The following is a 55783-nucleotide window of genomic DNA, read 5'->3' as shown; positions in this document are numbered from 1 at the left end:
AATCGACGTTTACCCGCCCGTCATGCGTGACATTGAGGTCACCGGCAGCATTGGCGTGGTCGGCCGCGAACACACCATAGACACTCTGGACGTTTATCATGATTGATGCGAATTCGCAGTTTTTCGCGATCCTCACGAACGTGGGGATGGCCAAACAGGCGAACGCCGACGCGCTCGGCGTTGCCTGGAGAATCACCGAAATGGGGGTCGGCGATGCCAACCCGGGAGGGTTGGCCGACCCGCCCAACCCAGTGCCGGCGGCCACTCAGACCAAGCTGCTCAGCGAGTGGCGCCGCAAGCCGTTAAATCAACTTCGCGTTGACCCGGTCAACCCGGCGGTGATCATCGCCGAGCAAATCATTCCGGCCGATGAGGGCGGTAAATGGATTCGCGAAATCGGCCTTTACGACGCGGACGGGGATCTGGTGGCGGTGGCCAACTGTGCGCCGAGCTTCAAGCCGCTGCTGTCGCAAGGCTCCGGCCGCACGCAAGTGGTGCGGATGAATTTTGTGGTATCCAGTACCGGGAACATCACCCTCAAGATCGACCCGGCGGTGGTGCTGGCGACGCGTGAATACGTCGATTCGCGCATTCTGGACGAGCTTAGCAAGCTCGACATCAAGCAGTCGGTGCGCGCTGCTACCACCGCCAACATCAGTCTGGTCGGTCTACAGACGATTGACGGTGTAGCGCTCGCGGTCGGTGATCGGGTGCTGGTAAAAAATCAGGCGGCCGCCAAGGATAACGGGCCATATGTCGTGGCCGTGGGTTCTTGGGTGCGGGCCAAGGATGCCGATAGCAATGCCAAGATAACGCCCAACCTGACAGTGGCGGTCGAAGCCGGCTCGACGCAGGCTGATACGATTTGGCAACTGGTGACAGATGCCCCGATTGTTGTAGGAACTACTGCGCTGACGTTCAAGGACATTACAGACGGGTTTGCCCGGTTGTTTTCGCCGAGTTTCGCTGGCAACCCGACAGCCCCGACGCCGGCGCTGTTCGATAACAGTAAGTCGCTTGCGACGACCGAGTTTGCCCAGCGAGCGCAGGGGAGTTATGCGGATCTGGTGACCTATCCCGGGAGCGTTGATTTGTCGCCGGCTGATGTTGGGCGCTTGGTCGCGCCCGGCGGGTCGGGTTCGACTGTCACCCTGCCGGATGCGAGCGCTGTTCCTCAGGGGGCGGTCGTAACGGTTCTCGCGGGCTTGAATGGTGCGACCTTCAAGGCGAAGGCCGGGCAGTCTCTGATTGCGATCAACGGCGCGTTGGGGCCGTTTACTCAGCCTCAATCGACAATCTCGGCCTTCCGGCGCTTGAATAACGGTCAAGGCTGGGCGCTGGAAGGGGGCGATGGCGCGCTGAAGTATTCGCCGATTTTGCGGGGGGCGCATTGGGAGACGCAGCCGCAATTCGATAACGGCAAGTCATTGGCGACTACTGAGTTTGTGCAGCGGGCAATGGGTAATTTCTCTGGGCGTTTCGATATTGCAGCGCTGCCGGCGACATTGAGTGTCGCGGCTGCTGGCCAGCGTATTGTGCTTTCTGCATCGGGGACATTGACCCTGCCGCCTGTTAGTTCTGTACCCACCGGCACCAATTTTTTCCTGTTCAACACGACGCCGGGCGTGGTCAACATTGTCCGGCAGGGTACAGACGTTATTTCCGCGCTGTCTGTTAGTTCCATGACCTCTGTGCCCCTTCAGTCCCTGTCCACCATCGTGATCACCGCAGGCAATGGGCAGTGGGTTGTTGAGAACGGTATGTCCGCTTTGAAATATGCGCCTGAGTTCGGCAGCTCTTTTGGGAATAGTGGTTACCAACGATTGCCATCCGGTGCGATTGAGCAATGGGGTACAGGCGTAACGGACGCGAACGGTTACGTCTACGTTACTTTCCCTATTCCGTTCCCTAACGCGCCGCGCAACATCACGCTCACGCACGTCGGGTCAATGTGTTTGATGCACGCGCTCATGGGGGCGGGACTGGGTGCGTCCGGCTGTACGTTGCGCGTGCAAAATGCGGCGGGTACTGCCCAGGCGCTCTGGTCGGTTCAATGGCGAGCAGTAGGAAATTGATGATGAGCAAAACCGTGTTTTTCAGTCCGTCCGTGTGCGGGGCTTATCGCGCAGAGATTCATGGCGCGAACATGCCGCCGGACGTTGTCGAGGTGTCGGAAAGTGTTTGGCAGTCGCTGCTGGACGAGTTGGCGGTTAGCCCTAAAAAAATGTCGTCTCGGCCCAACGGTCAACCAGTGCTGATTGATCCGCCGCCGCTCGATGCTGAGGAACTGGCGGCGGGTGAGCGCGCCTGGCGCGATGCGCAGTTGGCTTTGACCGATCCGTTGGTCTCCCGGCACCGCGACGAGATCGAGGAGGGCGGTGTGACCTCGATCACCGCTGAGCAGTACGCAGAGCTGCAGGCTTACCGCCGCCAGTTGCGCGACTGGCCGCAAGGTTCGCAATTCCCATTCGCCGAGCATCGACCGATTGCGCCGCAGTGGTTGACCGAGCCGCCTCAATAAACGCCCCGCACTGACGGGGCGTTTTCTTTTCCGTTACGCGTAACACGAACCCCCTTCACAGCCTCGCTTATGCGGGGCTTTTTCGTTTTTGGAGAACGAGCCTTATGAGTTTCTTTCACGGCGTCACGACCACCTCGGTCGATACCGGCGCACGCACTATCTCGCTGCCGTCCTCGTCGATCATCGGCCTGTGCGACACCTTCAGCCCTGGCTTGGTGGGTGGCGGTACGGCCAAGGCCGGCGAACTCAAGCTGATCACCACCGAACGTGAAGCCATTGCAGCGTTCGGCGCCGATTCAGCGATCACCAAGGCCTGCAGGGCGATTTACGCCAAGGCCAAGGCGGTGATCGTCGCCATCGGTGTGCCGAAGATGGACGACCCGGCGCTGCAGACCTCGGCCATCATTGGCGGTGTTTTGGAGTCCGGTCAACGTACTGGCCTGCAGGCGTTGCTCGATGGCAAAAGTCTGTTCAACGCACAGCCGCGATTGCTGATCGCCCCCGGCCATTCGGCTACGCAAGCAGTGGCCACGGCCATGGATAGTCTGGCGCAAAAGCTACGGGCTATCGGGATCATCGACGGGCCATGCACCACCGATGAGGCCGCCATGGCCTACGCGAAAAACTTTGGCAGTCGCAACCTGTTCATGGTCGACCCCGGTGTGCAGTTCTGGGACAACGGTGAAAGCAAGACGGTGGACGCGCCGGGTTCTGCATGGACTGCCGGCCTGTTTGCCTGGACGGATTCGACCTACGGCTTCTGGGCTTCGCCGTCGAACAAGGAGTTTACCGGCATCACCGGTACCACCCGTGCGGTGGAGTACCTGGACGGTGACGAGACCTGCCGAGCCAACCTGCTCAACAACGCGAACATCACCACGATCATTCGTGACGATGGTTTCCGTCTCTGGGGCAACCGCACGCTGTCTAGCGACCCGAAATGGGCGTTCGTCACCCGCGTGCGCACGTTGTTCATCCTCATGGATGCCGTACAGGCCGGCCATAAATGGGCGGTCGACCGCTCGATCACCAAGACCTACGTCAAGGACGTCACCGACGGCCTGGAAGCGTTCATGCGCGACCTGAAAAACCAAGGCGCGGTGATCAACTTCGAGGTGTTCCCGGATCACGAATTGAACACGGCCAGCCAGATCGAGCAGGGCAAGGTGTACTGGCGCATCCGCTTCACCGATGTGCCGCCGGCTGAAAACCCGAACTTCCTTTTCGAGGTCACCAACGAGTGGATGACCGAAGTGCTTGAAGCTGCCTAAGGAGGCACCCTGATGATTCCTGAAGTTCTCTCTAACTGCGCCGGGTTTATCGACGGCGTCAGTTTTGCCGGTGAAATGCCGAGCCTCACCTTGCCCAAGGTGGTCCTGAAAACCGAAGCCTACCGAGGCGGCGGCATGGCCGGCGAGGTCGAGATCCCGACCGGCGTGGAAAAGCTTGAAGCCGGTTTCACCACCAACGGTGTGCGCCGCGAAGCGCTGAAGTTTTTCGGCCTGTCTGACCGCACCGCCTGCAGCGCGGTTTTCCGAGGCTCATTTAAAGGCCTGAAAGGTAAGGTCACCCCAGTCATCGTCACCATGCGTGGCGGTATCAAGGAAGTCGACATGGGCGACTGGAAGCCCGGCGACAAGGCCGAGACCAAACACAACATGGCACTGACCTACTACAAACTCGAAGTTGCCGGTCGGGTGGTTTACGAGATCGACATGCTGGGGATGGTCCTAGTCGTCGATGGCGTCGACCAGCTCGCTGACGAACGTTCGGCCCTTGGCCTTTAAGGACACGATGAAATGACGCAAACCAATCAAGCTACTCAAGAAAAACCACTGCCAAGCTGGCTGCAACTGACCGAGGAAGGTTTTCGCATCTCACTGCGACACCCCACCGAACTGTCGGGTGTGCTGGTCGACACGCTGACCATTCGTGCGCCATGCGTGCGTGACATTCGGGCCGCGCAAGCGACCTGCAACGGCGATGAAGAAAAGCGCGAAATGTCGCTGTTCTCCTCGCTAACGCAGACCCCGGAACAGGATCTGATGGCCCTCAAGCTGGTCGACTACATGCGCCTGCAAAAAGGCTATTTTCGTCTGGTCCAAGACGACTAGGTTTGATGGACCAACGTTGAAGGGGCTGGCCAAGCGTCTGGCCAAGGAGACCGGTTTCTCGGCTGCCGAGATCATGGCCATGCCCTTCAACGACATCGTGTGGTGGCTCACGGACTGAGCCATTTCCAATCATCCTCGATCCCAGGGACACGCACATGGCGAAGAACCTCGCACTCGGCTTTGTCATCGGCGGCGCCGTCGATCCGACGGTGGGCAAAGCGTTCAAGGACGTCGAAAGCAAGATCAAGCACCTGGACACGGTCGGCAGTAAAGCCCGGGTGCTGCAGAACACAATCGGCGACACCATGCGTCTGCGTGAGGAATGGCGCAAGGCGCACGCAACTGGCGCCGCCGGTGCCGACAAGCTGTTGTCCAAATACGAAAAGAACCTCGACCTTCTCAAGAAACAGGGCGTCGAGGTCGGACGGCTGAGTAAGGCCTACGCCACGATGGGTCGCGTGGCGGCCGGCGCTGAACTCAAGGCGATCGGCCATCGGCAACTGGACGAAGGTCGGCAGGGGATGAAAACCACCCTCGGCCAGGCCGGTGCACTTACTGCTGCCGTAGCGATTCCTACCAAGGTCAGCGCGGATTACGGCGCGATCATTCGTGACATAGCGATCAAGGCCAATATTGCCAACACACCAGAAGAAACGCAGCTCTCCAAAACCGTGATCGACACATCGCGGGATACTGGCATGGCGCGCAATCAGGTGGCCGAGGTAGTCAACGCCCTGGTCGGCGCCGGTATGGAGTTGGACAAGGCGCTGTCCTATGCACCGACCGCAGCCAAATTCGCGGTGGGCCAAGGATCGGAAGGCACTGAAACGGCGAAGATGATCAACGCTTTGGGGCAGAACGCCAAGATCACTGACCCCAAGGTAATGCAGCAGGCGCTGGAGGCCATTGCTTACCAGGGCCAGGCGGGCAGTTTTGAAGCGGTCGACATGGCCAAGTGGTTTCCTGAGTTACTGGCCGGTATGGGCAAACTGGGTATCACCGGCATGGATTCGGTGACGCAGCTGGGCGCGATGCTGCAGGTGCAAATGAAAACGGCCGGTGGGTCCGACGAGGCGGCGAACAACCTCAAAAACTGGATGGAGAAAATAGGCTCGGGTGAAACGGTCAAGGCCTACCAGAAGGCCGGGATCGACTATAAGGGGTCGATGCAGACAGGTTTGCAGAATGGCAAATCCACACTGGAATCCAGTTTTGCCCTGGCCCAGAAGTACATTGAAGCGACCGATCCGAAGCGGGCGGCCGAGATGGCCAAGGCCACAGCGGCGATCAGTAAAGAGGCTGATCCCGAGAAAGCCAAAGCTATGATGAAGTCGCTGGAGGAGGCTTTGCGTACCGGTGACCTGTTCGCTGATATGCAGGTCAAGGCCGCTTTGACAGCGTACATGCAGAACAAGGATCTGTATGAGCAGTTGAAGAAAGACTCGGCCAATGCCACCGGGATCCTCGACAAGAACCTGGCGGAGCGCCGGCAAACGTCTGCGCAAAAGTGGTCCGAGATGGCCCAGAGCATGGATGATGCTATGCGCAGCATCGGTGATGCGATTCGCCCGGTCACTGATGCGGTGGCGGATGGGATCACGAATGTCAGCCGTCAGCTCGCGGGACTGTCCGATGAGTCACCGCGTTTGGTGACGGCTATCGGTACCGCTGTGGCGGGCATGATCGCGCTCAAGGGTGCCGTCAGCGCATTCAAGATGGGTAAGGGCCTGATGAATATCGGGCGCGGCACCTTGATGGGCAACCCGAACATTCCGCAAAAGGTCATCGTCACCAACCTTTCGGCGATGGGCGGCGGACTGGATGCCGGCGACTTCGATACCGGTCGCGATGGGAAAAAAGGAAAGGGCGGAAAAGGCGGTAAGGGCGGCGGCAAAGAGGGTATCACCCGTGGAGGCGGGGGTGGTCCTAGCGTTGGCTCTGTGGTGAAAGGAACCGCCGTGGTCGCCATCGCTGAAGCGGGATACAAGGCCTGGGATACCTATCAGAATGCCGAAACTCAGGATGAAAAAGCCGAAGGGTACGGGCAAGCGGCGGGTGGCTTGGCCGGCACACTGGCCGGTGCTGCAGCTGGGGCCGCTATCGGATCGGCCATTCCCATCATTGGCACCATGGTCGGTGGATTGATTGGTGGTTATCTCGGTTACATGGGCGGCGACGCGCTCGGCGGCTTTGCGGGCAAAGAGCTGTTCGGAACCCCTGACTCACTCAAGAAGGTGCCGGATGCCGGGCCGCTGATGATGGTCAATGCCGGGCAGAACATTCCGCCGGTAATGGGCGATGTCGCCCGTTCATTCGCGCCGGTACCGGTCGTCAAAGACATGGTTCAGCCGCAACCGAAAATGTTGCCGCTGCTGACCGGTGCTGCGCCCGTACCTCAAGCGACTCTCGACAGTCCCAAGCCGCTACCGGCTCCGATGCAAGCGCTGCCGGTACAGGTTCCAAAGTCACCTGTTTCCAAGCCTCTGTTGCCTGAGCGGGAGCCGACTGCAACAGCATTGGGGGATGTCACGCGTGCATTGAATCAGCCGGCATCCCCGGCGGTACCGGCGATGCTCGCACCGCCTGTTGCTGCTAAACCCCAGTCGACCAAGGTTGAGCAGCGATTCGATATTCAGGCGCCTCTGCATGTCACCGTACAGGGCGACGTAAAGGATCCGGCGCAACTGGCGCGAGAGCTTCAACCCTACATCGATCAGCAGTGGCGTCAGTCCACCCAGCAGTTGCAAAACCGCTCGCTGTTCGACGAACCGCATGTGTAACGAGGAGAGCCAATGGCCTACATGGAACAGCTGCAATCGGGATTGAAGAATCTTGCAGCAGCGGGAGAGAGTGGTCGGCGTAGCCTCGACGGCATGATGGGGCCAGTCAACGGTGCCATCAGCGAGATCAGCGGCGCGGCCTCGGAGCTGGAAGGCATTCCCTTCGTTGGTCCGGCGATGGGGGCAAAGCTGCAGCGTGTCATGCGTGGCGTCAATGCCGCTCAGGCCAAGGTCGGCCAGGTGGTGGCCACGTACAACAAAGCCACGCGTGCTGTATCGCAGATCGATGAACGCATGGGTGAGCTGAAGGAACAGGCCGCCCGGGCGTCCACCGCAATCAACAAGGTCGCCGGCAAGGTCAGCCCGTCGCTGGCCAACATCGTGCCGACCGGTTCGCTGGGTGGTGATACCACCCCATTGCCGGAAGCGGTGAAGCCGTTCCCGCATCTACTGATCGTGCAACCACAGGATCCGCAGGCGCAGCCCTACTACTTCAATCTGGACACCGCAGCCTTTGATGAACTGCGGCGCTCGACTGAGTTTAGATGGGCTTCGCAGGAGCGACTCACCCGTCGGCCGGCACAGCAAGCGGTCGGTATCGGTGAGGAAAAGATCACGCTCAAGGGCGCGATCTTTCCCGGCTTCAAAGGCGGGATCAAACAACTGGACACTCTGCGCAGCCTCGGTGCCCAACTCAAGCCGCTGACCTTGACCACCGGCTATGGCGACGTGCTCGGCACCTGGTGCTTGAAGAGCGTTGAAGAAGAACAGAGCGCGCTGCTGCAGGGCGGGATCCCGCGCAAGCAGGCGTTCACTTTGGAGTTTGTGCGATATGGCGACGACCTGCAGAACGTCTGACGGGGATCTGCTGGATACCCTGTGTTACCACGCATATGGGCACCTTGAAGGCACACTTGAGGCGGTGCTCGACGCCAATCAAGGGCTGGCTGATGAGGCGCAACCTTATCGCGCCGGCATCGTGATCGAGCTACCAGATCTGCCTGGTCCCATTGAAGAAGGCATATCGCTATGGAGTTGATGGACTATAGTCAGCGCGTAGGGCTTGAAGCTCCTGCAGTTACGACTCCTTCAGAACCCGCCTCGTGCGGGTTTTTTTATGGAAAAAATAAATGACCCCCGCCTTTCGCATCGTCGCCGACGGCGCCGACATCACGCAGCGGATCAACGACCGACTGCTGCAACTCAAAACCACTGACAAGCCTGGTATGGAATCCGACGAATTCGAACTGCGAGTCGACGACCGCGACGGCGCGGTGGTGCTGCCTCCACGCGGGGCCAGCATCGAGATTTTCCTCGGCTATACAGAAACCAAATTGACTCGCATCGGCCGTTACGTCGTCGATGAGATCGAGCTATCCGGCCCGCCGGATACGCTGGTGATCACTGGCAAGGCCAGCGACATGCGCGGCAGTGGCAAGACCGTGCGCAGCGGCAGTTGGGAAAATGTTCCGCTGTCGCGAATCGTGGGTGATATCGCTGCACGTAATGGCTGGCAGCCTGTGTGCCCAGTGCAAACCAAAGTGCCGCGTGCCGATCAGCTCAATGAATCGGATTTCAATTTCATCACGCGCCTGGCCAAGCAGTACGACTGCACCGCCAAAGTCGCCGACGGCAAGCTGCTGGTGATGTCACGCCAAGGCGGGCAGAGCGCCTCGGGCAAGTCTTTCGGTGTGGTCCTGATCCAACGGCGCGACGTCAGTCGCTTTCAATTTCGTCTTGGTGATCGCAACACGCACAAGGCGGTATCGACCAAGCACCAGGACAAGAAAACCGGAAAGCTCGCGGTGGTCACCTTGGATAACGACGAATCGCCTGACGGGTTGCCGCCGGTGCACAGCGACCGCCACATCTACCCGAACAAGTCCGCAGCCGAAGCCGCCGCTAAGGCACGTCTCACCGCGTTCAACCGCTCCACGGCCGGCGTCCGGCTGGAGATGGCAGGGCGCACTGACCTCTTCGCCGAGCGCTCGATCAACGCCCAGGGCTTCAAGCTTGGACTCGACGGCGAGTACCTGGTCGACTCGGTGGAGCAGGTATTAACCCAGGCGGGCTGGAGCACAACAGTTGAGTGCAACGGCGGCAAGAAGGGTAAAGCCAAAGCCAAGGGCAAGAAGAAAAAAGCGGCGAAGGATCTGAAGGTCGTTCAGCTCAAGTAATAGCGCCATTCTCACAACTTAAGGAGACATCGATGTCACTGACCGAACAGCAACTGCAATCCATCATGCCCAACGCCCGCCGCCAAGCGGGCGTTTTTGTATCCGCGCTCAACGCAGCCATGGCCCATCGGCAGATCAACACACCGAAACGGCAAGCCGCGTTCCTGGCGCAAGTCGGTCACGAGTCGGGTCAGCTGCAGTACGTTCGGGAACTGGGCGGCGACCAGTACCTGAGCAAATACGACACTGGCACCCTGGCTGCGAAACTGGGTAACACCCCGGCAGCGGATGGTGATGGCCAGCGTTATCGCGGTCGGGGTCTGATCCAGGTCACCGGCCACAACAATTACCTGCGCTGCAGCTTGGCGCTGTTCGGTGACGAGCGATTGCTGCGCACGCCTGAGCTGCTGGAACTCCCGCAGTGGGCCGCCGAGTCGGCTGCGTGGTTCTGGTCCGTGAATGGGCTGAACGCGCTGGCCGATCAGAACGAATTCAACACGATCACCCGCAGGATCAACGGCGGTCTCAACGGCCTGCAGGATCGGCTGGAGCTGTGGGAGCGGGCGAGGGCGGTTTTATGCGTATAGGTGAACTGATCCCTGCACCGTATCGGCTCCTGGCCAAAGGCTTGGTGCTGATCGTTTTGGCCGGTGGTTCTGCGTCCATTACCTGGCAAGTGCAGGATTGGCGCTACGGCAAACAGCTCGCCGAGCAGGAGCGCCTCCATACCGAAACCCTCAATCAACTGGCCTTGGCTTCCGTCGCACAGCAGCGTGCCGAACAAGACAGCCGCCTCGCGCTCGAACAGCGTCTGGCTACCAGCGAGCAAACCCATTACCGAGCCTTGAACGATGTCCAACGTGATCAAAGTCGCCTGCGCGACCGCCTTGCCACTGCTGATCTGCGCCTGTCAGTCCTACTCGACGCCACCAGCGGCGCCGGCAACGGATCGGTGTCAGGCGCCACCGCCACCGGCGGCGTGGTTCATGGCCCCACAAGAGCCGAACTTGACCCAGCGCATGCTCAACGAATTATCGGCGTCACCGATGACGGAGACCGGGGGCTGATTGCCCTCGCGGCCTGTCAGACATACGCCAAAGAAGTCTCAACACCGAAGTAAAAAAGAGCGGCCGGTCCGGATGCGTCAACATCCGGATCGACCGCCGTCCCTGCAGATGGTCCCTGCAAGTCCAGCCAAGGCTCTTGCTCCGTGCACAAAGCGCGGCGAGCCTAGCACCTGTTTATCCATACAGTAAAGGTCTTGCTTTCATGTCTACACCCATCATTCCTTGGATGGGCGGCAAACGCCGCCTTGCCGACCGCCTACTTCCGCTTTTTCCGCCACACGAATGCTACGTTGAAGTCTTTGCCGGCGGTGCCGCGCTGTACTTCATGAAGCCTCAGCCATCGCCGGTCGAAGTCCTCAACGACATCAACGGCGACCTGGTCACGCTTTACCGCGTCGTGCAGAACCACCTCGAAGAGTTCGTACGCCAATTCAAATGGGCGCTCAGTTCTCGGCAGGTGTTCGAATGGCAGAAAATGACCCGCCCCGAAACCCTCACCGACATCCAGCGCGCCGCCCGATTCTTCTACCTGCAGCACCATGCCTTCGCCGGCAAGGTCTCCGGTCAGACATTCGGCACGGCGACCACCGCACCGGCCATCAATCTGCTACGGATCGAAGAAAACCTCTCGGCCGCGTGGCAGCGCCTGTCGGGTACCTACGTCGAAAACCTCCCATGGCTTGAATGCGCCGAACGCTACGACCGTGCCCACACCTTCCACTACATGGATCCGCCTTATTGGCAGACCGCCGGATATGGCGTGGACTTTCCATTCGAGAACTATGAGCGGATGGCCGACTTCATGCGCCGCTGCAAAGGCAAAGTGATGGTCAGTATCAACGACCACCCGGACATCCGCCGCGTGTTTGAAGGTTTTCACTTCGAGACCTTGGACATCCGTTACACCACAGCCAATCAGCGGCAGGGGAAGGCCGAAATGAGTGGCGAGTTGGTGATCATGAACTGGGAACCGGCAGCGTTGGGTGGGTTGTTCTGACAGTTGCCGGGTATCATTTCTTTACTTCCCACCCTCCCGTCTGTCCGATATTTCCTACAGAAATTGACCGAATGCCGTTCTGAACGTTAACTGTACATTCGTACAGTATCGGAAGTCGTGCGTCATGAGCTTTTCAATCCTAGGCCCTATGGCTGTGGCCGGTCGGAAATTACCTCTTTGCCTTTTTCGAGTGCCGGCAGGCTTTCCTTCGCCGGCAGCGGATCACATTGAAACCCACATCTCGCTCGACGAAGTGCTCAACATTCGTGCCCCGCATGTTTACCTCGTGAAAATTGCCGGAGAGAGCATGCAGGGGGCGGGTATCTTTGACGGAGATTTGGCGGTAGTGGATCGTTCACTAGAGCCGGCGCACGGGCATATTGTTGTTGCGCTGCTCAACAACGACCCACTTTGCAAGCGGCTATGCATCCGTGGGAAAGAGGTCATCCTGCTGTCTGAAAATCCCAAGTATCCACCGCGTTACGTCTTGGAAGGCGATGAACTGGCGATCTGGGGCGTGATCATTGGTAGCGTGCGCAGTCATGTCTAAGCAGGTGCCGGTGTTCGGCCTGATCGATTGCAACAGCTTTTACGCCAGCTGCGAGCGAGTATTTCGTCCTGACCTGGCCAAGGTCCCCATCGTTGTCTTATCGAATAACGACGGCTGCGTCATCGCCCGCAGCTACGACGCCAAGCCATACGTGAAAATGGGCGAGCCGTACTTCCAGATCAAACACAAGCTTAAGCAGCACGGCATCGTCCCGTTCTCCTCGAATTACGCGCTGTACGGTGACATGAGTGAGCGCGTCATGACGCTGATTGAGTGCATGGTGCCCGCAGTCGAGGTCTACAGCATCGACGAAGCGTTCGTCGACCTGACCGGCATCAACGCTCTAGATAGCCTCGGACGGCAGATCCGGAACCAGGTACTGAGGTGCGCCGGCATACCGGTGGGCGTGGGGATTGCTCACACCAAAACCCTAGCCAAGCTGGCCAACCATACGGCTAAACGCCTGCAGGCGCAGACGGGGGGCGTCGTCAATATTTGCGACCCGACTAAGCGTGACTGGGTACTGCGAAATACCGACGTTTCAGAGGTGTGGGGTGTAGGGCGTCGAATGAAAGCGCATCTGGATACTATGGGAATCAAGAGTGCGATGGATTTGGCAAAATCGGACCCTTGGACACTGCGCAAAAACTTCAGTGTGGTGATCGAGAAGACGGCGCGCGAACTGGCCGGCACTCCCTGTCTGGAGCTAGATGAACCCGATCCGCCGAAACAGGAGATCTGCTGCAGTCGAATGTTCGGCACCCGCCTGACGGAACTGGCACCGATAAAGGAAGCGGTGGCCACTTACGCGATGCGCGCTTCAGAAAAGCTCAGGGCGCAAAACTCGCTGTGCAAGAAAGTGCGCGTGAGCATTCGCACCGGCATGTTCAACCCGGAGGAGGCGAAGTACGCCAATGGTGTGGTGATCGATATGCCTTACCCCACGGATGACGTCCGGTTACTGATCAAGGCTGCAGTCGATGCGCTGGATCGGTTGTATCGCCCTGGGTTCAAGTACAGCAAGGCGGAGGTATTGCTGATGAACCTGTGTCAGCCAGGTGAGTACACGGACGATCTGTTTGCGGCTTCTCAACCGACCGAATCTACCAAGGTCATGGCCGTACTGGACCAGATCAACGAGCGGTGGGGAAGGGGGACGCTGCGAGCGGCGAGCGTCCCTAGCAAGCCAGAGTGGGCCATGCGGCGTGAAATGATGAGCCAGAGCTACACAACTCGCTTGGATCAATTGTGGACGGTCAACTGTAGCTAATAAGACGTCCGCTATCGGCCAGAGGCCGGCATACTGAGCAGAGAACCATCAAACGAATCGGGTATTAGGTACTAGAATGATTTACTGATGATATCAAAATGTAATCGCCGAGCGTCGGCAAAAGCGCTAGGATCGGGTGTCATTACAGCGGACTTTACCCTAAAGAGGAAGGATCATGAATGGAGTCGCTTCGGAACTCGACGCTAAAATACTCAGTACAAGTTTGCATCACCTCGATATTGAGACGGGAACATGTAATTCCGTTGCAATTCCGGTTGATAAAGCAGATTTAGAAGCCTACCTGAGCGCGTTGCTACTGGAAATTCATGGGCGTCCGCAAAACCGCCTATACACCCTTGTCAGTCCTACAACCGAATTCGCGACCTCACTCAATGCATTTTTCGGTAGCAAAGATTTGATAGCCGCGCCCGAAACACAGACACTCGCCTCTCGCTTGTTACGCATCGAGGTCGATACTGAGGAGCGCTATGGGCATTTAGATAAATCCGGAAAAGGACTTGTTAATAAAGGCAGCTTTCTCCAATTTTTATACCAAGATGGAGGTTCGCTGTCCTACTTGGGTGTCAAAATCGAGCATCAGCGATTCATTGATGAAACGGATTTGAAACGAAAAATTGGTCTTGGTGAATCCAACAAAATTTATAAGGCCTGCAAAGTAAGCATGGATGCTGAAGGTAAAATGGGACAAGTTTTCGTGTTTGACACACACTCCCGACCATCAACCTATTGGTGGAAGGAAGTTCTGGAGCTCAAACAGTTACGTAGTGATGCATTGAATACCGAAATGGCCGTTAAATCGGTGGTGAAGACGCTTGGCAAGGTCAAGAGCGTATCTCCAGTTGATTACTCGATCCTTCGGAACGCCACAATTGCGGCATTTAAACAGAACGAAACTTTGAGTTTCGATGATTTTGTGACAAAAACTTTTGCTAGCTATGTCCCAGTAAGTGCCGCACTCACCGATCTGCTTCCCAGTATAGTGACAAATTTGCGTTCTCTACCGGAAAAAAGAAATTTTGATGGGCAGTTCACGTTAGTTCCCTCTGCCGTACCGTTTCGCCGGCAAACCATCAAAGTCTCCGAACAAATAAGTGTGGCGTACGATGAAGATATTCCAGATCTTCCAGACAAGATCTGGTATTCGAAAACACCAGCAGGCCAATCTGTTTTGGTATTAGACGCACCGAATGGTGCTGGGGGATTTATCGAAAAGCCTTGGAACTTGAAATAAATGCTAAGCGCTCTTTTCACTTCTCGCTTAACAATTTCTTTGGAGGAAGAACGGTTCGACCAGTATCGACTCAGCGCAGGTGGGAATTGCACTGTCTCTGAAGCCAGAATTATAGTGAAAGATGCGTTTGAACGCTTGCATGTAATGATTTCACTACGAGATAGATTTTCCCTAACCTTCGGCTACGATGAGGACTCGAAAGGTATAACTGACTTCTCTGAAACAAGCCATGCTCTCGTGAATGAACTATTCGAACTCAGTGACGAAGATGATGCAAGCCGCATGTCAGTGGAGTTCGTTGTACATAAGACGGTGAAAAATCAGCGATTATCTCTGTACGTGCCCGCTTTGTTTGGTGTTTACTTAGAAAACACACCAACTCTTCAAGTGTTAAAAGTATTGGCCGGACGGATAGGCGAAAATTTAGTTTTCGAGTGCATGACGCCGATATTAACTTCTAGTAGCTCAAGCATTTCGTTTCAAAGCATTGGTGATACAGGAGCCGGTACCGGAAAACAGCAACAGATTGTGAATCGTAAATATGTTTTTGATATTTTTAAAGATAATAGCTTTAGCAGATCGCTGCCAGATTTTTTTGTGCCGCAGGATTTCAATTTAACGACAGCCACTGGCGTAGCAGAGATCGATAGATTTTTTAAGAAGACGCGCACATTAGTGTCGGCCATATTTATATCGAGCACCGCCGAGCTAGATGAAAATGAGAAACTTGAATATCGGATTTGTGGATATAAAACGATAGCAGGAGTGGTGCCTTTGGTCCATTTGGACGATGCTGCCGACATGCTATATAAAATGGCTACCTGGGCTTACGGAGATGGTGGAAATGCAGATAAGATTGGACTTTCCCGGAATGTCTTGTCGCTTTATATCACCAAGTTACAGGATCTTCCTAAGCACCCGGAAATACTTCACGCGATCCACTCAAACTATCAAATTTATTTGAAAGAAAACGTAGAGAGTTATCTGGAGGTTAAAGGTAAAATTGCCGACATCCTCATTGATGCTGTGAAAAAGACTCATGATCTTGTTGACTCATTTGTCGACTCGTTAAAAAATGGAATACTTGTATTATTGACATTTGTTTTGACTGTTGTAGTTGTCAATGGGCTTAAAGATACCAATGCTAGCGCAATATTTTCTCCGGCTTACATTTGGGTCGTGGTTGTTTTATGCCTTCTAATGAGTATTTGGGTGTTTGTCGCACGATCTAGCGCGCTCAGCCAGTTTGATAGGGCATTTGATTCGATTGACGAGTTGCTAAAACGAAACTACCACGGCGTTCTCCAATCTACTGAGATCGATGATGCACTGAAGCCGGTTCGTATCAGCAATCGTGAATACTTGAGTGTTCAGTCGAGGCGTTATGTCAAGGTTTGGTTGGTCATAGTCGCACTGCTGATTGCCGGTTTCTGTGTCGGTAACGCGATTTTCGTTCAAGCATCATTATCGAATAGTGGAGCGCCTCCTCTCCAAACGCCCCAAGTTCCAGGGGCGCCCGCTGCGGAAAAGCAGTCAACGCTTGTTCCTGATAAGGTTGAACAAAAGAATCAACCCGATCAAGCTAAGCCTAGCAGTCGTCTTGATCGCCGTGTAAATTTACGGCGTAGCAAATCTGAATGACGTGAACCTGAGGCGGTCTCGCCGCGGCTTAGACTGACTGCTATATCCGATCCTGCGTCGGAGTGAGTAAGTTTTTGCAATTGGCTATATGATGCTAGTTTTAAGAAATCGCCTCATTGGCATTTTATATATTCGAAAATAAAATATAAAAACAAGCTATAAAAGCTTCTGTGTATTTGAAATATTGTCTCTTGCGCCGTCAACTTTGTAGCTGTTTATGATCTCGGTATAATTTTCTGGAGATGTTAATGCCTGCTCTAAAAGACCTCTTGCTGATAGAGATACATAGAGCGCCGCCGAGTAAGCTTGGCAATTTATTGAACGTTCATGATTGAACTCTATGTCAGTGAAGCATTGATAATTGAGTATGGATTTTGCAATTTCTTCATTGTTGCTAAGTGCATTTATGTAAAGCCAGTCGTAAAAAAGTGTTTTTGGCTCAAGTGGCCAAGTACTCTGATAAAATTTGAACGCCTTTAAGCGCCCGCTCACTTTCAGTCTCTCGTCTTTTTTCGCCTCTCTTGAGGATTTATCCAATATGTCTACAAACGGCCCTCCGCACTCAAATATTTTGCTCGCCTGAAAGGCGCACTCTACGCTAAATTTCTTATTGTATTTTTTCGTCTGAATCATCAAGTTAAATGCGCTAGCTTTAACACCCTCTTCATTTGGAGATTTTGAAGAAATCTCAAGTATCCTATCTATACTGAGTTTTTCACATATATTTTTGTGAAGGGAAGAAATGCTTCTCTGCTTCTGCGCCACAGAGAATCCTGGAAACCAGTCAAAGCTTACAAATGTAGTTTTGACTAGGCAGTCAACATCTGATATGGGAATAAAAACAGGTCTTTCAGCCATGGTTACCTCTGATAAAAATACTCTGGTCTGATCTTCCAATCATACTGAGGAAAAGCTTTGGCTAATGCTTGCAATCCAACCAAGTCTTTTATTTTATTTTGATAGTTAAAGTTAAAGTCGATAAAATAATTTGGTGGTATAGTACCTGAAACCATGACCTCTGCTTGAACGTCGGTGGTATCAAAACTCTTTAATTTTTGTTGCAGTCGACTCTCTTCGCCTGCGAAAAGCTTTTCTAATGCTGTCGGCCCACGCAGATCATTATCTGGAGTGTCCTTTATGTACTTTGTCGCTGCATTGGTTTCTGTGAACAAACAGTCAAGCTCCCAAAGAATATTTGGGCTAAGCCTGATTACAGCCCAATCATCAGCAGGGTAATTTAGAGTCATAGGGTAAAACATTTTGCAGTTTGGGAATGTAATGGATAGGCAAGTTCTATTTTCACGCTCATCAAATCGATGGTCATCATTGTGGGCAAACTGAATTCTATTAGCTTGTAATATGGAGCGAGAGATCAGCCCATTGGCTAAGATGCTAGTCAGGTTGGAAGTTCGAGTGAAGTGTATCAAGTGTTCTATCTTTCGATTTTTCACTATCTGCTGAATCATAAAAACGTTCCTTGTTGTTCTCATTTTTTAGCATTGCGGCCGATCTCTGAAATTTGCTTCCTAAGCCGTAACCTATACCGCGCAAAAAACAATGTCTACAGTCTAGACTAATTGAGCCAGTGGTGGGGGGGGCTCGCCGTTGAATTAGCTACAGTGGTGCAAAGAAACTGATCATAAGCTTTGTTGAATCGATCTTAGTTAATAGACGCCTTAGAGCCATCAAGAAGGGTCTGCTCAACCACGCATTACCGTCCGCTATTGGCCGAAAGCAGACCTGGGGGAGTGAGGGTTAGCTCCCACTCTTTCCCTTCAGCTTGGCCAGTCCTTGCTTGATGTATCCAGCGTTTTCGCCAATCGCCCACAAGGCCCCGCGGACGTTGTCTCCGACTTCAGTGAAACCTTGCTGTTCAACATGAAGCGTCAGCTCCATCAGAGCTGCTTCCAGGCCTAGCTGATTCTGGTAGATCCTTTCCAGCACATCCGATAACGAATATTCGTCAGCCACAGCATCGACTCCCTTAGAAAAAGGAAAGCATAGTACCGGTAGTGCCCTTCGTGGGCGGTACGTGCGGATGCTTAGAAATTGCTACAAAGCACCGTGTTTTTAGGGCATGGCCAGGCAGGCTTAGGGGAGGCAGGTGCCTAGGCACAATCCATCATCGGAGCCAGCCAGCGTCCGCTTTCGGCCAATAGCTGCCACTCACAAACGACCGCATTCGGCCATTTCCGGACGTTCGTGGCAGGCAGAAAATCGCCAGCGTGACTGGCTTCGGTTGCAGATCCCAATCCTGAGAAATGGCGAGTGTATCGGAGTCGCGCCCAACCGTTCTCAGAGCCACGTATTTCATGTCAGAGATAATTGAGCAACTGCGAAAGACTCACTCGACATCGCAAAGCTTTACCCTCCGAGGCAAGCGAATCGTCGCATAACTTAAGAGCAAAGCGACAGACAGCTATCGGCTAGAATCTGCCGGTTGGTCTGTAGTCAAAATGGTGTATAACTCCCTCATACGATCATCGGAACGCTGGAAGCCTTCCCCTAGACACGGATAGCCAGATGACAAGAAGTGTTATACACCACACCCGTCCGGTTAGTTATGCACCATTTGGTGCCTATTTATAATTGGATTTTTCTATGCATATACCATCTGGTCACGTATTTGAAGCCCTTGTAGAGAAGGGCGTTGACCAACTTCACCATGCAAACAGTGTCGCGACCGCATGTCAGTTCCTAAGGTCGCGCGCGCTTTTATCCAGAGGCACAGTTGAGCGTTTGGGTATAACCCAAACGCCTCAGGAGTCCGATGATATTGATCGCCGGTATAGTATCTGGTTCGATGTATTTATGGATTCTGTTGACATCCATCATCGTGCGCGCCGCGCAAATGTATATGGTCCTGTGCTTTTCGTTTTCGATATTGGCTTCATAGATAGAACAGGAACTGGGCGACTATGGGTAACTAAACTAAATCCGACAAAATGGGCTGGCAAATCAGAAAAACAGCGATGGTTTCAAAGTAAAGAAGATCTAAATAATAATTTTGTGCTAGGGCAGTTCGATCAAATGATTATAGCTCGTCACAGTGGCGGAGAGCTTCCATTCAAAGGGCACTTGAGAAAAATTGTATTAGATGATCCGCGTCACGAAGATGGCGATGGAATAGACACATATAGTATGGCTGTAGGAGCTCTTCGACTTGCAATGCAAGATGCGGGGCTTAATATCCCGATTGAACGCCGTGCCTGCCGTCAAGGTTGTGCGTGCCGACGATACTGGACAGGAAACGAGGATCGAACCCTTAAGATGTTTAACCCAAAAATCTAACCAGTGTTAAAATCTTTCGCTCCGCTCACTGGACGGGCTAACTTCCACCGCTCAAGCAAACGTGATATCACAAGCAGACAATGCGTAACCTCATAATAATTTTTTTCTAACCTGGAAGCTTGCTCATGGATGAAGTCGATCTGGAAAAATTTAAGATTTTATACGAGCATCAGAAGAACCAATTCGAAAAAGAAGTTGAGCGTTTTCGGCGCCTTGAGGAAAAAGCGACCAAATATTTTGGCTCTATGACAATTGCTGTAGGTGCCTACCTATTTTTGGTGAGGTGGGCTGTCGAAAGTCTACTTCCACCGAAAAATCTAATAGATTGGCTTGTTATTATTTCAATAATTCTTACATTTGTGTCTTTTATGTCTTCATGGAGCTTTTCTTTCAGAGCAACAAAATTATCAGACATCATAAGAATGCCATCTGACACAGCGCTTATCGAATATTTCTCTGATAATCTGAGGGGAACTGTACTGCTTGGCCTATCCAGGAGGTACTCGGAAGCAATAATTGAAATTGAAAAAGCATACAGGGACAAACTTTACCTTGTAATTAAAACATACTCGGAAATAACATTTACCGCGTGGTCGCTAACTATTTCTGTAGCGCTAATTTCTGCAAGTCGATGGAGCAATTAAAATGAGCAGCAACGAAAAAACCCAATCACCCAAACCAGAAAAGCCTCAAAAACCAATTGAGGTTGCAGCACCACCACTGGTAGTCGCAACTGAAAGCTATCAGCCTCCGATACAGAAAACTAACAACCCCAAAGATCCGAAATAGATATAACAACTGCTTAAAATCGTTCGCTTCGCTCACTGGGGCGGGCTAAAGCCCGCCCCTTACTGTGCGTTGATTGCATTACTATTCTAACGTTCCACTCCAAAAGGCTGACAAACGGAGCAGAAATCACTTTTTTTAACGAATGGCGGTATAGCGACACACCCACAAAAGGGTAGCCGTGGTTCGGATAGTCGCTCTAGGATAGATGAGGGCCCTAAATCGAATTTTACAGTTCTGAGCTGCTCAGTGTGTTGAATAATTCGTCAATGGAGGACCCGGTCTCATGGTACAAGCCTCTGCTCTCCTGCCAGTTATCGTCTCCATGTTCGGTTTGTTCAGCGTTAGAGGCCTCAATTTCACTCATTTTTTCTGCGATGTACTCACGTTCTATAGAGACATCGATCTCAATAGCCTCACTCAAAGTTAGTATATCTTGTTCAAAAGATTCGCACTCTGACAAGGAGCCAAGGTCGGATAGCTCATCCCTGAAACCATCGTTCAAGAATTGCTCTATCGCAATCGAGAGCAAATCTGTTCGTGAGGGACTAGGCAGTTTTCGTGTGATACTCAATAGTGAACATAGCTCGTCCGAACGGGATTCGCAAAGGGAATGGTTTATTAGAAAGTCAATAATATGATTTAGGAAAAAATCTCTGTCTTTTACTAGAATTGATTTGCTTTCGTGCAGTTGTTTAAATACGGCCACCCCGCCGGTAACATCTGGAGTGGTTTGTACCCATGAATTAGTGAGTTTTCTAAGCGCTTCGAGCGCGACTTCTTGCATGCAGGGGGTGGGTATTGATGTCGCTATCTGCAGTATAATATCTGCTCTTGATTCTAGGGAGTTAGAGTAGTAGTGCGATAAACCTGTATTGTACTCTGCGACAGTAGGGGTGTGGAGTAGTCTTTTCAGTGCTTGTGCTAGGTGATCGAATTCGCGCACTAAGCATTCTAAAACGCTAGCGCTTTCTTGCGCCTGGGCAAAAAACCAAATGCGTCGAATTTGCGGAAAACTATAAGTAGTATCTATCAGATCGATCAAATTGGATAAGTCTTGCCTAACCACTTCGTTCAGCATATCCAGAACAGAGGGATTAATGAACTCAAATTTGTCGCCAGGCCGGATGAAAGACCCGTTCAGCTCCGCTAAAGCCCTACGCCAATCAGACGGCTGAGTGGGAAATCCATACCGTTTCGATCTATGGGTATGTAAGGATGAGTACGACTTTTCCAGGTTCTTCAAATCAGTTTTGCCGCCGCAAAGATACAGCGCTAGCAAAATGCTTCTGGCTGCATCACTAATCTGTCGTTCATATGCGTGAGACCAGATTTCCGCAGGATTGGCTAGTAATTTTGTAATGAAGTCTTGGTATTCGTCAGCGGAAACTGATTTCAGACGATTAAACGATGATAGCCATTCAATTAATCGAGGGTTGAATTTAGCATGTTGCACGATGGATGCGTAGAAGCGATCCTTCAGTAGCGCTGATCTATAGCTTCTCGGCAAGTCGCTGAAATATATATGATTGTACAAAATCAGAGCGCGCTGATGCTGAGTGTAGTCCGATATTTCTAAGATACAGTGTTGATCTATAATTGTAGAGTGCTTTAACTTTTCTGAAATCGTGATCGCTTGCCTGAGTATGTGTTCACGGGTGGTTAGTATAAGTCGTGAGCATGGCGAGCTTTGTATCAACTCAATGAAATCGAGGATCTCTCTATCTTCGTTGCGTGTGAAAGTTGATCCACTTTCGCCTAGAAACGTGGCTCCGATGAAGTCGTCATAATAAAAAATCTGTTTCTTCCCCGGTTGATACCGCTCTCGACCAACTCGGAAGCTATCGACGATAGATACAACTTCATAGCCCTGCTCAAGGTAATTGAAAAGCAACATTTTAGCTAGGCTGGTTTTGCCAACCCCCGGTGCGCCTGAAATAATTGCAACATGCTCACTATCTAACATCCCTATAGCTCTGGGGAAGGCGGCACTGCTTACATAGCGCTGTATATCCCTGTGCACACGCTGAACATCGAACTCGCTTTGAGTAATTGATGCGTTATGGATAACGCGATCTAGAACGACCTTACTTGCGAGCCACAATTTGTAGTGGGTCATCTCTACACTTGGATAAAGAGTGAGGAGATTGTTTAAGTCGTCCTGGCCGATTATGTCGGCCGTGGATAGCGCTGGACTGAATACTTGTGCGATGGTTGCTTTGTTATCTGGCGTCAAACCAACTGATGTTACTAAAATATAGCGATCCGGGTTTAAGCTCTTAGCTTTAATGCTCTCTTTGTTAAGACTGCTCAAAAGCCCAGCAAACCCTGTGCCGCTGTAGTGTTTGCATTGTACAATGGTATTGAGCGAGGCGCGGGCGATTCGAAAATCAATCCCTCCATCTCTTCCAGATTTAAAAGATTCGAGAATTATCTGGTCTCGTGCCTGAATGAGATCTCGAGCAAGCTCCTCGAAGTCGTTAGGGGAAAGCTGTTTGAAATCATAACTAGGCATTTTTTGCTTCCGTCGAGCCGGCCTTTATTAGCGTTGCGCAGATTCTTGCTGCTTGATTTAGGGCGCAGATATCGTTTGCAAGTAACGAAATGCCCATAACCCCAGCTTAATCTTTCGGCTTGAAGCATATCACCATCAACATAGAGGTGAGATATGAAGCGGTACACATTTCCACCGTAGCTCCTTTAGACCTCATGCAAAGGATTCCCCCTATTGACATCCTGAAAACGTCAAAAGGCATTGACCGCCATAAGCCTGAATGTCCGTAAGCGGACAATCTGCAAGCACCGATGCTGTGTCCACTCTCCTAAAGAGTTGAAAACGTAAGCAGTGTTTCATCAACGCACCTTGATACTCAGCGGTTGAGTATATTGAAGCGCATTGAACGACTGTTTTTGGCCGAAAGCTTGTCGCTCACGGACGGCAGCTATTGGCCGAAAGCAGCCATTCGATTACGGTCAAGCCATCATTCAAAAATGAAAAAAGCCCCGCATCGTTTTAAGCGATGCGGGGCTTTTTCGGTGTAGGTGGGACAGTGATCCCGTACCAATTTCTGTACCAATAGCTGTGTATTAGCATGAAAATCAGGGTTTTCCTGGGTGCTAAGTCCCTGATTTCATTGACCCTGAGAACCTACTTAACCCCCCTAAACATGGCGGTGTAATTCTGTTCCAGGGACATGAAACTACCTGTGGGGATTTTCGCAAAGGGCAAGGGTACGGTGGCGGACACAACCCTGCAAGTTCGGTGTAACGCGATTATTCGTCGCGGCCTTCCATCATCGTGCGTTTGAGCATCACGTAAACCGCACCCGCACCGCCGTGTTTCGCCTGGCACGAGGTGAAACCGAGCACTTGCGGATGCTGGCGCAGCCAGGTGTTGACGTGGCTTTTGATCATCGGCCGCTTGCCGTCCAGGCGCACGGCCTTGCCGTGGGTGACGCGCACGCAGCGGATTTCGAATTTGGTCGCCTCGGCGAGAAAGGCCCAGAGCGTCTCGCGGGCTTTTTCGACGTTCATGCCGTGCAGGTCGAGGCTGCCTTCGAACGGGATCTGGCCGATCTTGAGCTTGCGCATCTGGCTTTCCTGCACCCCGTCGCGGGCCCACATCAACTCGTCTTCGGGGCCGACGTCGATCACGAACTGATCGGACAGGCCATCCACGGTGGTGTTGTCGGTGCGCACGGTGGCGGACTGGCGCAGCTTGGCGATCTGCGCGCGGTCGGCCTTGGGTTTGCCGGTGTCGGCGCGGTCGTGCTTGATCGGCTTGACGCCTTGGATCGCACTTTTGAACAGGGAAAAATCGTCGTCTTGCATGTCAGCCTCCGCGAAGGGCGGCCAGTTTACCCAAGTCGAAACAAAACGGCCCGGCAAAAAAGCCAGGCCGTGGAGTCAGTCGTGTTTTTTCATCAGGTGCGGGGACATGTTCAGTTCCCGCGATTGCCGGGCGCGGCGCCGGCATCGACGCCATAGCGCAACACCGAAGTACAGGAACAACAAGCCGACCGCGAGAATGATCGCCGAACCCATCGGCGTGGCATTCAAGTCGCCGAGCGCCGGCGGGCGCCCCAGCAGGCTGGCGGCACCGGCCATCGCCAGCAGCACACCAAACGTCGCCAGAATGGCGGCGATCGCTGCGCCGAATCGAAAACGCCAGTTGCTTTGGCCTTTGGGCCGCAAGCGGCGTGCGTCAAATCCATCGGATAACTTCATTCCGACCTTCCTCAATGGGTATCGGCCCTTCGACCGGGAGTTGACCGGGTTGTTCCTGAGGCTAAGGCAATTGAAGCAAATGCGAGGCTTTTGCGGATGAGCGGCGCGGTGAGCCGCTCATCAGAGCAGATCAGATCAGATCTTGCGTCAGGGCGAGGGTGGCGAAGTTGTCGGCCATGATCGCCATTTCCGCTTCCTGCACCACGGCGGCGCTGAGCACGCGGCCCTTGAACGGCAGGTCACGGGTGGCGCAGGCATCTTCGACCAGGGTGCAACGGAAGCCCAGGTTCTTCGCCGCGCGCACGGTGGTGCTGACGCTGGAGTGGCTCATGAAGCCGCAGACGATCAGGTCCAGCGAGCCAAGATTCTGCAAACGGTCCAGCAGTTCGGTGCCGTGGAACGCACTCGGCAGCAATTTGCCGATGATGGTTTCATCACCCTGCGGCTCGAGGCCGGGGATGAACTCGCCACGCTCGCCCTGCGGGTCGAACAGGCCACCGACGGTGCCGAGATGACGCACGTGCACGATCGGCCGACCGGCTGCACGGGCCGCGGCGACCAGTTGTTTGATGTTCGCGACGGCCGCGTCCATGCCGCTCAGGGCCAGCGGGCCACTGAGATACTCTTTCTGGGCATCGATGATGACCACGGTGGCATGGCTCAGTGTGGCCGCTGCGTAACCGCGGCCGCTGAGTTGAAACATCGTTTTTGGAACGGACATTCGGGGCTCCTTGGGGTGGGGCTTTTGCGGCATTGTCCTCTGGCTGAGCGGTTCTGTGAACCGCTACCATCGTAAGCACCGTCTTTATTGGCCTGCAGCCTTGTCAAGTTACACATTCTGTTCAATAGCTGATGCAAAAATCAGAAAAGTCCTACCATCGCCCCACTGATTTTCCTGCGTCGTCGGCGGGCGTTTTGGCTGGTAGAATCGCCAGTCGTTTTTTCTGGAGTTCTGCCCCGTGATCACTTCCCGACTTCGTACCCTGCGCGACCACATCCGTTGGGCCGTCAGCCGCTTCCATGGGGAGGATCTGTTTTTCGGCCATGGCACCGACAACGCCTGGGATGAAGCTCGTCAGCTTGTGCTCGGTGCCTTGCACCTGCCGTGGGAGATCGCCGACAGCTACCTCGACTGTGCGCTGGAAGACGACGAACTGGTTAACCTGCAACGCCTGCTCAAGCGCCGCATCGAAGAGCGCATCCCGACTGCGTACCTGTTGGGCGAGGCGTGGTTCTGCGGCATGTCGTTCATCGTCGATGAGCGCGTGCTGATCCCGCGTTCGCCGATTGGCGAACTGATCGAAAACCGCTTCGCACCGTGGATCGGCGACGAGCCCGCACGCATCCTCGATCTGTGCACCGGCTCGGGCTGCATCGGGATCGCCTGCGCCTACGAGTTCCAGAACGCTGAAGTGGTGCTGGCCGATCTGTCGTTCGAAGCGCTGGAAGTGGCCAACCAGAACATCGAGCGTCATGGCGTCGATGAGCGCGTGTACACCGTGCAGGGCGATGGTTTCGACGGTCTGCCGGGGCAGCGTTTCGACCTGATCGTGTCGAATCCGCCGTACGTTGACGCAGAAGATTTCGCCGACATGCCGGATGAATACCAGCACGAACCGGAGCTGGGCCTGGCCTGCGGTGATGATGGTCTGAACCTGGTACGGCGGATGCTCGCCGAAGCGGCGGATCACCTGACCGAGAAGGGTTTGCTGATCGTTGAGGTGGGCAACAGCCAGGTGCACGTCGAAGCGCTGTACCCGGAAGTCGACTTCGCCTGGCTCGATTTCGAGCGCGGCGGGCATGGCGTGTTCATGCTGACGGCGGAGCAGTGCCGCGAACATCAGGCGCTGTTCGCTTCCCGCGTCTAAAGGCTAAAAGCTTCGCGAGCAGGCTCGCTCCCACAGGGAAGTACATTCCAAGGTGGGAGCGAGCCTGCTCGCGAATAGCCGCGCCGCGGTCTCAAGCCATCAGCGGTGCGTGGCAATCCAGATCAACAACCCCGCCTGAAACACCGCAAACGCCACCAGACAGGTAATGGTAAAGCGCAGTCCAGCGTCTTCACGCTTGAACTTGCTGACCTTCTCTTCCTGCTTCTTCAGCTTCACTTCCTGCTCGGCGAGGTTCTGCTCGGCCTGTTGCAGCATCTGCGCCGCTTCGAGAATCTCGACGATCTGCAGCTTCTCGCTGTTCCAGTCGCCCAGCAGGTCACCGACCTGCACCTCTTTGACGCTGCCCTTCAAATGCTGGGCGTCGGCGTAGACCACGTCAAAACCATGCACGCGCAGGAAGTGATCGCGACGCAGGCGGGTGTCTTCGTTCAGCGCGTCCTTGTTGTTCAAGTCCTTGCCTTCGACGGTGTAGGCGGGCCAGCGTTTTTTCGCCCAATTGATGCCTTGCGCGGCCATGAAACGACCGATCCCACGATTCAGCGGTTCGATCTGCAAGCCGCTCTCGGGGCCGAAGTGCAAGCGTTTGCTGGTGTGATCAACCCACACGTCGAGCTGGTTCTGCTCTTTGCGCACGCGCTGACCGGGCAGTTTGATCGCCATGCGCATCAGACTGTGTTCTTTGCTGTTGCGCTCGGCATAGCCGAATTCGACAAAGCGCAACGGCCGGCCACCGGTGTGACGGTCAGTCTGCAGCGGGGCCAGGCGGAGCATCTTGTGGTGCTCGACGCTGACGTCCGCCCATGGCAGCTCGACCGCTGGCGGTGCGTCTTTTTCAGCGGTGGTGTCAGGTGAAGTCTGGGTATCAGTCATAACGGCGAGATCCTGTCCAAGCTCTGCTTGTCGCCAGCCAGTACGCTGGCGACAAAGGCTTATCGGCCGCTTTTTGCAGGACTAGAGGGTAAACGCCGTTTAACGGGTGTGAAGTCCGTCAATAAACTCGATGAGTTTGCCTCCCAGTTCCGCCGCCAGTGGCAAATTCGGGTCTTTGTAGGAGGCCAATTGCCGCTTCACATCGGCGGCGACGATGCGCATGACGTGGTTCATGCCCTCGATCACCACCAGTTCAGCGTTGGGATTGGCGGCTTTGAGCGCCTGCGCATCGCCCACGCCGACCTGCATGTCGTTGCTGCCCTGAACGATCAGGGTCGGCATCTTCAATTGTGCAAAGGCCTTGGCCGGATCCTGACGGAACAGCGAGATCAGGTACGGCTGCACGCTTGGCCGGAAAATCGCCTGCAGCGGTGCCGGTACATTGGCATCGGTGTGGCCGGCCTTGAGGCTGTCGAGAATTTCGTTGCTGCGCAGCACCAACGGCGGTGGCAGGCTGCGTGCCAGTTGCTCGCGGATCACCTGATCCACCGGGCGGGCGCTGCCGGACAGCGAAATCAGCGCGGCGGCGTCGGCGCGCGTAGCGGCGAGGGTGGCAATCAGTGCGCCTTCGCTGTGACCGAGCAGAATCAACGGGCCGAAACGCGGGTCGCTTTTCAGCTTCTGGCTCCAGGCCACCGCATCGTTGACGTAGGCTTCCACTGACAGATTGCGCTCGTCGGGCGTGGCCGCGAGGCTCGCGGCCACGCCACGCTTGTCGTAGCGCACGCTGGCGATGTTGTGCTTGGCCAGCACCCAGGCCAGCCGTTTGAGGCTGTCATTACGCCCGCCATCGGGGTTGTTGCCGTCACGATCTGTAGGACCGGAGCCGGCAAGGATCAGGACAACCGGCACCGGGCTGTCGGATTTCGGCAGCAACAGCGAGCCGAAAAGCTCACCGTTGCCGGTGTCCAGAGAGATCGGGCGCTGCAGGACAGTCGCGTGGGCAAAGCCGGTAAACAGGGTAAGACTCAAGATCAGAGCTCGCAGCATCATCACGCCATCATTCGCCAAGGTGCCGGTTGGACTCACCAACACCACTAAGGTTCGAGGATGAACTACTCGGTTAGCCTGCGTATACTGGCGCGCATCACGAATTCGGGTTTGATTTCACGGAGCGTCCTGCATGTCCGGCAATACCTACGGCAAGTTGTTCACTGTCACCACCGCTGGCGAGAGCCATGGTCCGGCGTTGGTCGCCATTGTCGACGGCTGCCCGCCGGGCCTGGAGATCTCCCTCGAAGACCTGCAGCGCGACCTCGATCGGCGCAAGCCAGGCACCAGCCGCCACACCACCCAGCGTCAGGAAGCCGACGAAGTCGAAATCCTCTCCGGCGTGTTCGAAGGGCGCACCACCGGTTGCTCGATTGGCCTGCTGATCCGCAACACCGACCAGAAGTCCAAGGACTACTCGGCGATCAAGGATCTGTTCCGCCCGGCGCACGCCGATTACACCTACCACCACAAATACGGCGAGCGCGACTACCGTGGTGGCGGTCGCAGCTCGGCGCGGGAAACTGCGATGCGTGTGGCGGCGGGTGCGATTGCGAAGAAGTTTCTGGCAAGCCAGGGCATCGTCATCCGTGGCTACATGAGTCAGCTCGGCCCGATCGAAATCCCGTTCAAAACCTGGGATTCGGTGGAAGAGAACGCCTTCTTCAGCCCGGATCCGGACAAGGTGCCGGAGCTGGAAGCCTACATGGATCAATTGCGCCGCGATCAGGACTCGGTCGGGGCGAAGATCACCGTAGTTGCCGAAGGCGTGATGCCAGGCCTGGGCGAGCCGATTTTCGACCGTCTCGACGCTGAACTGGCGCACGCGCTGATGAGCATCAACGCGGTCAAAGGCGTAGAAATCGGCGCCGGTTTCGCCTGCGTCGCCCAGCGCGGTACCGAGCATCGCGATGAACTGACCCCGGAAGGTTTCCTCAGCAACAACGCCGGCGGCATTCTCGGTGGCATCTCGTCCGGTCAGCCGATCGTCGCGCACCTGGCGTTGAAACCGACGTCGAGCATCACCACCCCGGGCCGTTCGATCGACATCCACGGCAACCCGGTGGACGTGATCACCAAGGGCCGTCACGACCCGTGCGTCGGCATCCGCGCCACGCCGATTGCCGAAGCGATGATGGCCATCGTGCTGATGGATCACCTGCTGCGTCACCGTGGGCAGAACGCCGACGTGCGCGTCAGCACCCCGGTGCTGGGTCAGCTTTGATGGTTGATCGCCAAGCCGTCGCGGTCTGACCGTGGCGGCGCTCCCGTACTGGCGGCTGTCCGGTTTCTATCTGTTCTATTTCGCCTTGCTCGGTTCGACAGCGCCGTTTCTGGCGCTGTACTTCGATCACCTCGGTTTCAGCCCCGCGCGCATCGGCGAGCTGGTGGCGATCCCGATGCTGATGCGCTGTGTGGCGCCGAACATCTGGGGCTGGCTCGGGGATTACACCGGCAAACGCCTGGCCATCGTGCGCTTTGGCGCGGTGTGCACGCTGCTGACGTTCTCGCTGATTTTCGTCAGCAAGACCTACGCCTGGCTGGCGATGGTCATGGCGTTGCACGCGTTCTTCTGGCACGCGGTGCTGCCGCAGTTCGAAGTCATCACCCTCGCGCACTTGCAGGGACAAACCTCGCGCTATAGCCAGATTCGCCTGTGGGGCTCGATCGGTTTCATCATCACCGTGGTCGCGCTGGGCCGACTGTTCGAATGGCTCAGCCTCGACATCTACCCGGCGGCGCTGGTGCTGATCATGGCCGGCATCGTCCTCAGCAGCCTGTGGGTGCCGAATGCGCAACCGCCGCAAGGCAATCGGTCGAGCGGGGAGGGCTTTCTGAAGCAACTGCGCAGCCCCGGTGTACTGGCGTTTTACGCCTGCGTCGCGCTGATGCAGATGAGCCACGGCCCGTATTACACCTTTCTGACTTTGCACCTTGAACGACTCGGTTATAGCCGTGGCGTGATCGGCACGCTCTGGGCCGTGGGCGTGGTCGCCGAGGTGCTGATGTTCATAGCGATGAGCCGGATTCTCGCGCGTTTTTCCTTGCGCCGGGTGCTGATGGCGAGTTTTCTGCTGGCGGCGCTGCGCTGGTTGCTGCTAGGTTCGTTCGCCGAATTCCTCTGGGTGCTGTTGTTCGCGCAGGTGCTGCACGCGGCGACTTTCGGCAGCTTTCATGCGGCTGCCATCGCCTTCGTGCAACGTAGCTTCGGGGCGCGTCAGCAAGGTCAGGGCCAGGCGCTGTACGCGGCGCTGGCCGGCACCGGTGGCGCGCTGGGCGCGTTGTATTCCGGTTACAGCTGGAATGCCCTCGGTGCGACATTGACCTTTAGTATTGCCAGTGTCGCGGCGTTCGCCGCTGCCGTTATCATTGCCACACGTATGCAAGAGGACAGGCCATGAGCCTTACGCGTGAACAGCTCGCCCAGCAGATCGTCGACGCCGGGCGTTTTCTTTATGGTCGCGGCTGGTCGCCGGCCACCAGCAGCAATTACTCGACGCGTCTGTCGACGAGCGAAGCGCTGCTGACCGTGTCCGGCAAGCACAAGGGCCAGTTGGGCCTGGACGACGTGCTCGCCACGGATTTGTCCGGCAACAGCCTGGAACCGGGCAAAAAGCCCTCGGCCGAAACCCTGCTGCACACCCAGCTCTACAGCTGGCGCGCGCAGATCGGTGCGGTGCTGCACACCCATTCGGTGAACGCCACGGTGCTGTCGCGCCTGACGCCGGAAGACTTTATCGAGTTCGAAGACTACGAACTGCAAAAAGCCTTCAGCGGCATCTCGACCCACGAATCGCGGGTGCGCGTGCCGATCTTCGACAACGATCAGGACATTGCGCGCCTCGCCGCCAAGGTGCAGCCTTGGCTCGACGCTCATCCCGATTGCGTCGGTTACCTGATTCGCGGCCACGGCCTCTACACCTGGGGCGCGCAGATGAGCGATGCCCTGCGGCAGATCGAGGCCTTCGAATTTCTGTTTGAATGCGAGTTGAAAACCCGCAGCGTCATGAACCGCCAAGGCTGACTTCACCAGAAGCCGCCCATTTGCCTGATGAAATGCACTGCCCGACCGGTCTGCAAGAGCCGGACGGCAAGGCCGATACCGAGGAATTGCCCATGAGCAGCCTGTCCGTCTATCACGTATCCAGCCCCGAGATTCCGAACAAGGTGCTGACCCATTTCGAAGACATCGCCTCGACGCTCGCCGAGCAGGGCGTGCGCTTCGACCGCTGGCAAGCCGCCGCGAAGATCCAGCCCGGCGCCAGTCAGGAAGAAGTGATCAGCGCCTATCAGGAGCAGATCGATAAACTGATGACCGAGCGCGGTTACATCACCGTCGATGTGATCAGCCTCAACAGCGATCACCCGCAAAAAGCCGAGCTGCGCGCCAAGTTCCTTGAAGAGCACCGCCATGGCGAAGACGAAGTGCGTTTTTTCGTTGCCGGGCGTGGCCTGTTTACTCTGCACATTGACGATTACGTCTACGCGGTACTGTGTGAAAAGAACGATCTGATCTCGGTGCCGGCCGGTACCAAACACTGGTTCGACATGGGCGAGAACCCGCATTTCGTGGCGATTCGTCTGTTCAACAACCCTGAAGGCTGGGTCGCCAACTTCACCGGCGAAGACATCGCCGGGCGCTTCCCGCGTCTGGAGGACTGAGCCGATGTCGATCAAAGTCATCCTCACCGACATCGAAGGCACCACCAGCGCGGTGAGCTTTGTGTTCGACGTGCTGTTCCCATACGCCGCCAAACACCTGCCGGACTTCGTGCGAAACAACGCCGAGCGCGCCGATGTCGCCGAACAGATCGCCGCCGTGCGCCGCGACAGCAACGAGCTGCAGGCCGATGTTGAACGGGTGGTTGAAATCCTCCTGAGCTGGATCGCCGAAGACCGCAAGGCCACGCCGCTTAAAGCACTGCAAGGCATGGTCTGGGAGCAGGGCTACCAGGCCGGCCAGTTGAAAGGCCACGTTTACCCGGACGCTGTTGAAGCACTCAAGCAATGGCATCAGGCCGGTTATCAACTGTTTGTGTACTCGTCGGGGTCGATTCAGGCACAGAAGCTGATCTTCGGCTGCTCCGAGGCGGGGGATCTGACACCGCTGTTCAGTGGGTATTTCGATACCACGTCGGGGCCCAAGCGTGAGGCGCAGTCTTACACCAATATTCAACAAGCGATTGGCGTCGAGCCGCAGGACATTCTGTTCCTGTCCGACATCGTGCAGGAACTCGACGCCGCTCAGTCGGCAGGTCTGAAGACCTGCGGCCTGGCCCGCGAGGGTGGAGAACTGGAAGGGCATGTCACCGTCGCAAGCTTCACCGCAATCGAACCGGAAGCCTTCTAACCCACAACCCCCCTACATAAGAGTCGCGTACAAACAAAAGGCCGTGGAGCAGATGCTCCACGGCCTTTTTTGTTTAATGCGTTTACATTTTTACAGCGAATGATACGTCGGCAATGCAAAGCGCTGTTGGCTTTGCAGCATTGCAATTTGCGGCAGCTCACTGGCTTCTTCCGCCAGGTCACGACGGATCGCGCTGATCGCCCACGACAGTTGGTCGGCGTTGTGCATTTGTTGATACGTCAGGGCGCGCTTGAACACTTTGCCTTCACTGCTGCGCAAGGTCAGCAGGATGCCGCCATCGGGACGTGGCGCAGTGGTGACGTTGAAGTTGGAGAACAGCGAGGTAAATTTTTCTTGGATCAGGCTCATGTCTTTCAGCTCCGTATGCACTTGAATGGCAAGCATGCAGAGGAGGTTGCAGCGATTGTGCCAGCATTTGAAAAATAAAAAATCCTTACAAATCAATAAGTTAAAATTCGTGAGTTTTGCACGCGTCGTGCAATCTGCATGAATGGCCATCGTGCACCCTGCATTTTGCGGGATTCTCCCGAGCTGAACGGAACCAAATGGCAAAGGCGCAATCACCGCTGCCAGGCGTGACAGGGCGGATACAAAACATTGCAAAAACCGCGTGTACAGGCCGAGAAGCGCTGACGTATTTTCGACTCGACCTAGCCCACAACGCAGGTCATGCCCACAGCCCGAACAATAAAAAAACCGGCCGATCAGGCCGACCGGGGAGCTGCCATGAGTCATGCGTCGAGCGACACGATTACCTGGAGCATGATGCTCCGCAAATTGCCGACGATCGCCAAAGCCATCCCGCGGGTGGTCAAGGGCATGAAAGTCGCCAACGTCACGGATCCGACCCAAACGTGTGGCCTCGGCTGGACCTTCGAGCAAGCAACGCTGCGCAATCCAGAGGGGGTGGCGATCTTGCAGGACAACCTCTTGCTGACTTATGCGCAGGTCAATCAGTGGGCCAATCGTATCGCCCACTACCTGAGCGCGCAGGGGATCGGCAAGGGTGATGTGGTGGCGGTGTTCATCGAGAACCGTCCGGAACTGCTGGTGACCATTCTGGCGCTGGCCAAGGTCGGCGCGGTCAGTGCGCTGCTCAATACTTCGCAGACCCGCGACACGCTGATTCACAGCATAAATCTGGTGGCGCCGGTGGCGATTGTCCTCGGTGAGGAATTGCAGCCGGCGTTTGCCGCGATCCGCGAGCAAGTGTCGATCCCGGCGCAGCGCACCTGGTTTATCGCCGACCGTGACACCTATAGCCACCCGGGCATTGCGCCCGAGGGCTACATAAACTTGATCAGTGCCAGCGCCGATGCACCTGGTGACAACCCGTCCAGCAGCGGCGAAGTGTTCTTCAACGATCCGTGTTTTTACATCTACACCTCCGGCACCACCGGCCTGCCCAAGGCCGGGGTGTTCAAGCACGGCCGCTGGATGCGCAGCTCGGCCAGCTTCGGCATGATCGCGCTGAACATGACGCCCGACGACGTCGTCTATTGCACCTTGCCGCTGTACCACGCCACCGGCCTCTGTGTGTGCTGGGGCTCGGCGATCAATGGCGCTTCCGGGTTTGCGATCCGCCGCAAGTTCAGCGTCAGCCAGTTCTGGCCGGACGTGCGTCGCTACAACGCGACCACCCTCGGGTATGTCGGCGAATTGTGCCGTTATCTGGTCGATCAACCGGCCAGCGCCGATGACAGCCGTCACGCGGTGCGCAAGATGATCGGCAACGGTTTGCGTCCCGGCGCCTGGGCCGAGTTCAAGACCCGGTTTGCCGTCGAGCACATCTGCGAGCTGTACGCGGCGAGCGACGGCAACATCGGCTTCAGCAACGTTCTCAACTTCGACAACACCATCGGGTTCTCGCTGATGGCCTGGGAGCTGGTGGCATACGACCACGACAGTGGGCAGCCGCTGCGCAGCGCTGACGGCTTCATGCGCAAGGTCGGCAAGGGCGAACAGGGCTTGCTGCTGGCACGGATCGACGAAAAGGCCCCGCTGGACGGTTACACCGATCCGCAGAAAACCGCCAAGGTGGTGCTGCACGATGTGTTCAGCAAGGGCGACCGCTTCTTTAACACCGGCGACCTGCTGCGCAATATCGGCTTCGGCCACGCGCAGTTCGTCGATCGACTCGGCGATACCTATCGCTGGAAGGGCGAAAACGTCTCGACCACTGAAGTCGAAAACCTGCTGCTACAGCATCCGCATATCTCCGAGGCCGTCGCCTACGGCGTCGAAGTGCGCAACACCAACGGTCGCGCCGGCATGGCGGCAATCACGCCCGCCGAGTCACTGGCGACCCTGGATTTCGCCGAATTGCTCGCGTTCGCCCGTCAGCGCATGCCGGCCTATGCGGTGCCGCTGTTTCTGCGGGTGAAGGTGAAAATGGAAACCACCGGGACCTTCAAATACCGGAAGACCCGGCTGAAAAACGAGGGTTTCGACCCCGCCCAGACGGGCGATGACCCAATCTACGCGTGGCTGCCTGGCTCGCAGACTTACGTGCAGGTGACGGACGAAATTCTGGCCGATATTCATCAGGGCAAATACCGCTATTGAGATTGGCTATGGCATGACTTGAGAAAAAGGGGGTGACAGCTATCGTCGCGCTCGGGAAACTGTCGGCTTTGCGAATAACCGAAAGTGGAGTTGCCCATGTCTGACCAAAGCCGCCAGATGACCCCTGAAGAAGCTGCCGAATTCACCGAGCAGGTTTTCAACAAGGCACGCGACGGTGATGCGCTGATGCTTGATCGGCTGATCAGCGCCGGTTTGCCGGTGAACCTGAAAAACAGCAAGGGTGACACGCTGCTGATGCTCGCCAGCTACTACGGCCATGTTGACGCGGTGCAGGTGCTGCTCAAGCACAAGGCCGACCCGGAAATGCGTAACGGCAACGGCCAGAGCCCGATTGCCGGTGCCGCGTTCAAGGGCGATCTGGCGGTGGTCAAGGCGCTGGTGGAAGCGGGCGCCGAGATCGAAGGCTCGTCCTTTGACGGTCGCACCGCGCTGATGATGGCGGCGATGTTCAACCGCGTTGAAATCGTTGATTACCTGATCAGCAAAGGCGCCGACCCGCAAGCCAAGGATGCCAACGGCATCACCGCGCTGGATGCGGCCCGCACCATGGGCGCGGTCGATACCACGGCGCAGCTGGAAAAACTGCTGGCCTGATAAGGTCAAAAGATCGCAGCCTGCGGCAGCTCCTACAGGTCTCACATTCGTTCGCCAAATGGACGCGGAACCTGTAGGAGCTGCCGCAGGCTGCGATCTTCTGCTTTGTACGTTATCCTCCGCGCCCTCAAATTCAACCTTCCACAGGATCCGCCCTCATGAAAGCCGCACTCGTCGAACTCATCAGCAAAATCAGCTCCGGCTGCATGGGCGAGGACGAGATCCTGAGCGTGGCCGACGAAGCGGCGCAGGCCTACGCCGATGCCGATGCCTTTCTGACGGCCAACCCGGACATCAACTACGACGACAGCTTCCCGATTCCGCTGGGCGAGTGGGTGGTGGTCGGCAGCCTGCCGGAAACCGTACTGTTCCAGGCTGACACTTACGTCGATCTGTTCGCGCAAATCGTTGCGTCGTTCGGCCCGGGTGTGGATTTCAATCTCAAGCCCAAGCAACTGGCCAAGACCGAAGCGCTGACCGCACTCAACCGCATTCAGGTGCAGATGAGCAGCCTGAACAAGGAAAACGGCGGCTACACGCTGATGAATTTCAGCCATCTGCTCGACGACGAGCTGCAAGTGGTGCTGGTCTACGGCAACGACGTGCCACGGGTGCTGGAGCTGTGCGCCGAAGTCGGCATCGCTGCGGCGCCTTCGCTGGAAGCGCTGAAAGTCGCCGTTCACGTCTGAACGCAATAAAAGGGAACCCTGCGCGCGACCGTCTATCCTAAAAGTGCATGCCACTATTCTGGAGCGACACCATGGGTTCCACGTTCAACGGTCTGATTGGCCTGATCATTCTTGCCCTCGACATCTGGGCCATCATCAACGTGCTGAAAAGCGGCGCCGAGACCGGGATGAAAATCCTCTGGGTCCTGCTGATCATCCTCCTGCCGGTACTGGGCCTGATCATCTGGGCGATCGCCGGGCCGCGGGGCAACGTCAGAATCTAACGTAATCCCCCTGTAGGAGCTGCCGAAGGCTCGGGCCGCGTTCGGACGATCTTTTGATCTTCGTTTTAAAAAGACAGAGTCAAAAGATCGCAGCCTTCGGCAGCTCCTACAGGGATTGTGGTTGTGAGGTTCGACCTGTCATCTTCGGCAACGTAGAATGCGCGCCTTTCCCGGGCAATCGTCCCCCACGATTGGCGCCCGCGCATTCATCGGAGCACTTGACCATGACCGTCACCAAAACCAGCGAGTACCTGGAAACCCTCTACGAAGGCTACGGCCAGCGTTTTCGCATGGAAAAACTGCTGCACGAAGTGCGCACCGAACATCAGCACCTGGTGATCTTCCAGAACCCGCGCATGGGCCGGGTGATGGCGCTGGACGGCGTGATCCAGACCACCGAAGCCGATGAATTCATCTACCACGAAATGCTCACTCACGTGCCGATCCTCGCCCACGGCACCGCCAAGCGCGTGCTGATCATCGGCGGTGGCGACGGCGGCATGCTGCGCGAAGTGACCAAGCACGCCGGCGTCGAGCACATCACCATGGTCGAGATCGACGGCACCGTGGTCGACATGTGCAAGGAATTCCTGCCAAACCACTCCAAGGGCGCCTACGATGATCCACGCCTGAATCTGGTGATCGACGACGGCATGCGTTTCGTCGCCACCACCACGGAAAAATTCGACGTGATCATCTCCGACTCCACCGACCCGATCGGCCCGGGCGAAGTGTTGTTCTCGGAGAACTTCTACCAGGCCTGCCACCGTTGCCTGAACGAAGGCGGGATCCTCGTGACCCAGAACGGCACGCCATTCATGCAGATCGACGAAGTCAAAACCACCGCCGGTCGCCTGCGCAGCCTGTTCCCGGATTGGCACTTCTATCAGGCGGCCGTGCCGACCTACATCGGCGGTTCGATGACCTTCGCCTGGGGCTCGACCAACCCGGCCTACCGCAAGCTGAGCCGTGAAACCCTGCAACAGCGCTTCATCGGCAGCGGCATCGTCACCCGCTACTACAACCCGGAAATCCACATCGGCGCATTCGCGCTGCCGCAGTACGTGCTGCAGGCGATCAACAAGCCAAGCAACGACTGACCAGGTCGATGGATTCCTTGTGGCGAGGGAGCTTGCTCCCGCTTGAGTGCGCAGCACTCACAAAATCTGCGATTTCTAAATATTTTGGGGCCGCTCCGCAGCCCAGCGGGAGCAAGCTCCCTCGCCACGAAATTTTCCAGCCATGAAAATGATGTTTTTTTCATGTTCGTGCGCTGCAATCCTTTTGAACGATCAATCTCGCCAAAAGTCGAGATAGAAGTAAGCCCATTTGCGGGTTTGATCGAGGAGGCACCGATGCAAAAGTGGAAAGTCACTTTCGTGGACGATCATGGTGAAATTGTCGATGAGGTGTTCGAGCGCGCGGAATGCCCCAGCGATGACGAGGCTGCACGCCTGATCAAGGAACGGCTTCTGCCTGTGGCCGCCAAACTGGATCTGAACGATCTGGAAGGGCGAACCCCCGATGCTGGCGTCAAAAGCCTCGAAACCCAAAACAGCATCAAGATCCGCAGCATCACTCCAATCTGAAATTCTTCCTGTCACTTGAAGCACCAGACCTTGGCAGCAGCTCTATCTTGGGGCTACTCTGCAAGCGAGATCAGCGAAACAATCGCTAAGGTCTGGTCTTGTCAGCTACATGCTTGTTTCCCGCCGGCAACCCGTTTGCCGATGTACTTTTGGCCTGTAAGGCCCGGGGCGGGAATACGGAAAGTCTATCCATCTATCCGAGGGGGACGATTCATGAGCACAGCCTATCAAGAAGACATCAGCAGCAACGTGCTGCGCCGCATGAAAGAAGGCGGTTTCGACTTTTCCCGTTTCCATCCCATCGAGTTCTACGCCATTTTCCCGGACGAGGAGCGGGCGCGCAGGGCGGCAGGCAAATTTCGTGGTGAATCCATCAATGCCCAGGTCAGTGCACGCGACGATGGCGCCTGGTCGTTGGAACTGAGCAAAGTGATGTACGCGACCTATGACGACATTGGCGATTTCGAGCAGGGTTTCTCTGCCGTGGTCGAGCCGCTGGGCGGCATCATCGAGGGTTGGGGCGTCAAGCAGGAGGTGCGCAACCGCCATCGTCTGAATTGATCTCTGATCAGCTTTTTCAAGTCAAAAGATCGCAGCCTTCGGCAGCTCCTACAGGTGATTGGTGTAGAAGCTGCCGGAGGCTGCGATCTTTTGCTTTTGCTTTCAAAACATTTCAGAAAGGCAAAAAAAAGCCACCGGAGAGGGTGGCTAAAAGGGAAGACCGATAAGGAGAGGAAACCGGTCAGGGTTACGGCCTGCGGGGACTGCGCGGGCAGTCCGGATCAGTGGAGCTGAAGCCTTCACCGGGGGAAGTTTTCAGCGGATGCGCCGATTATCCGCAGCCCGGCCCAGGCAGTGAAATCAACTCTGACTATGCTGGTGATAGGCGACAGCACTGCGTCGCAATGAGGCGGGGGCAATCAGCTTGGGGCATTTGCCGCACAGGAATGGTGCGGTGCTTGCGGGGTGATTATCCAAGCGATTGAAATCAAAGCGTTTATGCCGATGGCACGGGCCTTGCGAAGGCCTGTAGGTCCGGGTGACAAGGAGTACGGCATGATCCGCACCTATTTTGATGAAATGTACGATGCCGGCGGCCAGGTTCGCCCGCATTACCGCGAGTTCGCCCGCTGGCTGGCCGACACGCCTGACGAGTTGCTGGCACAACGGCGACGCGAGGCCGATCTGCTGTTCCACCGGGCCGGCATCACCTTCACGCTCTATGGGGACGAGCAGGGCACCGAGCGCCTGATTCCTTTCGACACCATTCCGCGCAGCATTCCCGCCAGCGAGTGGCGGATCGTCGAGCGCGGCTGCATCCAGCGGGTCAAGGCGTTGAACATGTTCCTCGCCGACCTTTATCACGAGCAGCGCATCATCAAGGCCGGGATCATCCCTGCCGAACAGGTGCTGGCCAACGAGCAGTACCAGTTGGCGATGCAGGGCCTGGATTTGCACCGCGACATCTATTCGCACATCTCCGGCGTCGATCTGGTGCGCGATGGCGACGGCACCTATTACGTACTCGAAGACAACCTGCGCACGCCGAGCGGTGTCAGCTACATGCTCGAAGACCGCAAGATGATGATGCGCCTGTTTCCGGAGCTGTTCGCCGCCCAGCGCATCGCGCCCATCGACCACTACCCGAACCTGTTGCTCGACACCCTGAAGAGCTCCAGCCCGATCGACGACCCGAGCGTGGTGGTGCTGACGCCGGGACGCTTCAACAGTGCGTTCTTCGAACATGCTTTCCTCGCACGGGAAATGGGCGTCGAACTGGTGGAGGGCGCCGATCTGTTCGTGCGTGACGACAAGGTGTACATGCGCACCACCGACGGGCCGAAAGCGGTGGACGTGATCTACCGCCGTCTCGACGACGCCTTCCTCGATCCGCTGGCATTCAACCCCGACTCGATGCTCGGCGTGCCAGGGCTGCTGTCGTCCTATCGTTCGGGCAATGTGGTGCTGGCCAATGCCATCGGCACTGGCGTGGCGGACGACAAATCGGTGTACCCGTTTGTCACCGAGATGATCCGTTTCTACCTCGACGAAGAACCGATCCTGAAGAACGTGCCGACCTGGCAGTGCCGCAACCCCTCGGAACTTTCCCATGTACTGGCCAATCTTCCGGATCTGGTGGTCAAGGAAACCCAGGGTTCCGGCGGTTACGGAATGCTGGTGGGGCCGGCGTCTACCACGGCGCAGATCGATGCGTTCCGTGAACGGATCAAGGCCAAGCCCCATGCGTACATTGCGCAGCCGACACTGTCGCTGTCGACCTGTCCGACCTTTGTCGAAAACGGCATTGCGCCGCGCCATATCGACCTGCGTCCGTTTGTACTGTCTGGCCGCGAAACCCGGGTCGTGCCCGGCGGTTTGACCCGTGTCGCCCTGCGTGAAGGCTCCCTGGTGGTGAACTCCTCTCAGGGCGGCGGAACCAAGGACACCTGGGTGGTCGAGGATTGAAGGAAGCTTGCCATGTTAAGTAGAACTGCCTCGGATCTGTACTGGATGTCGCGTTACCTGGAGCGGGCGGAAAACCTCGCACGGATGCTCGATATCAGCTATTCGCTGTCGCTGATGCCGCAGGACGGTCGCGGCGACGGTTTGCACGAACTGGCCATGCCGCTGTTGATCACCGGCACCCTCGACGATTATCTCGAGCGTCACGGCGAACTGCATGCCGAACGCCTGCTGCACTTCTTCGCCCTTGACGCGGCCAACCCGGCAAGCATCTACAGCTGCCTCGGCGCAGCGCGAGCCAGTGCGCATGCGGTACGCGGGCGCATCACCGCAGACATGTGGGAGAACATCAACGCCACCTGGCTGGAGATTCGCGGCATTGCCGAGCAAGGCCTCAGCCGGTACGGCATGAGCCGTTTCTGCGAGTGGATCAAGGAGCGCTCGCACCTGTTCCGTGGCGCGTCCTACGGCACGATCATGCGCAACGATGCGTTCCGCTTCATTCGTCTGGGAACGTTCATCGAGCGTGCGGATAACACACTGCGCCTGCTGGATGCGCGTTATGAAATGGCCGGCGATCAGGCCGAGGCCGTCAGCGACGGTACTGCGCACGCCTATTATCAATGGAGTGCGCTGCTGCGGGCGTTGTCATCGTTCGAGGCCTACACCGAAATCTACCGCGACGCACCCGGCGCCCGGCATGTCGCCGAGCTGCTGCTGTTGCGCGCCGATGTCCCGCGTTCGTTGCGTGCCTGCACCGAGGAAATCGACCAGATCCTCGCCCAGTTGCCCGGCGCCAATGGCCGTCCGGCACAACGCCTCGCCGCCGAAATGGACGCGCGTCTGCGTTACACCGGCATCAACGAAATCCTCGCCGAAGGCCTGCACGCCTGGCTCACCGAATTCATCCCGCTGGTGCGCCAGTTGGGCAACGCGATTCACAGTTCATACCTGGAGGCTGCATGAGACTTTCCATAAGCCACGAGACCACCTATCACTATGAAGATCAGGTGCGGGCGAGCATCCAGTATTTGCGCCTGACCCCGCACGACAGCGAGCGTCAGCACGTGTTGAGCTGGCAACTCGACCTGCCGCGTCCGGTGCGCGCCCAACTCGATCCGTTCGGCAACATCCTGCACGTGCTGACCATGGATGAGCCGCATGAAGCGATCATCATCGGCGCCCGTGGCCAGGTCGATATCGACGAATTGCGCGAGGCCGAACATGAAAGCCAGTCGGCGCTGCCGTTTCTGCGTTTTACCCGGCTGACCGAGGCGGACGAAGCGCTACGGGGGTTTGCCGACAAGTCCTGCAAGCAGCGACGTGATCGCACCGCGCTGATCGACCTGATGCACGGTTTGAACCAGCACATGAGCTACACGCCGGGTTCGACTGAAGTCGACACCAGCGCCGCCGAAGCCTTCGCCGGGCGCGCCGGGGTTTGTCAGGATCACACCCATGCGTTTCTCGCCTGTGCACGTAGTCTGGGGATTCCGTCGCGTTATGTGTCGGGCTATCTGTACAGCGAGGACGCCGAGCACCTGGCCAGTCATGCCTGGGCCGAAGCGTGGCTGGATGACGCCTGGTACAGCTTTGACGTAACCAATCAATTGGCTCGGCCTGAGCGGCACCTGAAGCTGGCGGTGGGCCTGGATTATCTGGACGCCTGCCCGGTACGCGGCATGCGCCGGGGCGGGGGGTGTGAGCAGATGCATGCGAAGGTGTTCGTGTCGCCGACGCCGGTTATCTCCGTGCAACAACAATAAGCGCCGTCCCTTGCAGGAGGTGCGGCACGCTGCGATCTTTTGATTCTGCTTTTACATTCAAGGTCAAAAGATCGCAGCGTGCCGCAGCTCCTACAGGAGGTTGTGGTGAACAAGGAGTTTTTGAACAGGATCAGGGCTTAACCTTGCGTCCAGCCATGTGCTGCAAATAGCCGACCAACAACTGCAAATCCCCTTCCGGCAACACATCCGCCGAAAATCCCGGCATCTTCGCCTGTGGCCACTGGCGCAAACTCTGCGGATCCCGAATGTAGCGTTTGAGGAAATCCGCGCCGAAGTACTCGGTCGGGTTGTACGGAATATTCAGATCCGGCCCGAACTGCGCATCTCCCGCACCGTTCAACCGGTGACAGGCCAGGCAGTTCTTCTGAAACAGCGCAAAACCCTGATTCACCGGGTCATCCGCTTTCAGCTTGGGATCCGGCAACAGCGCCGGGAAGCGCTCGGCCACCGGGGCCATGCGCTTGATGCTCGCCACTTGGAACGGCCATTGCTCAGGGCTGATGGTGCCGGCCTGCGGGTCAGTCCACACCAAATAGAATGGCCCCGCACTGTGCTTGCCTTCGGACAGCGGCGGCCATGGCTGCGTCGGGTCTTCGATCGCCAGCCAGGCCCGCGCGCCTTTTGTGTTGAGCAACGGTGCAGCGCTCAATTCGGCGGCAAACCCGTCCAGCGCCACCGCTTGCAGGTGATCGTCCGGCTTGATCCCGGTGAGCAGCGCCGCCACGGGCACGGCGCGATAAATCATGTCCTTCTTGTAGGACACATCGTTCTTGATGGTCAGCGTTTGTGCTTGCGGATGCTTGAGCAATTCCTCGGTCTGCCAGGTGCGACTGGTTGCTCCCAGCTGCAGCTCCAGCTGTGCGGCAGACAAGGGCATGCTCAACAGCAAGGCCCAGAACACAATGAGCGTTTTCAAAAGATCGCAATCCCTGTCGTGGAAGTGTGCAAAGGTTCGCACAGCCACGCTGGCCCGGGTAGCGGGCCAGTCACATTTTGTCTGGTGATACGGGCGCCTGCCGCTTGAGTCAGCCAATCACCTTGGTCAGATTGGGCAAAATCAATAACAGCGTCGTGGCGAAAAGAATGAGTCCTGCTTGACGAACTTTCGGTTGTTTGAACATGGCTTGACCGCCTTTTTTGTTATTTCCTGATGTTTGCCTGCATATCCATGACGGCAAACGCTGCACTTCCTGTTGAAGAACGTCGGCCCCGGCAAAACCCGACGACCCTGACGTACATGTACTACCTTAGAGGCCGCGTCACGCTTGGCTTAGATCCATTTCATATGTATTTGCTGCCGTTTACGATAAAAACGGCATGAGGCGTATTGCCAGCTTCTGCGCCGCCCGCTTGCTAGACAACTCGCCGACCTGAACCGGTTCACCTGAGGGTGGATGACCGTCCGTCTGAGCGTGCGCGTCAACGTCATTGAGCGCTGTGGTCATTGAATCCTCGACGGCGCGGGACAACAGTGACACCACGAATTTCACTCACCGCACAGGTTCGAGGCCGTCATGACCCAAGCTTTGATTTTCGATGCGTTGCGCACGCCCCGCGGTAAAGGCAAGGCCGATGGCGCGCTGCACAGCGTCAAACCGGTGAATCTGGTCGCGGGGTTGTTGACCGCTCTGCAGAGCCGTACGGCGCTGGACACCAGCCAGGTCGATGACGTGGTGCTCGGCTGTGTCACGCCGATCGGCGATCAAGGTTCCGACATCGCCAAAACCTCGGTGCAGGTGGCGGATTGGGACGTCAGCGTGGCCGGCGTGCAGATCAACCGCTTCTGCGCTTCGGGGCTGGAAGCGGTCAACCTCGGCGCGATGAAAGTCCGCTCCGGGTTCGAAGACCTGGTGGTGGTCGGTGGCGTCGAGTCGATGTCGCGGGTGCCGATGGGCAGTGACGGCGGTGCGTGGGCGCTGGACCCGCAGACCAACCTGCACAGCCACTTCACCCCGCAGGGCGTTGGCGCGGATCTGATCGCCACTCTGGAAGGTTTCAGCCGTGAGGACGTCGATGCCTACGCGCTGCACTCGCAACAGAAAGCCGCGCGGGCGCGGGCCGACGGTTCGTTCAACAAGTCGCTGGTGCCGGTGCAGGATCAGAACGGCATCATCCTGCTCGATCACGACGAATTCATTCGCGCCGGATCGACGATGGAAGGCCTCGGCAAACTCAAGCCGAGCTTCGAGATGATCGGCCAGATGGGTTTTGATGCCACCGCGCTGCGGGTCTACAGCCATGTCGAGCGGATCAACCACGTGCATACGCCGGGCAACAGTTCCGGGATCGTTGACGGTGCGGCGCTGATGTTGATCGGCTCCGAAGCCAAGGGTCGCGCCCTCGGCCTGCAACCGCGGGCGCGCATCGTCGCCACGGCGGTCACCAGCACTGACCCGACCATCATGCTCACCGGCCCGGCGCCGGCCACGCGCAAGGCCTTGGCCAAGGCGGGTCTGCGTGTTGAGGACATCGATCTGTTCGAGGTCAACGAGGCGTTCGCTTCGGTGGTGCTCAAGTTCATCAAGGACATGGCGGTCGACCCGGACAAGGTCAACGTCAACGGCGGCTCGATCGCCATGGGCCATCCGCTGGGCGCCACCGGTTGCGCGATCCTCGGCACCTTGCTCGATGAACTGGAAGCCCGGCGCCTGCGCTACGGCCTGGCGACGCTGTGTGTTGGCGGCGGCATGGGCATTGCCACCATCATCGAACGCCTCTGAGCCCTGAATTCAAGGAAACCTTGTTATGAGCGAAGCCATTCGTTACGAAAAAGGCCAGGACGCCATCGTCGTGCTGACCATCGACATGCCGGGCCAGAGCGCCAACACCATGAACGCCGTGTATCGCGAGGCCATGGGCGCCTGCGTTGCGCGGCTGGTGGCGGACAAAGACAACATCGCCGGGGTCATCATCACCTCGGCGAAGAAAACCTTCTTTGCCGGCGGCGACCTCAATGAGCTGATCAAGGTCGGCAAACCCGAAGCCAAAACTTTCTATGACATGGTGCTGGGCCTCAAGGGGCAATTGCGCACCCTGGAAACCCTCGGCAAACCGGTGGTCGCGGCGATCAACGGCGCCGCGCTCGGCGGTGGCTGGGAAATCTGTCTGGCTTGCCATCACCGAGTAGCGCTGGACGATGCGGCGGTGCAACTCGGTCTGCCGGAAGTGACCCTCGGTCTGTTGCCGGGCGGTGGCGGGGTGGTGCGCATGGTGCGCATGCTCGGTATCGAAAAAGCCTTGCCGTACCTGCTCGAAGGCAAGAAGGTGCGCCCGCAACAGGCATTGCAGGCCGGTCTGATCGATGAACTGGCGGTGGATCGCGACGAGCTGCTGGCCAAGGCGCGCGCCTGGATTGTCGCCAACCCGACGGCAGTGCAGCGTTGGGACGTGAAGGGCTATCAGATCCCCGGCGGCACGCCGTCGAATCCGAAAGTCGCGCAGATGCTGGCGATTGCGCCGTCGATCCTGCGCAGCAAAACCCAGGGCACGCTGCCAGCGCCAGAGAAGATTCTGTGTGCGGCGGTGGAGGGCGCGCAGGTCGATTTCGACACCGCGCACCTGATCGAAACCCGTTACTTCACCGAACTGACCACCGGCCAGATCTCGAAAAACCTGATCGGCACCTTCTGGTTCCAGCTCAACGAAATCAACGCCGGTGGCTCGCGCCCTCAAGGGTTTGCGCCGTATGTCACGCGCAAGGTCGGTGTGCTGGGCGCGGGCATGATGGGGGCCGGGATTGCCTTCGTCAGTGCTTCGGCCGGTATCGATGTGGTGCTCAAGGACATCAACCTGGCGGCGGCCGAGAAGGGCAAGGCCCATTCGGCGGCGCTGCTGGACAAGAAAGTCGCCCGTGGGCAGATGACGGTTGAAAATCGCGAGGCGGTGCTGGCGCGGATCCAGACCAGCGAGAGCGATGCTGATCTGGCGGGTTGCGATTTGATCATCGAAGCCGTGTTCGAGGATCGCGAACTGAAAGCCAAGGTTTCGGTAGCGGCGCAGCGGGTAGTCGGTAGCGAGGCGGTGATTGCCTCCAATACTTCAACGTTGCCGATCACCGGGCTGGCGAGCGCAGTACCCGATCAGAGCAAGTTCATCGGTCTGCACTTCTTCAGCCCGGTGGACAAAATGCCGCTGGTGGAAATCATCAAAGGTGCGCAAACCAGTGCTGAAACCCTGGCGCGGGGTTTCGACTTCGTCCTGCAGATCAAGAAAACCCCGATCGTGGTCAACGACAGTCGTGGCTTCTTTACCTCGCGAGTGTTCGGCACCTTCACCAATGAAGGCATCGCCATGCTCGGCGAGGGTGTGAGCGCGCCGATGATCGAGACCGAAGCGCGCAAGGCCGGGATGCCGGTGGGGCCGCTGGCGATCTCCGACGAAGTTTCCCTCAGCCTGATGAGCCATATCCGTCAGCAAACGGCCAAAGACCTGCAAGCGGAAGGGAAACCGCCGATCGAACATCCGGCGTTCGCCGTGATTGACTTGCTGCTCAACGAATACAAGCGTCCGGGCAAAGCCGCCGGCGGTGGCTTCTACGATTACCCGCCGGGTGGTCAGAAGCATCTGTGGCCGGAGTTGAGGACGTGTTTCGAGCAGGCCGACGGGCAGATTTCGCCGAAGGATGTGCGTGATCGTCTGCTGTTCGTGCAGGCCCTGGAAACCGTGCGCTGCGTGGAGGAGGGCGTGCTGACTTCGACGGCGGATGCTAACGTCGGCTCGATCTTCGGCATCGGGTTTGCGCCGTGGACCGGCGGCGCCTTGCAATTCATCAATCAGTACGGGGTGCAGGACTTCGTCGCACGCGCGCAGTATCTGGCCGAGCAGTACGGCGAGCGCTTTGCACCACCGGCGCTGCTGCTGGAAAAAGCCGCGAAAGGCGAGTTGTTTTAAGTGATCGGCTGAGCGCTGCGGGGCTTGCCTTGCCGGGGTGTTTCAAGGCAGGCTCTGGGGTGTTCATTATTCCCATCACGTGTCAGGTATTTTTTATGTCGCTACGCATCTGCATTCTGGAAACCGACATCCTGCGTCCGGAACTGGTCGATCAATATCAGGGTTACGGGCAGATGTTTCAGCGCCTGTTCTCGCAGCAACCGATTGCCGCCGAGTTCACCGTGTACAACGTGATGCAGGGCGAATACCCGAGCGACGACCTGACCTTCGATGCGTACCTGATCACCGGCAGCAAGGCCGATTCGTTCGGCACCGACCCGTGGATCCAGACCCTCAAGCAATACCTGCTGACCCGTTACGAGCGTGGCGACAAGCTGCTCGGCGTGTGCTTCGGCCATCAATTGCTGGCGCTGCTGCTCGGTGGCAAGAGCGAGCGCGCCAGCCAGGGCTGGGGCGTCGGCACCCACAACTACAAACTGGCGGCCAAGGCGCCGTGGATGAGCCCGGTGCGTGAAGAGCTGACGCTGCTGATCAGTCACCAGGATCAGGTCACCGCACTGCCGGAAAACGCCACGGTCATTGCCTCCAGCGATTTCTGCCCGTTTGCCGCGTACCACATCAACGATCAGGTGCTGTGCTTCCAGGGCCACCCGGAATTCATTCACGACTATTCGCGGGCGCTCTTGGATCTGCGCCAGGAAGCGCTGGGTTCGCAGATCTACTCGAAAGGCGTGGCCAGTCTGGAGCAGGAGCACCATGGCACGACCGTGGCAGAGTGGATGATGCGGTTTGTGGCGCACAAGCCAGAAGCCGAAGCGATTTAAGACCTGACATTTATCTATGTGGCGAGGGAGCTTGCTCCCGCTCGGATGCGCAGCAGCCGTAATTTGCGGCAACTTGATGTCTGTATGGGGGTCTTTGCACCCCAGCGGGAGCAAGCTCCCTCGCCACAGGGACTACAACCACCCCGACTTCTTGAAACTCGCCCACAAACTCACACACCCCACCGTGATAAACCCCAGCACACCGAAATAGCCGTAGTGCCAGCTCAGCTCCGGCATGTTCTGGAAGTTCATCCCGTATATTCCCGCCACCGCCGTCGGGAACGCCAGAATCGCCGCCCACGCGGCAAACTTGCGCTGCACCACGCTCTGCCGTGACGCCTCCAGCAACACGCCGATCTCGATGGTCTGGCTGGCAATGTCCGCCAGCGTGGTCAGGTCTTCCATCTGCCGCGTGACGTGAATCTGCACATCGCGGAAGTACGGGCGCATGTTCTTGTCGATGAACGGGAAACTCAGTTTCTGCAGTTCCTCGCCGATCTCGACCATCGGCGCTGCATAGCGGCGCAGGCGCAACACGTCACGGCGCAGGCCGTGGAGTTTCTGAATGTCATGCTCGTTCAATGCACTGCACAGCACGTTGCGCTCCAGTTCGTCGATCTCGGCATGGATCGCTTCGCCCACCGGCTGGTAGTTTTCGATGACGAAATCCAGGATTGCATAGAGTACGAAATCTTCGCCGTGCTCCAGCAGCAGCGGACGCGCCTCACAGCGTTGGCGGACATGCGCGTAGGACGCCGAGTGACCGTTGCGGGCGGTGATGATGTAGCCCTTGCCGGCGAAGATATGCGTTTCGATGAACTGCAAAATCCCGTGTTCACGGATGGGCGAGTAGATGACGATAAACAAAGCGTCACCAAAGGTTTCCAGCTTCGGCCGGCTGTGTTTTTCCAGAGCGTCTTCGATGGCCAGTTCGTGCAGGTTGAACTGGCGCTGCAGATTGGCCAGCTCTTGAGCGTCCGGCTCTTCCAGGCCGATCCAGACAAAGTGCCCGGTTTTCGCGGCCCAGGCGGCGCCCTCATCGAGGGTAATATTGGTGACTTTCTTACCGGCGCTGTAAACCGCAGCAGCAACAACTCGACCCATGGTGGTGGTTCACTTCTTCTTGGCAGATGGCAGGGAATGCAAGGCTTCAGCTTAGCCGTGTCGCTGCTTGAGAGTCAGTGAAATCTGCACAGTTCACCCGGCAAAAGAAAACCCGCACAAGGCGGGTTTGTTTTTCACGCAGCCTGCAGCTGCTGATCCATCGCGGCGATGCATTCGCGCATCTGCTCGCGGCACTGGGACATGAGCATGGGCATGTCATCCATGGTCAGCCCGGCTGTAGGAATCGCCGGCAGCGAGCGTATGAGAATTTTCCCGCTGCGCCAGCGGTTCAGGCGCATGTGCTTGATGTAGCTGCTGACGCACACCGGCACGATCGGCACACCGGCGGCGATCGCCATCTGGAACGCGCCTTTCTTGAACGGCAGCAGCTCTTCTCCGAGGTTGCGCGTGCCTTCCGGGAATACCCAGATCGACGTGTCTTCGTGTTGCAGGGTGTGGGTGGTGGTGAGCATCGACTTGCGCGCCTTGTGCGCGTTTCCACGATCGATCAACACGTTGCCCGCCAGCCAGAACAATTGGCCGAACAGTGGCACCCATTTCAGGCTCTTTTTGCCGATGCACACGGTCCGCCGGGGTACCACGTTGCCGAACACGAACAGGTCGTAGTTGGACTGATGGTTGGCGATGATTACGCAGCTGTCAGGCTTGTTCATCAACGGGGCGACGTCGGCTTTTACCCGCAGGCGCAGAATGCACATGGCCGGCAGCGCATAGAGGCGGGCGCACAGTCGGCTGTTGTCCGGATTGAACGGACGGCACAACCCGAGGATCACTCCCAGCACGCCGGCCAGAATAAAGTGCAGGCCCATCAATAACATACGAAACACAAACAGCATTTTCAGGCCCCACCGGGACAAAAGGTGGCGCAGTGTACGGATGTGCACTGTTTTCGGCAATTGCTGCTATAGAGTCCGGAGATAGGCGATGTTTAAGCGCATGTTTCCGAGTTGATTGTCAGACCCGTGCTAGAGCAGTCGACGCTCGATCAACCGAACGCGCAAGAAAAAGCCCGACACGACGGTCGGGCTTTTCTTCGGCTCGGGAAGCGCGGGCTTAGCCCAGATGCTCCTGGTCCTGGATGATCGCGTTGTCGAGGGTTTCGAGCAGCGCCTTGCGCACTTTGAGCTTGGTGTTCTTGTGCGCGTTCATGTTGATCTTCTTCAACTGACGCGCTGCTGCCAGGGCTGCGCCTTGCAGCTCCTCGGCAGCCACCACCTTGTCGAGGAAACCGGCATCCACCGCGCTTTTCGGATCAAACATCTCGCCGTTGATCACCGAACGGTGGAACGCTGAACGACGCAGACGATCACGCGCCAGCTCGATGCCGGCGTGGTGCATGGTCATGCCGATCTGCACTTCGTTCAGGCCAATGCTGAAAGGGCCGTCGACACCAATGCGGTAGTCGGCGGACAGCAGCAGGAATGCACCTTTGGCCACGGCGTGGCCAGGGCAGGCAACGATCACCGGGAATGGGTGGGAGAGCAGGCGACGGGCGAGTGTCGAACCCGCAGTCACCAGCGCCACGGCTTCTTTAGGCCCGGCGGTCATCACCTTCAAGTCATAGCCGCCAGACAGAATCCCCGGCTGACCGGTAATGATCACGATGGCACGATCAGTCTTCGCCTGATCCAGCGCCGCATTGAACGCCGCAATCACGTCCGGGGAAATGGCATTGACCTTGCCGTTGTTCAAGGTCAGGGTCGCGATACCGTCTTCGAGGTGGTAGGCAATCAACTCACTCATGACGCTATTCCTTGTAAGAAAGATGGGCAGACGTTACCCACCGCCGTAGGCCAGGTAAAGCGCTGTGACTGACTCGCCGGTCACCGTTTCCGGCCGCGCCCGGCGTAGCACGCCGTTCTGCTTCTATATAGAAGGGCGGCCGTCACCAGAGATTGGCCGGTTTGCCATCGCCCAGGGTGGGGCGAAACGCCTTTTTGTCTTAACCGCATGAAAATTCTGAAAAAAAGTTTGCCATCAGAAAAGCTTTCGACTACATTAGCGCGCCTCGACAGACAGAACATGTTTGAAGAGATACGGTGAAGTGTCCGAGTGGCTTAAGGAGCACGCCTGGAAAGTGTGTATACAGGAAACTGTATCGAGAGTTCGAATCTCTCCTTCACCGCCACATTCAATACGCAAAACCCCTGATTTCGAAAGAGATCAGGGGTTTTGTGGTTTCTGGCGTCTGGATTTTAATCCGCTGCGCAGGTGATACGTGCAAGTGCTCGGTCTGATTTCCCATAGCGCATTACAATCGCCGCTTTATCAGTAGAAAAAAGGATTGCTCCCATGATCATCTCCACCACCCACGCCATCGAAGGCCGACAGATCACCGCGTACCTGGACATTGTCAGCGCGGAGTCGGTGCAGGGCGTCAATGTGATCCGTGACCTGTTTGCCGGCATGCGCGACTTTTTCGGTGGGCGGTCGCAGACGCTGGAGCGTGCGTTGAAAGAGGCGCGGGTTCAGGCGACGGACGAGATCAAGGAGCGGGCGCGGGCGTTGCAGGCGGATGCGGTGGTCGGGCTGGATTTCGAGATCAGCATGCCGGCGGGCAAGGGCGGCATGGTTGTTGTCTTTGCGACAGGGACGGCGGTCAAGTTGCGTTGATGCCGTCGCCGTGTTCAAGCAAGCCCATTCAGACGATGAATGGGCTTTTTGTTTTTCTGCTTTCGATCAGCCCTGTGGCTTGAGGATGACAAGCCCGTGTGCGTCGTAGGTCAGGGGCGTATCGATTGCGACCAGAGGCGGGGTGCCGGTGGCGGGCGTCGGATCGGCCGGCTGACTCGGGTGGTAGATAACGCCGGGGGTCAGAACCGGTTTGTCCGGGTAGGTGATGGTGATGTCGCCTGAAGCGAGCTTTTCCTTGAATTTCTCACCGGCGGCTTTGCCGGCAGCGATCTGTTCGTCCGTGAGTTTTACGACAGGCATTTCCGGGAATCCGTTGATTTTCATGTTCTCTCCTTGAGAATTATTTGTATGAAAAAGGGCAACGGCCTGTCGCCGGGAATCTTTAGCGTTGTGAGATCAACGGCTCGTGGGGTGTTGAATCGGAGTAGGCCATTCGTCGGGCATCGGTCGAGCTGAACCGCAAGTCCAGTAATGACCAGCTAGTCTCAAAAGCCTGAGAGGTCGATATTTTTCGGGCAAAAAGGCTTGGCCGGTATCGATCCATTACGAAGGGGAGAGGCTATGACTGGTCCGTATATCGAAGACGATGGAGCCGAATTTTCATTCAACAACTGTGTCCGTTGCGGTCAGACGGAGTACCAGTCGGGCTTTGGCGAGGATCCGGTGCAGACCGGCAAGATCAAGTCCACGGTGCCCAAAGGCCCGAAAGCCAAATTTCTTCCGAAGGTTTCGGCTCGCTTGAGAAAGTAAGGAAGACACCAAACGACCCCGTCTATGAGCGGGGTTTTTTATGCCTGCTGTTTATGAAAAGAAAATCTCCTACAAACTATTGGGCTGGTTTTGTTTTTTTCACAAACTTTTCACGTCCACGGTCGTAGGGTGAAGCCATCCGTTAGAAAGCAAGTCTCCAGCCCGTCTCCCCAGCGGGCTTTTTTTTGCCTGCGATAAAACCTTTTGCCAAATCGCTGTCCAATCGGCGCCAAGTGCGCGGCGATAGCTGATTTTTCTGGACTTCAGCGCGTCGGCAGCTTTCAATCTCGGCCCCTTTTGATCTCCCTATTTTTGAGGTTTTCGTCATGCGTCTAACATTGCCTGCTCTGGTTCTGGGGCTTCTGGTTGCTCAAGGTGTGGTCGCCGGTGAAGGCACTGCTGCACTCGGCGGTGGTCTGGGTGGCGCGCTGGGTAACGTGGTCGGCCAGAAGATGGGCGGCAGCACGGGCGCCGCGATTGGTGCCGGTGTTGCAGGTGCGGCCGGCAGTGCCATGGCAGCCGGCAAGGGCAGCCGCACCAAAGCCGCTATCGGCGGTGGTGTTGGCGCGGCCGGTGGTTCGGTAATCGGCAACAGCCTGGGCGGCAGAAATGGCGCGACCATTGGCGCCGGTCTCGGTGGCGCTGCGGGTGGTGCCGTCGGCGCCAACCTGTCCAAGGGGCACAAGCGTCACTGATAACGGACGTTTGTCAGAAATAGCCCGGCTCGATGTCGGGCTTTTTCATGGCTGAACGTTTTCCCGAAAAATGTCTCCAATCTGACATAGGCCCCTGTGGGCATACCCTCCCGATTCGGGAACTGTGAGGTTCAAATGCGCTTGTCATTGTCTGCACTGTTTTTCGGATTACTGGTCGCTCAAGGCGCCATGGCCGCCGGAGATGGTAGCGCCGCCGTAGGTGGCGGTTTGGGCGGTGTACTCGGTAACGTGGTCGGTGGCCAGCTCGGCGGTAGCACCGGTGCCGCGGTTGGCGCAGGCGTCGGTGGCGCGGCGGGCAGCGCGGTCGGGGCGAATAAACACAATCGCACCGAAGCCGCCATCGGCGGTGGTCTCGGCGCAGCCGGCGGTTCAGTGCTCGGCAACAGCCTGGGCGGCTCCACCGGTTCAGCCATCGGTGCTGGTTTGGGCGGTGCGGCCGGTGGTGCGGTGGGCAACAATCTGGGGGATGACGGCGGCAAAGCCCACTCCGGTGGTGGTCACAAGCACAACAAGTACAAACATAAAAAACGCCATCATTGATTGAATATTCGAAAACAAACCCGGCCTGGTGCCGGGTTTTTCGTGTCTGGTGGTCGGACACTGGAACGATTGGCTGTGAGACTTTTCGAACGTTATACAACCCAACAGATGTAGAGGTTTGCCATGACGCCCGAAACCGAAGGCAAGGAAGAAAAAGGCCCGAGCGGTCTGCCGTTTATCAATGATCCGGGGAACGAGGATCCGGGGTCGCTGATGGATGATGCGACGGTGCCGTTGAATGATGCGGATGAGGCAGATATGGAGTATGAGGAGGATGAGGATGAGCAGTGATTGTTTGTTCTTTTGATTGCGCGCGTCAGTGCTGCTTTTGAGTCTTCATGGCCTGGGGTTCGGTCAGGCCCTTGCGAGGTGTGAGATGAGTGGTGAGCAGAAGGATGACGATGTCGATCAAACGCCGGAGTATCCGTTGCCTTCGCCTACGGATCCTTTGGGGCTGGATGAGTTACCGTTGGAGGATGAAGACGCAGAGGAGTAGTGCTCATCGTGTGATTCCTGGATGGCCTGCAAGCGCAAGGGCCAGCCCAAGCATCGTTTCATTGGCTATTGAACAGAAAAAGAAACATCAATCCTGTCTGCGCTGACTTTAACGTAGCGCCCATTCAGATGGGGATATTCGTAGTGGATATCCTGGTCCGAAAAATCGACAAACGATCGGAAGGTGTCTCCATCCAAGTAGCCATAAATGTCACAGGAGAACCCGCCGTCAAGCATCTCAATCTGCTGGTTTTCGCGTTCGGTTGCTATCACGCACTCTTCATCAGGCAGCAGCATTTCGAACTCCACGTCGTAAGTACTTCCCACCACTATTTTTGACGGACTGTAGCTGACGAAACACCTGAGCGAAAAGCCCTCAACTACCAGGTCAATAGCGTCTTCTACAAATTGATCTATTCCGACCACTAATGCTTTGTATGTCTTAGTCATGAGCAGGCCTCACAGTTTTATCTTGTGCGTTGCCATTGATTGTCCGCCAAAACTCCTTTCCACTTTTGGTGTGTAACGTCGTAATTTCATCATTCGTGTTAGTGCCCACGAAAGCAAATTTCGCTTCACCTTTCCGATTGTTTCCCATCAATAGCAAATACCCTGATCGCACCTCTCCTTTGTATAAATACTCCACACGAGTACCTTGATTCACTACTTCTCGTGCGACGAGTAAATATTCCCCCTTGTTCATCGCCTTGAATTCGGCGCCATGCTTTTCAAAATGGCCTAAGAGCTTTTCGTCACTTCCAAAATATTGAGGGCGGGAATTCGGTTTGGGTAGCGTTGGGTTAGCCTCATCAACAATTGAACCATCAACCCTGTCCGGTGATGAACAACCCGGCTTGTTCGGCGGCGGGCAATTCGAGCTCAACCCCAACGGATCCACCCACCCCGTCGGACTCGGCACATACCGGTACTGATTCAACCCACCTGCGAGCCTCACCGGATCCGGCGTCAGATACCGTCCCAACC

General features: G+C 56.8%; 61 protein-coding genes and 1 tRNA gene (1 of these 62 cut by a window edge). 45 read left to right on the top strand and 17 right to left on the bottom strand.

The window, feature by feature from the left end; all coding sequences use genetic code 11:
* From BW33_RS10865 to BW33_RS10790, 17 genes are all read left to right on the top strand, one after another.
* Window positions 1-106 carry the 3' portion of a phage tail protein I gene (locus tag BW33_RS10865; RefSeq protein ID WP_047598899.1) on the top strand. 503 nt of this gene lie to the left of the window's left edge, so only the last 106 of its 609 coding nucleotides appear in the window; its start codon lies beyond the left edge, outside the window; its stop codon occupies window positions 104-106.
* Window positions 99-2075: a phage tail protein gene (locus BW33_RS28420; protein WP_047598898.1), complete on the top strand. Its 1977-nt coding sequence runs from the start codon at window positions 99-101 to the stop codon at window positions 2073-2075. The genes BW33_RS10865 and BW33_RS28420 overlap by 8 nt, the downstream gene beginning before the upstream one ends.
* A gap of 2 nt (window positions 2076-2077) precedes the next feature.
* Window positions 2078-2521, top strand: a complete 444-nt coding sequence (locus BW33_RS10855) for a phage tail assembly chaperone (protein WP_081794207.1) — start codon at window positions 2078-2080, stop codon at window positions 2519-2521.
* Window positions 2522-2625: 104 nt separating this feature from the next.
* Window positions 2626-3792 (top strand): phage tail sheath subtilisin-like domain-containing protein, encoded by a 1167-nt coding sequence (locus BW33_RS10850; RefSeq protein ID WP_047598895.1) that lies wholly within the window; start codon window positions 2626-2628, stop codon window positions 3790-3792.
* A 12-nt stretch (window positions 3793-3804) separates the two neighbouring features.
* The gene (locus tag BW33_RS10845; RefSeq protein ID WP_047598893.1) at window positions 3805-4308 is read left to right on the top strand and encodes a phage major tail tube protein; all 504 of its coding nucleotides are present in this window, start codon (window positions 3805-3807) and stop codon (window positions 4306-4308) included.
* 12 nt (window positions 4309-4320) lie between these two features.
* A complete protein-coding gene (locus BW33_RS10840; protein WP_047598891.1) occupies window positions 4321-4635 on the top strand; it encodes a phage tail assembly protein in 315 nt (104 codons plus the stop codon).
* A 155-nt stretch (window positions 4636-4790) separates the two neighbouring features.
* On the top strand, window positions 4791-7415 hold the full coding sequence (locus BW33_RS10835; RefSeq protein WP_047598888.1) for a phage tail tape measure protein: 2625 nt from the start codon (window positions 4791-4793) through the stop codon (window positions 7413-7415).
* Between the two features lie 12 nt (window positions 7416-7427).
* The gene (locus tag BW33_RS10830) at window positions 7428-8273 is read left to right on the top strand and encodes a phage tail protein (RefSeq protein ID WP_047598886.1); all 846 of its coding nucleotides are present in this window, start codon (window positions 7428-7430) and stop codon (window positions 8271-8273) included.
* Complete coding sequence (locus BW33_RS28415) at window positions 8248-8454, top strand: tail protein X (protein WP_081794206.1); 207 nt, start codon at window positions 8248-8250, stop codon at window positions 8452-8454. The genes BW33_RS10830 and BW33_RS28415 overlap by 26 nt, the downstream gene beginning before the upstream one ends.
* A 91-nt stretch (window positions 8455-8545) precedes the next feature.
* On the top strand, window positions 8546-9592 hold the full coding sequence (locus tag BW33_RS10825; protein ID WP_047598885.1) for a phage late control D family protein: 1047 nt from the start codon (window positions 8546-8548) through the stop codon (window positions 9590-9592).
* Window positions 9593-9624: 32 nt separating this feature from the next.
* Window positions 9625-10179 (top strand): glycoside hydrolase family 19 protein, encoded by a 555-nt coding sequence (locus BW33_RS10820; RefSeq protein WP_047598883.1) that lies wholly within the window; start codon window positions 9625-9627, stop codon window positions 10177-10179.
* Complete coding sequence (locus BW33_RS10815; RefSeq protein WP_047598881.1) at window positions 10170-10712, top strand: lysis system i-spanin subunit Rz; 543 nt, start codon at window positions 10170-10172, stop codon at window positions 10710-10712. The genes BW33_RS10820 and BW33_RS10815 overlap by 10 nt, the downstream gene beginning before the upstream one ends.
* A gap of 149 nt (window positions 10713-10861) precedes the next feature.
* Window positions 10862-11656, top strand: coding sequence for a DNA adenine methylase (locus tag BW33_RS10810; protein ID WP_047598880.1), 795 nt, complete (start codon window positions 10862-10864; stop codon window positions 11654-11656).
* Between the two features lie 124 nt (window positions 11657-11780).
* Entirely contained in the window at window positions 11781-12206 is a 426-nt protein-coding gene (locus tag BW33_RS10805) for a LexA family protein (RefSeq protein ID WP_047598878.1), read from the top strand.
* On the top strand, window positions 12199-13476 hold the full coding sequence (gene umuC / locus BW33_RS10800) for a translesion error-prone DNA polymerase V subunit UmuC (RefSeq protein ID WP_047598875.1): 1278 nt from the start codon (window positions 12199-12201) through the stop codon (window positions 13474-13476). Before BW33_RS10805 ends, umuC begins: the two co-directional genes overlap by 8 nt.
* Window positions 13477-13651: 175 nt before the next feature.
* Window positions 13652-14728, top strand: a complete 1077-nt coding sequence (locus BW33_RS10795; RefSeq protein ID WP_047598874.1) for a hypothetical protein — start codon at window positions 13652-13654, stop codon at window positions 14726-14728.
* Window positions 14729-16369: a hypothetical protein gene (locus tag BW33_RS10790; protein WP_047598873.1), complete on the top strand. Its 1641-nt coding sequence runs from the start codon at window positions 14729-14731 to the stop codon at window positions 16367-16369.
* Between the two features lie 156 nt (window positions 16370-16525).
* Here BW33_RS10790 and BW33_RS10785 read toward each other — a convergent pair whose 3' ends face one another.
* The 3 genes from BW33_RS10785 to BW33_RS10775 form a co-directional block, all read right to left on the bottom strand.
* Window positions 16526-17227 (bottom strand): DarT1-associated NADAR antitoxin family protein, encoded by a 702-nt coding sequence (locus tag BW33_RS10785; RefSeq protein ID WP_047598872.1) that lies wholly within the window; start codon window positions 17225-17227, stop codon window positions 16526-16528.
* 2 nt (window positions 17228-17229) lie between these two features.
* Window positions 17230-17835 carry a DarT ssDNA thymidine ADP-ribosyltransferase family protein gene (locus BW33_RS10780; RefSeq protein ID WP_052032706.1) on the bottom strand — a complete coding sequence of 202 codons (606 nt, stop codon included), beginning with the start codon at window positions 17833-17835 and terminating at the stop codon, window positions 17230-17232.
* 289 nt (window positions 17836-18124) lie between these two features.
* Window positions 18125-18340 (bottom strand): hypothetical protein, encoded by a 216-nt coding sequence (locus BW33_RS10775; protein ID WP_047598871.1) that lies wholly within the window; start codon window positions 18338-18340, stop codon window positions 18125-18127.
* Between the two features lie 630 nt (window positions 18341-18970).
* Between BW33_RS10775 and BW33_RS29220 the strand changes: the two genes are divergently transcribed.
* From BW33_RS29220 to BW33_RS29870, 3 genes are all read left to right on the top strand, one after another.
* Window positions 18971-19660, top strand: a complete 690-nt coding sequence (locus BW33_RS29220; protein WP_152546113.1) for a hypothetical protein — start codon at window positions 18971-18973, stop codon at window positions 19658-19660.
* 125 nt (window positions 19661-19785) lie between these two features.
* Complete coding sequence (locus BW33_RS10770) at window positions 19786-20304, top strand: hypothetical protein (protein ID WP_052032705.1); 519 nt, start codon at window positions 19786-19788, stop codon at window positions 20302-20304.
* A 1-nt stretch (window position 20305) separates the two neighbouring features.
* Entirely contained in the window at window positions 20306-20449 is a 144-nt protein-coding gene (locus BW33_RS29870; RefSeq protein WP_160168816.1) for a hypothetical protein, read from the top strand.
* Window positions 20450-20675: 226 nt separating this feature from the next.
* On the opposite strand, the gene BW33_RS28045 is transcribed toward BW33_RS29870, so the two are convergent.
* From BW33_RS28045 to BW33_RS10750, 4 genes are all read right to left on the bottom strand, one after another.
* Window positions 20676-22961: a restriction endonuclease gene (locus tag BW33_RS28045; RefSeq protein WP_052032704.1), complete on the bottom strand. Its 2286-nt coding sequence runs from the start codon at window positions 22959-22961 to the stop codon at window positions 20676-20678.
* 758 nt (window positions 22962-23719) lie between these two features.
* Window positions 23720-24277 carry a Smr/MutS family protein gene (locus BW33_RS10760; protein WP_047598868.1) on the bottom strand — a complete coding sequence of 186 codons (558 nt, stop codon included), beginning with the start codon at window positions 24275-24277 and terminating at the stop codon, window positions 23720-23722.
* A gap of 75 nt (window positions 24278-24352) precedes the next feature.
* Window positions 24353-24673: a hypothetical protein gene (locus BW33_RS10755; RefSeq protein WP_007914024.1), complete on the bottom strand. Its 321-nt coding sequence runs from the start codon at window positions 24671-24673 to the stop codon at window positions 24353-24355.
* Between the two features lie 130 nt (window positions 24674-24803).
* A complete protein-coding gene (locus tag BW33_RS10750) occupies window positions 24804-25394 on the bottom strand; it encodes a cysteine hydrolase family protein (RefSeq protein ID WP_003223193.1) in 591 nt (196 codons plus the stop codon).
* Between the two features lie 238 nt (window positions 25395-25632).
* Between BW33_RS10750 and prmB the strand changes: the two genes are divergently transcribed.
* Window positions 25633-26541 carry a 50S ribosomal protein L3 N(5)-glutamine methyltransferase gene (gene prmB, locus BW33_RS10745; protein ID WP_007960672.1) on the top strand — a complete coding sequence of 303 codons (909 nt, stop codon included), beginning with the start codon at window positions 25633-25635 and terminating at the stop codon, window positions 26539-26541.
* 99 nt (window positions 26542-26640) lie between these two features.
* Here the strand turns inward: prmB and BW33_RS10740 are convergent, their stop codons facing one another.
* Both BW33_RS10740 and BW33_RS10735 read right to left on the bottom strand, forming a co-directional pair.
* Entirely contained in the window at window positions 26641-27432 is a 792-nt protein-coding gene (locus tag BW33_RS10740; protein WP_047598867.1) for a hypothetical protein, read from the bottom strand.
* A gap of 99 nt (window positions 27433-27531) precedes the next feature.
* Window positions 27532-28485 carry an alpha/beta hydrolase gene (locus BW33_RS10735; protein ID WP_047598865.1) on the bottom strand — a complete coding sequence of 318 codons (954 nt, stop codon included), beginning with the start codon at window positions 28483-28485 and terminating at the stop codon, window positions 27532-27534.
* 130 nt (window positions 28486-28615) lie between these two features.
* On the opposite strand from BW33_RS10735, the gene aroC reads away from it, so the two are divergent.
* The 5 genes from aroC (at window position 28616) to mtnC (ending at window position 32833) form a co-directional block, all read left to right on the top strand.
* The gene (aroC, locus tag BW33_RS10730; RefSeq protein WP_047598864.1) at window positions 28616-29707 is read left to right on the top strand and encodes a chorismate synthase; all 1092 of its coding nucleotides are present in this window, start codon (window positions 28616-28618) and stop codon (window positions 29705-29707) included.
* A gap of 31 nt (window positions 29708-29738) precedes the next feature.
* On the top strand, window positions 29739-30884 hold the full coding sequence (locus tag BW33_RS10725) for an MFS transporter (RefSeq protein ID WP_047598862.1): 1146 nt from the start codon (window positions 29739-29741) through the stop codon (window positions 30882-30884).
* A complete protein-coding gene (locus BW33_RS10720) occupies window positions 30881-31507 on the top strand; it encodes a methylthioribulose 1-phosphate dehydratase (RefSeq protein ID WP_047598861.1) in 627 nt (208 codons plus the stop codon). Before BW33_RS10725 ends, BW33_RS10720 begins: the two co-directional genes overlap by 4 nt.
* 92 nt (window positions 31508-31599) lie before the next feature.
* On the top strand, window positions 31600-32145 hold the full coding sequence (locus tag BW33_RS10715; RefSeq protein ID WP_047599013.1) for a 1,2-dihydroxy-3-keto-5-methylthiopentene dioxygenase: 546 nt from the start codon (window positions 31600-31602) through the stop codon (window positions 32143-32145).
* A 4-nt stretch (window positions 32146-32149) separates the two neighbouring features.
* Complete coding sequence (mtnC, locus tag BW33_RS10710) at window positions 32150-32833, top strand: acireductone synthase (RefSeq protein WP_047598859.1); 684 nt, start codon at window positions 32150-32152, stop codon at window positions 32831-32833.
* A 90-nt stretch (window positions 32834-32923) separates the two neighbouring features.
* Here the strand turns inward: mtnC and BW33_RS30350 are convergent, their stop codons facing one another.
* Window positions 32924-33202 carry a DUF3509 domain-containing protein gene (locus BW33_RS30350; protein ID WP_027613327.1) on the bottom strand — a complete coding sequence of 93 codons (279 nt, stop codon included), beginning with the start codon at window positions 33200-33202 and terminating at the stop codon, window positions 32924-32926.
* A gap of 378 nt (window positions 33203-33580) precedes the next feature.
* Here BW33_RS30350 and BW33_RS10700 point away from each other — a divergent pair, with 378 nt between their 5' ends.
* The 10 genes from BW33_RS10700 (at window position 33581) to BW33_RS10655 (ending at window position 42804) form a co-directional block, all read left to right on the top strand.
* Window positions 33581-35419: a long-chain-acyl-CoA synthetase gene (locus BW33_RS10700; RefSeq protein WP_047598857.1), complete on the top strand. Its 1839-nt coding sequence runs from the start codon at window positions 33581-33583 to the stop codon at window positions 35417-35419.
* A gap of 96 nt (window positions 35420-35515) precedes the next feature.
* Complete coding sequence (locus BW33_RS10695) at window positions 35516-36034, top strand: ankyrin repeat domain-containing protein (protein WP_047598855.1); 519 nt, start codon at window positions 35516-35518, stop codon at window positions 36032-36034.
* Between the two features lie 158 nt (window positions 36035-36192).
* Window positions 36193-36723, top strand: coding sequence for a hypothetical protein (locus BW33_RS10690; protein ID WP_047598853.1), 531 nt, complete (start codon window positions 36193-36195; stop codon window positions 36721-36723).
* Between the two features lie 71 nt (window positions 36724-36794).
* On the top strand, window positions 36795-36986 hold the full coding sequence (locus tag BW33_RS10685; RefSeq protein ID WP_003223221.1) for a PLDc N-terminal domain-containing protein: 192 nt from the start codon (window positions 36795-36797) through the stop codon (window positions 36984-36986).
* Window positions 36987-37210: 224 nt separating this feature from the next.
* Window positions 37211-38086 carry a polyamine aminopropyltransferase gene (gene speE, locus BW33_RS10680; protein WP_003223223.1) on the top strand — a complete coding sequence of 292 codons (876 nt, stop codon included), beginning with the start codon at window positions 37211-37213 and terminating at the stop codon, window positions 38084-38086.
* A 255-nt stretch (window positions 38087-38341) separates the two neighbouring features.
* The gene (locus BW33_RS10675) at window positions 38342-38575 is read left to right on the top strand and encodes a hypothetical protein (protein ID WP_041068889.1); all 234 of its coding nucleotides are present in this window, start codon (window positions 38342-38344) and stop codon (window positions 38573-38575) included.
* A gap of 213 nt (window positions 38576-38788) precedes the next feature.
* Window positions 38789-39136 (top strand): ribonuclease E inhibitor RraB, encoded by a 348-nt coding sequence (locus BW33_RS10670; protein ID WP_007960698.1) that lies wholly within the window; start codon window positions 38789-38791, stop codon window positions 39134-39136.
* A 495-nt stretch (window positions 39137-39631) separates the two neighbouring features.
* Window positions 39632-41041, top strand: coding sequence for a circularly permuted type 2 ATP-grasp protein (locus BW33_RS10665; protein ID WP_027613322.1), 1410 nt, complete (start codon window positions 39632-39634; stop codon window positions 41039-41041).
* A gap of 12 nt (window positions 41042-41053) precedes the next feature.
* Window positions 41054-42004, top strand: coding sequence for an alpha-E domain-containing protein (locus tag BW33_RS10660; protein WP_027613321.1), 951 nt, complete (start codon window positions 41054-41056; stop codon window positions 42002-42004).
* Entirely contained in the window at window positions 42001-42804 is an 804-nt protein-coding gene (locus BW33_RS10655; protein ID WP_047598850.1) for a transglutaminase family protein, read from the top strand. Before BW33_RS10660 ends, BW33_RS10655 begins: the two co-directional genes overlap by 4 nt.
* A 130-nt stretch (window positions 42805-42934) precedes the next feature.
* Here BW33_RS10655 and BW33_RS10650 read toward each other — a convergent pair whose 3' ends face one another.
* Entirely contained in the window at window positions 42935-43702 is a 768-nt protein-coding gene (locus BW33_RS10650; RefSeq protein WP_052032708.1) for a c-type cytochrome, read from the bottom strand.
* Between the two features lie 637 nt (window positions 43703-44339).
* Here BW33_RS10650 and BW33_RS10645 point away from each other — a divergent pair.
* From BW33_RS10645 to BW33_RS10635, 3 genes are all read left to right on the top strand, one after another.
* Window positions 44340-45545, top strand: coding sequence for an acetyl-CoA C-acetyltransferase (locus tag BW33_RS10645; RefSeq protein WP_047598848.1), 1206 nt, complete (start codon window positions 44340-44342; stop codon window positions 45543-45545).
* Between the two features lie 25 nt (window positions 45546-45570).
* The gene (locus BW33_RS10640) at window positions 45571-47715 is read left to right on the top strand and encodes a 3-hydroxyacyl-CoA dehydrogenase NAD-binding domain-containing protein (RefSeq protein WP_047598847.1); all 2145 of its coding nucleotides are present in this window, start codon (window positions 45571-45573) and stop codon (window positions 47713-47715) included.
* Window positions 47716-47810: 95 nt separating this feature from the next.
* Window positions 47811-48539: an amidotransferase gene (locus BW33_RS10635; protein WP_047598845.1), complete on the top strand. Its 729-nt coding sequence runs from the start codon at window positions 47811-47813 to the stop codon at window positions 48537-48539.
* Window positions 48540-48671: 132 nt separating this feature from the next.
* On the opposite strand, the gene BW33_RS10630 is transcribed toward BW33_RS10635, so the two are convergent.
* From BW33_RS10630 to BW33_RS10620, 3 genes are all read right to left on the bottom strand, one after another.
* Window positions 48672-49643 (bottom strand): magnesium and cobalt transport protein CorA, encoded by a 972-nt coding sequence (locus tag BW33_RS10630; RefSeq protein ID WP_047598844.1) that lies wholly within the window; start codon window positions 49641-49643, stop codon window positions 48672-48674.
* A gap of 134 nt (window positions 49644-49777) precedes the next feature.
* On the bottom strand, window positions 49778-50500 hold the full coding sequence (locus tag BW33_RS10625) for a 1-acylglycerol-3-phosphate O-acyltransferase (RefSeq protein WP_047598843.1): 723 nt from the start codon (window positions 50498-50500) through the stop codon (window positions 49778-49780).
* A gap of 217 nt (window positions 50501-50717) precedes the next feature.
* Window positions 50718-51407 (bottom strand): crotonase/enoyl-CoA hydratase family protein, encoded by a 690-nt coding sequence (locus BW33_RS10620; protein WP_047598841.1) that lies wholly within the window; start codon window positions 51405-51407, stop codon window positions 50718-50720.
* Window positions 51408-51702: 295 nt separating this feature from the next.
* On the opposite strand from BW33_RS10620, the gene BW33_RS10615 reads away from it, so the two are divergent.
* Both BW33_RS10615 and BW33_RS10610 read left to right on the top strand, forming a co-directional pair.
* Window positions 51703-51792: transfer RNA gene (locus BW33_RS10615), tRNA-Ser, on the top strand.
* A gap of 164 nt (window positions 51793-51956) precedes the next feature.
* Entirely contained in the window at window positions 51957-52277 is a 321-nt protein-coding gene (locus BW33_RS10610) for a YbjQ family protein (RefSeq protein WP_007960724.1), read from the top strand.
* A 66-nt stretch (window positions 52278-52343) separates the two neighbouring features.
* Here BW33_RS10610 and BW33_RS10605 read toward each other — a convergent pair whose 3' ends face one another.
* A complete protein-coding gene (locus BW33_RS10605) occupies window positions 52344-52622 on the bottom strand; it encodes a hypothetical protein (protein WP_047598840.1) in 279 nt (92 codons plus the stop codon).
* A gap of 237 nt (window positions 52623-52859) precedes the next feature.
* Here BW33_RS10605 and BW33_RS10600 point away from each other — a divergent pair, with 237 nt between their 5' ends.
* The 4 genes from BW33_RS10600 to BW33_RS29965 all read left to right on the top strand — a co-directional run bounded on the left by BW33_RS10600 (window position 52860) and on the right by BW33_RS29965 (window position 54595).
* Window positions 52860-53048: a hypothetical protein gene (locus tag BW33_RS10600; protein ID WP_047598838.1), complete on the top strand. Its 189-nt coding sequence runs from the start codon at window positions 52860-52862 to the stop codon at window positions 53046-53048.
* A gap of 326 nt (window positions 53049-53374) precedes the next feature.
* Window positions 53375-53743: a glycine zipper domain-containing protein gene (locus BW33_RS10595; protein WP_047598837.1), complete on the top strand. Its 369-nt coding sequence runs from the start codon at window positions 53375-53377 to the stop codon at window positions 53741-53743.
* Window positions 53744-53878: 135 nt separating this feature from the next.
* Entirely contained in the window at window positions 53879-54304 is a 426-nt protein-coding gene (locus BW33_RS10590) for a YMGG-like glycine zipper-containing protein (RefSeq protein WP_047598836.1), read from the top strand.
* 123 nt (window positions 54305-54427) lie between these two features.
* Window positions 54428-54595: a hypothetical protein gene (locus BW33_RS29965; RefSeq protein ID WP_003223252.1), complete on the top strand. Its 168-nt coding sequence runs from the start codon at window positions 54428-54430 to the stop codon at window positions 54593-54595.
* A gap of 270 nt (window positions 54596-54865) precedes the next feature.
* Here BW33_RS29965 and BW33_RS10580 read toward each other — a convergent pair whose 3' ends face one another.
* A complete protein-coding gene (locus tag BW33_RS10580) occupies window positions 54866-55249 on the bottom strand; it encodes a hypothetical protein (RefSeq protein ID WP_047598830.1) in 384 nt (127 codons plus the stop codon).
* The coding region (locus BW33_RS28410; RefSeq protein ID WP_330217163.1) for an RHS repeat-associated core domain-containing protein at window positions 55242-55783 on the bottom strand (542 nt) is incomplete at its 5' end. The genes BW33_RS28410 and BW33_RS10580, both read right to left, overlap by 8 nt.

It is taken from the genome of Pseudomonas sp. RIT288 (genome assembly GCF_000631985.1).
In the GTDB taxonomy this organism is placed as follows: Bacteria; Pseudomonadota; Gammaproteobacteria; order Pseudomonadales; family Pseudomonadaceae; genus Aquipseudomonas.
Note: the sequence above shows the minus strand (reverse complement) of the source record. Positions and strands in the feature narration are given on the sequence as shown.

Coding starts and splice junctions, on each gene's coding strand:
- BW33_RS28420 (WP_047598898.1), top strand. CDS start 99: ATGATTGATGCGAATTCGCAGTTTTTCGCGATCCTCACGAACGTGGGG.
- BW33_RS10855 (WP_081794207.1), top strand. CDS start 2,078: ATGAGCAAAACCGTGTTTTTCAGTCCGTCCGTGTGCGGGGCTTATCGC.
- BW33_RS10850 (WP_047598895.1), top strand. CDS start 2,626: ATGAGTTTCTTTCACGGCGTCACGACCACCTCGGTCGATACCGGCGCA.
- BW33_RS10845 (WP_047598893.1), top strand. CDS start 3,805: ATGATTCCTGAAGTTCTCTCTAACTGCGCCGGGTTTATCGACGGCGTC.
- BW33_RS10840 (WP_047598891.1), top strand. CDS start 4,321: ATGACGCAAACCAATCAAGCTACTCAAGAAAAACCACTGCCAAGCTGG.
- BW33_RS10835 (WP_047598888.1), top strand. CDS start 4,791: ATGGCGAAGAACCTCGCACTCGGCTTTGTCATCGGCGGCGCCGTCGAT.
- BW33_RS10830 (WP_047598886.1), top strand. CDS start 7,428: ATGGCCTACATGGAACAGCTGCAATCGGGATTGAAGAATCTTGCAGCA.
- BW33_RS28415 (WP_081794206.1), top strand. CDS start 8,248: ATGGCGACGACCTGCAGAACGTCTGACGGGGATCTGCTGGATACCCTG.
- BW33_RS10825 (WP_047598885.1), top strand. CDS start 8,546: ATGACCCCCGCCTTTCGCATCGTCGCCGACGGCGCCGACATCACGCAG.
- BW33_RS10820 (WP_047598883.1), top strand. CDS start 9,625: ATGTCACTGACCGAACAGCAACTGCAATCCATCATGCCCAACGCCCGC.
- BW33_RS10815 (WP_047598881.1), top strand. CDS start 10,170: ATGCGTATAGGTGAACTGATCCCTGCACCGTATCGGCTCCTGGCCAAA.
- BW33_RS10810 (WP_047598880.1), top strand. CDS start 10,862: ATGTCTACACCCATCATTCCTTGGATGGGCGGCAAACGCCGCCTTGCC.
- BW33_RS10805 (WP_047598878.1), top strand. CDS start 11,781: ATGAGCTTTTCAATCCTAGGCCCTATGGCTGTGGCCGGTCGGAAATTA.
- umuC (WP_047598875.1), top strand. CDS start 12,199: ATGTCTAAGCAGGTGCCGGTGTTCGGCCTGATCGATTGCAACAGCTTT.
- BW33_RS10795 (WP_047598874.1), top strand. CDS start 13,652: ATGAATGGAGTCGCTTCGGAACTCGACGCTAAAATACTCAGTACAAGT.
- BW33_RS10790 (WP_047598873.1), top strand. CDS start 14,729: ATGCTAAGCGCTCTTTTCACTTCTCGCTTAACAATTTCTTTGGAGGAA.
- BW33_RS10785 (WP_047598872.1), bottom strand. CDS start 17,227: ATGGCTGAAAGACCTGTTTTTATTCCCATATCAGATGTTGACTGCCTA.
- BW33_RS10780 (WP_052032706.1), bottom strand. CDS start 17,835: ATGATTCAGCAGATAGTGAAAAATCGAAAGATAGAACACTTGATACAC.
- BW33_RS29220 (WP_152546113.1), top strand. CDS start 18,971: ATGCATATACCATCTGGTCACGTATTTGAAGCCCTTGTAGAGAAGGGC.
- BW33_RS10770 (WP_052032705.1), top strand. CDS start 19,786: ATGGATGAAGTCGATCTGGAAAAATTTAAGATTTTATACGAGCATCAG.
- BW33_RS29870 (WP_160168816.1), top strand. CDS start 20,306: ATGAGCAGCAACGAAAAAACCCAATCACCCAAACCAGAAAAGCCTCAA.
- BW33_RS28045 (WP_052032704.1), bottom strand. CDS start 22,961: ATGCCTAGTTATGATTTCAAACAGCTTTCCCCTAACGACTTCGAGGAG.
- BW33_RS10760 (WP_047598868.1), bottom strand. CDS start 24,277: ATGCAAGACGACGATTTTTCCCTGTTCAAAAGTGCGATCCAAGGCGTC.
- BW33_RS10755 (WP_007914024.1), bottom strand. CDS start 24,673: ATGAAGTTATCCGATGGATTTGACGCACGCCGCTTGCGGCCCAAAGGC.
- BW33_RS10750 (WP_003223193.1), bottom strand. CDS start 25,394: ATGTCCGTTCCAAAAACGATGTTTCAACTCAGCGGCCGCGGTTACGCA.
- BW33_RS10740 (WP_047598867.1), bottom strand. CDS start 27,432: ATGACTGATACCCAGACTTCACCTGACACCACCGCTGAAAAAGACGCA.
- BW33_RS10735 (WP_047598865.1), bottom strand. CDS start 28,485: ATGATGCTGCGAGCTCTGATCTTGAGTCTTACCCTGTTTACCGGCTTT.
- aroC (WP_047598864.1), top strand. CDS start 28,616: ATGTCCGGCAATACCTACGGCAAGTTGTTCACTGTCACCACCGCTGGC.
- BW33_RS10720 (WP_047598861.1), top strand. CDS start 30,881: ATGAGCCTTACGCGTGAACAGCTCGCCCAGCAGATCGTCGACGCCGGG.
- BW33_RS10715 (WP_047599013.1), top strand. CDS start 31,600: ATGAGCAGCCTGTCCGTCTATCACGTATCCAGCCCCGAGATTCCGAAC.
- mtnC (WP_047598859.1), top strand. CDS start 32,150: ATGTCGATCAAAGTCATCCTCACCGACATCGAAGGCACCACCAGCGCG.
- BW33_RS30350 (WP_027613327.1), bottom strand. CDS start 33,202: ATGAGCCTGATCCAAGAAAAATTTACCTCGCTGTTCTCCAACTTCAAC.
- BW33_RS10700 (WP_047598857.1), top strand. CDS start 33,581: ATGAGTCATGCGTCGAGCGACACGATTACCTGGAGCATGATGCTCCGC.
- BW33_RS10695 (WP_047598855.1), top strand. CDS start 35,516: ATGTCTGACCAAAGCCGCCAGATGACCCCTGAAGAAGCTGCCGAATTC.
- BW33_RS10690 (WP_047598853.1), top strand. CDS start 36,193: ATGAAAGCCGCACTCGTCGAACTCATCAGCAAAATCAGCTCCGGCTGC.
- BW33_RS10685 (WP_003223221.1), top strand. CDS start 36,795: ATGGGTTCCACGTTCAACGGTCTGATTGGCCTGATCATTCTTGCCCTC.
- speE (WP_003223223.1), top strand. CDS start 37,211: ATGACCGTCACCAAAACCAGCGAGTACCTGGAAACCCTCTACGAAGGC.
- BW33_RS10675 (WP_041068889.1), top strand. CDS start 38,342: ATGCAAAAGTGGAAAGTCACTTTCGTGGACGATCATGGTGAAATTGTC.
- BW33_RS10670 (WP_007960698.1), top strand. CDS start 38,789: ATGAGCACAGCCTATCAAGAAGACATCAGCAGCAACGTGCTGCGCCGC.
- BW33_RS10665 (WP_027613322.1), top strand. CDS start 39,632: ATGATCCGCACCTATTTTGATGAAATGTACGATGCCGGCGGCCAGGTT.
- BW33_RS10660 (WP_027613321.1), top strand. CDS start 41,054: ATGTTAAGTAGAACTGCCTCGGATCTGTACTGGATGTCGCGTTACCTG.
- BW33_RS10655 (WP_047598850.1), top strand. CDS start 42,001: ATGAGACTTTCCATAAGCCACGAGACCACCTATCACTATGAAGATCAG.
- BW33_RS10650 (WP_052032708.1), bottom strand. CDS start 43,702: ATGCCCTTGTCTGCCGCACAGCTGGAGCTGCAGCTGGGAGCAACCAGT.
- BW33_RS10645 (WP_047598848.1), top strand. CDS start 44,340: ATGACCCAAGCTTTGATTTTCGATGCGTTGCGCACGCCCCGCGGTAAA.
- BW33_RS10640 (WP_047598847.1), top strand. CDS start 45,571: ATGAGCGAAGCCATTCGTTACGAAAAAGGCCAGGACGCCATCGTCGTG.
- BW33_RS10635 (WP_047598845.1), top strand. CDS start 47,811: ATGTCGCTACGCATCTGCATTCTGGAAACCGACATCCTGCGTCCGGAA.
- BW33_RS10630 (WP_047598844.1), bottom strand. CDS start 49,643: ATGGGTCGAGTTGTTGCTGCTGCGGTTTACAGCGCCGGTAAGAAAGTC.
- BW33_RS10625 (WP_047598843.1), bottom strand. CDS start 50,500: ATGCTGTTTGTGTTTCGTATGTTATTGATGGGCCTGCACTTTATTCTG.
- BW33_RS10620 (WP_047598841.1), bottom strand. CDS start 51,407: ATGAGTGAGTTGATTGCCTACCACCTCGAAGACGGTATCGCGACCCTG.
- BW33_RS10610 (WP_007960724.1), top strand. CDS start 51,957: ATGATCATCTCCACCACCCACGCCATCGAAGGCCGACAGATCACCGCG.
- BW33_RS10605 (WP_047598840.1), bottom strand. CDS start 52,622: ATGAAAATCAACGGATTCCCGGAAATGCCTGTCGTAAAACTCACGGAC.
- BW33_RS10600 (WP_047598838.1), top strand. CDS start 52,860: ATGACTGGTCCGTATATCGAAGACGATGGAGCCGAATTTTCATTCAAC.
- BW33_RS10595 (WP_047598837.1), top strand. CDS start 53,375: ATGCGTCTAACATTGCCTGCTCTGGTTCTGGGGCTTCTGGTTGCTCAA.
- BW33_RS10590 (WP_047598836.1), top strand. CDS start 53,879: ATGCGCTTGTCATTGTCTGCACTGTTTTTCGGATTACTGGTCGCTCAA.
- BW33_RS29965 (WP_003223252.1), top strand. CDS start 54,428: ATGACGCCCGAAACCGAAGGCAAGGAAGAAAAAGGCCCGAGCGGTCTG.
- BW33_RS10580 (WP_047598830.1), bottom strand. CDS start 55,249: ATGACTAAGACATACAAAGCATTAGTGGTCGGAATAGATCAATTTGTA.